Here is a 57,671-nt window from a genome sequence, read left to right as displayed (position 1 = left end):
TTATATTTAATGATAAAAAGTTTGAATTACGATAAATTATATTATATCTGAAATTATCAATTTTATTAATGAGTAATAATTTTGATTTTAATATCTGAATTTAATTTTTCATAAGAGAGTTTTTGATAAAACCTGGTAAGAATCTTTGATTATTTCCAAGAAAAAAGCTTATGAAATATATAAAATTATATAATAAAGCATAGGGAATGTTTGAATAATATTTATTCCTGATGAAATATTCTATTTGTTCTATAAAATATTTAAGTCCTCTATCCATAAAATTACCTTCACCTTCAAGCGCAATTGAAGCAAAAGCAGCTCCATCTTTAAATCTCCTTTTAAAAAGAGATTTTAGGGTATAATCATGAGAATGGTATACTGCAGCATTTGGTTCGTATAAAATAGTATATCCTTCTTTAAGAACCCTTAATGCAAAATCTTTATCTTCAGACATTGGTACATCGTCATCAAATCTTATCTTTTCCCATACATCTCTTTTTATAGCTGCACATACATCTGATGCAAAAACATTTTCCATATAAAACTTTCTGGGGTTTTCTGCATGTTTTTCATTTAAAATTTTTCTCTCTTCAGGATAAAAGTATGAATAAAAGAAAACATCCAATTTTTTAGCATCAAGGTTGGCTATTTGTCTTCCATATACCACAGAAAAATTATTATTTAATGGTTTCAATAAATTAGCTAAGAAATAATCATCTAAAGGCAATGCATCCTGAGTTAAATATACCAAAATATCCCTATTTGATTTTTGAGCCCCTAAATTCCTTGTTTTACTGTGATGAAAATCTTCAGGACTGATTTCAAATACTCTGGCATTATATTTTTTCAGTATGTTAACTGTATCATCCTTGGACCCTGAATCCACTGCTATGATTTCAATATTGCCATCATACTTTTGATCTCTTATACTCTTCATTAATTCCTCTAACCTGCTCCCTCCATCTTTGGTTAAGAGTATAATGCTTATGTCCAATTCCATTTTATTTCTTCCTGTTCATTTTAAGAAATACTATTTAAAAAATATAATCATATTTATGTAATTAACTGTAGCTTTAAAATCAGTCCCCTTTATCACCGTTACTTAGAAGCAACAAGCTTAAAAACATTCCTGAGAAAATTGTTTGAATTCCAAGGATGGATAGTATAAGGGCCACCATAGCATACTGTATCTGTGAAAGAGTTCCAAATCCTACTGCAAACCAACTGTAAAATACTTTTAATCCTACTAACACTCCAAGAGCAAGAAGTAGCAGCCCTATAAAAAGTTCTCTTCCCAGAGAGTGATAATTCATAAACTTTTTTATAGTTCCTGAACTTTTTGATACCCCATAAATTGAACCGAAAGCCCCAAAATGGATCCATGCAAGGAAAATTTGGTATCCAATTATAAGCAGCAGACTTCCAAGTATCAATGAATGCATTCCATACTGTCTTAACAATACTCCTGCAAAAAAGGCTCCCCCCATAATTAAAATTACAAAACTGGGTATTAAAAGGAAAGGTGTTGGCCTGTAGAGCATCATAAATCTTACGTGTCTCCAGCCGTCTGAAAAAGAGCTGAGCTTGGACTCACCACCCCTCGGATAGTAAGTAATAGGAATTTCAGCCATTTTAACATTTTTTCGAGCTGCTTCAATTACCATTTCGGATGCAAATTCCATTCCTGGACTTTTAAGACCTAATTTATTTATAGTATCCTTTTTTATTGCTCTCATTCCACAATGGGCATCAGATATTCCTGCTTTAAACAGGAAATTAAGCATCCATGTTAAAAATGGATTACCAATATATTTATGAAGTGCTGGCATAGCTCCCTTTTTTATATCACCTTTAAGTCTGGAACCCATTACAAAATCAGCTTCCCCTCTTAAAATAGGCTGGATAAATTCATATGTCATTTGAAATGGATATGTACCGTCAGCATCACCCATTACAATAATATCTCCTTTCGCTTCACTAAATCCCTTTAAATAAGCGTTGCCGTATCCTCTCTTTTCTCCAAATACCACCCGCGCTCCTGCATCGCGTGCTTCCTGAGCTGTATTATCAGTCGATGCATTGTCTACCACAACTATCTCAACTTCAAGTCCATTTTTCCTTAATTTTTCTACTGGAACCGATTTAACAGTTTTACCAACAATTCCTTCCTCATTTAAAGCGGGGATTACAATTGAAATCTTCATAAAAATCACGTATTTTTATTATTAATATTTTATATATTTTTAATCATGATATGCGCTGATATAACATTATATCGATAAATATTGCTTATATAATTTACTTTATCTAATAAAAAATGAGTAATTAAATTAAAAGATAAATTTAATAGTTAAAAATTTATTTAAGAATTTTTAACAGATATTCTCTTAATTCTTCCTTTACTTCATCATGTTCCAGTGCAATTTCAATGGAACTTTTAAGCCAGTCCACAGTATTTCCAATATCATACAGTTTGCCATTGAAAATACAGCCGTAACTTTCGTCAAAAAGTCTTAGAGCGTCAGTTAGCTGAATTTCTCCGCCAACTCCTGGAGGAATTTCATTGATATAATCAAATATTTCAGGGGCTAAAATATATCTCCCAATAATCCCTAAATTTGATGGTGCTTCCTCAAATTTAGGTTTTTCAACCAGATCTTCAATTTTATAAAGAGAGTCATTAATTTTATTGCCTTTAATTATTCCATATCTTTCAACCCTTTCATCAGGAACTTCCTCTATGGCAATTACGGCTGAATCGTACTTTTCATGGACGTTCATAAGCTGTTTTGTGCATGGAATTTCTGATTGGGCTATTGTATCTCCAAGCAAAACAGCAAATGGTTCGCCATCGATATGCTTTTTTGCACATAAAATAGCATCGCCCAGTCCTTTCTGTTTTTTTTGTCTAACATAATATATATCAGCCATTTCAGATATTGACTCTATTTCATTAAGATAAGTTGTTTTTCCACTGTTTTGAAGGAAATACTCTAATTCAAACGCCCTATCAAAATGATCCTCAATTGATCGCTTTCCCTTACCTGTTATAATTAAAATATCATCAATTCCTGAAGAAACTGCTTCTTCAACCACATATTGTATGGTTGGTTTATTAAAAACAGGTAGCATTTCTTTTGGTTGTGCTTTTGTGGCAGGTAAAAATCTTGTACCAAGTCCAGCAGCTGGTATCACCGCTTTCATAAATATTCACCTTTAAATTAATGTTATATGTAATTAAATTAAAATATATGTATAAAATACATTCATCTAATTCCTTATAAACTTTTCCAGTTATTTAATTATTTTTATTCAGATTTGGAGATTTAAATATTTCCAATTCTAAAATTAATATAGAATTGTGTCTATATCAGGACTTACTCTGGTTTTTAGTGCTGTCCATGACTCGATATCTGTTTTTTCTTCAATAAATTTTGTTATATCTCCTATTTCCTCGTAATTATACAAAATCAGGTCATATCTATCAAAATTAACTGTAATTTCAGCTATGCTTTTAAATTTTTTAAGCAGGAGATTTATGTTTTCTTTAACTTTATCTTGTTCATTCATGGGACAACTGTATGTTTTTGTTTCTAAATAATATTTTTTATTTGAAGCTAATTTACCCTGTAACCAAATTTATAACTTAATTCAAAATTCTTTAAAAAACGTTATTTATATCTAAAATCTTCAAAAAATCAGATTTAGACATGTTATAAACTTTTAAAGTCTTCTGCATGCTTTTTAGTCCAGATACTATTTCAACTGGATTTTCAGTTAGTTTTGAGAATTCATTGATTATTTCTTTATTAGCTTTTCCCTTAACTGGTGGCGATTTGATCCTTATTTCAATTCTTTCTCTCCACTCATTGTACCCTGCTATTTCGAACTTATTTGACTTCGTGGAGACTTCTATATCTACCAATATTCCTTCCTGAACCTCAATTACTGCTTTCATAGACAATAACCTTTAAATAACTTCATTTAGATTATAATCATTAATATAATTTATGAATTCTAACATTATAATGTAGCATATTAAACTCAAAAACATCTTGATTATTTATTTAAATTGAATTATAATATTCAGATGGTATGTTAAAGTTGGAAATTCTTACCAATCAAAACATTTAAATAGTGAAAAAGAAAAATGATGGTATGTTCTATTGTTACGTTAACTTTAGAATTAGCAGGGGTGGTCGAGCGGTCAAAGGCGCTAGGTTGAGGGCCTAGTGGGTGAGTCCCTTCGCGGGTTCGAATCCCGTCCCCTGCATCTAAACTTTTCTGAGGGAAAAGTTCTCAAACACGAAGTGTTTGGGATGCCAAATATCTCCGATATTTAAGCGTTTAATCAAAATACCCTCGCTGTAGCTCGGAAAATAATAAACTACTAATCAAACCCATTTATTTTAATATGTTCTCAGGCAGTTCCTAAAGTTCTTGTTCTAAAATTATGGTTACTTTTTTTGTTCTAGCAATAATTATCAAAAGAAATCCAACAGATTACTCTAATAATACTCCTTTTTTAAACATTTATGACATCTATAAATATACTTATGCTGAATAGCTCCATCTGAAGCCTTTTCAATCTCAGTATCTTCATGCTCCATTGGTTCAAAACAATCAGAACAAATTCTGTTATTCAAGCATCCTGTTTCAAAATAATGGTCTTCTGTTATGATATTATCATTCTTAAGTTCCCTTAATATTTCAAGGAGTGTTTCCTCATCAATATCTAAAATATCCTCTATTTCACATAAATAATAGTGATCACCATTATCTTCAATGAATGCTTTCACTTTTTCGTATGTAGAATCCAAATTATCACCTTTTAAACATTTTACTCAATTATACAGCCAGAAATGCTCCATTTATTCTTAAATTCCAGAATTACTATCCGTTAGTTAATAGTTCATTCAATAATTATTTTCACTTTTAATTCTTTTCCGTCCTTTAAATCATTGATCAGTTCTTTATTCAAATCAACTGCAGCTTTATCTGCTTTTATCATCAAAGTCCTGCTGCATTTAAACTCGCTTTTTCTGCAAACCATATCTGTGGGATGATCAAGCGTTAATTCAGGATGTCCGTATCCTTTAATTTCATCATATCCATTTTCAGTTTCAAGCTTGACTTTTATTATTGTGTTTTCATTTTTTATGGCTTCCCTGAGCTCATCAGGTAAATCTTCAAGTTTTGTTCTGGATGAAACTCCAATAATGCAATCTGCTTTTATTCCAATCTCTTTATCCATTGTTACCTCAAATGTGGATTTATGCATCGATGTAACATTAGGATGTCCTTTAGCATAGAAAACGTACTCCATTGAATTACTCCTTTAAATTAATATAAAGATTCAAGTAAATTTTTAGATGCATAGCTCCTTATTTTTATCAGAATATATAATCTATTTTACTAATTATTGTAAATAAATAATATTTTAGACAATAAACTTAAAAATCATGCCTTTTTATGGAAAAAAATGATATTTAAATCTGTAAAGTGCAGTAAGTACGGCGAAATGGCTTCAGAACATAAAAAATTTCTTCATGAAGTAGATACTTTTTTTATACCCTGTTTTAATAAAATAGAGGGTGATTAATTTATTTTCTTAAAATAGCGGAATGATTTAGTGTGCTCAATCACCTTCAACACGAGCCGGGGGCTCTTCTTCAATATCAATAGACGATACATTACCCATTTGCTTCACACGTTCACAGATAAGATTTTCAAACTCTTTAGGGCTTAATCCCAATTCTCTTGCCCGATCATGGATAGCTTTAGGTTCGTGGGCTCCATGTTTTATGAAGTTCGCTGCAAATCTGTTAAGATATATTTCCAGCTTTTCTTCATCTGATACTTCCAGTATTCCTGGTATTTCATTAGATAACTTATTTAAATCCATTAATGAAATTCTAAGGGGCATAAAATTTATTACAACATCCCCTGTAAACTTATCAAATTTTATACTCTTAATTCCAACATTTAATCCTTTTAAAGCCATGAAAATCACTCATTAATATTTTTAAATCTTATTAACATATCATGTAATATTAGTTTTTTATTTTATTTAGTATTTTTTAAATCTAAAATAATTTCAAAAAGAGATATTCTCGAAAAAAGACATGATTTATTTTTATCTTAAAATCATATATTAAATTCCATGAAGTTATCCAATTATAATTATATTTATACCAGTACTTTCAAATATTGAAACATGCAGCGAGTCAGAGAAAAAACTCTAAAGCCTAATGACTATAAAAAAATGATTCAAAAGCTTGATATAGAGAATTTTGAATTAAAAACATCATATGTTTTTGAAACCAAATCTACATTAGTTAATTTATTGAGATTAGAGGAATATTTAAATGAAATCCGGCGCTGTGTTAGTTCTGATATGAGAGAAATAAAATTAAAATATTTAAAGTCCGATTATTTGAATAAATCTTCAATTATTGATTCTTTAAGTCTCAATAAACCAAAGGTTTCAAAAAAAAGAATAGAAATGCAAAAGAAGCTTGATCGTGAATTAGGGCCATATCAAAACCTTTTAGACATAATTGATGACTATCTTCAGCAGATAGAAGAAGTGAAGGAGTATATTAATAACATAACTGAATGAATAACTATTTTATGCTCTTTTAAACCAAATAATTTTCATAATTTTTTTAATATATCATTTACATTTATGGTGAATTAAATGGCTACTTACTGTCTTATAATTAGTTTAATGCACGATTCAACAATTCAAATAGGTAAACTTGGAAATTTTGACTTTAAAAAAGGTTATTATGTATATGTAGGCTCTGCATTAAATTCTATTGAAGGTAGAATTAAAAGGCACCTAAGGGAAGAAAAAAAACTATTCTGGCATGTAGATTATCTTTTAAACTCCTCTAACTCCAAAATAGAAGAGGTACTATTTGAAAATAGCGATAAAAAGTGGGAATGTAAAATTGCAGGAGAAATTTCAGGGGAAGGAATATCCATTAATAAATTTGGATGTTCCGATTGCAAATGCAACTCCCATCTCTTCTATTTTAAAGCTATAGAAAATGCCGAAAGCGCCTGTATATATGCATTTAAAAAATTTGAATTGAATGCAGCTAAATTCAAAATTTAATTTATTAGAGACTGGAAAATGAGTTATCTGAAAGTTTAATTATATTCTTTGCAAATACAAAACCTAACACTAAGATACTTATTCCAATAAATAATTCAAACCACGGATATAATACTAATGTAGAAAAATTCATTTTTAAAAGTTCAAATATACCCATCAATGTAATTATACCGCCAAACATCCAATGTATAACAGATAATATCCATTTCTTAATCATATAAGTTAACTCCTCTTTTTCCATACGTGTAATATCAAAATGTCTTTTTTAATATCGAATATAGAAATTTAATTTGACTTAATTTGATTTTAAGCCATATAGTAATTATAAAATAAAAGATAATCTAATTATTTTTTTCACCATTTAACTTGAAACCACTATTTATACATTTTGGTTTAAAAAAAATATGTAATAGCATCATCATTATCATGACTTTATTTAAAATTAAATTATATTCCTTGTTTATCTTGAAATTCATAAAAAGAAAAAGGCTAATAAATCCGTAAATAATATATAAAAGTATTAATATATTATAATATGGTTTAGATGAAAAATATGGCCACCGTTTTTATAACTATTTTGTTAATATCTGCTATCATGGGCTGTACAAATACTAAAGAGCCTGAAAAAGATTCTTCCATATATGGAAGCACCTTTGTTAATTTTCAGATGCCAGATGGATGGGAATTACACCCAATGCCAGGAGAAGGTACTGTAATCTGGATGGGTAGAGATCCACGTATAAGAGTAATTGAATTAAAGAACAAAGAAAAGTTTAATTCGGCATATAAAAAAGCATTAAATACAGATACAAACAGCTATAATGTAATAAAAAGGAAAAAAACTATAGGTAATATAGAAGTGAACATTATAAAGACTACAAGCAATATGAATGGTGATATACAGGATGAATATTTCTTCAAAAAAAATAATAAATATTATCATCTGGTATCATGGGCATTTACAGGATGGAATGGTAATAATCAAACTTCATCAAGAAAAGAAATAGATAAAGCCACAGATACTATCATAAAAACAATAAAATAAATTAGAAGTATTCCAGATAGCTATTTTTGAAATTTTCTGAAAAACTGGTCAAATTCGTCAATATCCATTGGCTCAGGAATAACAAAATCTTCATTTGAATATATAGATTCAGCAAGGCCTCTATAAAGTATAGCCTGTTTTGATTCACTAAATTTTTCAATAACAGTTTTTGCATCGATTTCGCTCTGCTGAACCATTTCACTGCGGGGTATGACACCTATAACCTTGCTTCCAACCCTATCTGCAAAATCGGTTACTATTTCAATTTCGTTTTCAATACCTCTGCAGTTGCAGATAATACCTCCAAGATTACTTTTAAGCTTCTTTATACCTTTACATATATTATTAGCTGCATAAAGCGCCATATATTCCCCTGAGGTTACAATATATACTTCATCAGCGAAATCTTCCCTTAATGGAACTGCAAATCCTCCGCAGACAACATCACCAAGTACATCATAAATAATTATATCCACATCATCAGAAAATGCTCCGAGCTTATCAAGTAAGCCCATTGCAACAATAACGCCCCTTCCTGCGCATCCAACACCAGGTTCTGGACCTCCTGATTCCACGCACCTGACATCGTTATATCCTGAAAATACAATATCTTCAACTACTGCATCTTTTTTTTCTTTTACAATATCCAGTATTGTGGGCGTCCTTCTCCCAACAAGAGTCCGCGTAGTGTCAGCTTTTGGATCACATCCAATTACAAGCACATTATAGTCTTCAGAATATGCTGCCGCAATATTGGAGACAATTGTGGATTTCCCTATGCCTCCCTTACCGTAAATTGCAATTTTTTTGGTTTTATTCATTCTTTTTTCACCAGGGCACCTATAATATCTCCCCGTGTTATAATTCCAATTAATTTATCATTTTCATCAACCACAGGAAGTCTATTTACGTCGTGTTTATCCATGAGTTCAGCAGCATCTGAAATTGAAATATTTCTTCTGACCCTTACAACATCTTTGGTCATAATTTCCCCGATAAGAACAGAAGCAGCTTTAGCCACGCCTTCAGCTAATTCATCAAGTTCAAGGCGCATTCTTACAGGTAATTCAATTAAATCGAGCGGAGCTGGTAGAATCAGGTTAAGATTGGGAGAATGAACTTCAATTAGCCTCATTATATCCCCTTCACTAACAATACCAATAACTTTATTGTCATTATCAACTATTGGGGCTCCGCTTATCTTTTTTTCCCTTAAAATATTGGCAACATAACTTATTGTGTCTTTTTCTTTAAATTTAATAACATTTTTTTCCATAGAATCTTCTACGGTTATCATATCATCACTCCAGAATAATATTTATCTTAAACAATTTCTATTTATCATTTCATTTATTAAGCATTTTTGTAATTGTTTTATGTTTAATTTATCTATTTAACTAAATATTCTTTTTATTATCTTTTTATCCTTTTATAAACTATATCATTAGGCCTAACCTTTTCTTTAACCAATAAGCCTACATTTTGACCTTTTTTAGCCTCTTGAATATCTTTGCCATCAATTTGCATTGATTCAACCCTCTGAACAAAAGAACCGGTTTTATTTCCCTGAATTATAATTTCATCACTAATTTTAAGGTCTTCCCAGAGTCTGATTTCTGCTGCAGAGACCTTTTTATAATAATTAACCACCGAACCAATGTCTTTTTTAGTATAAATAGCTTCATTATATGAACTTGTTTTATAAGGGGTTTTAAAGTAAAATCCTGTGTTAAAACCTCTATTGAAAACTTTTTTAAGCTCGGTAATCCATTTTTCATCGAATTCCCACTTACCATTTTCATATTTGTCAATGGCTTCTCTATAAGTCTTGGTCACTGTTGCAACGTAATCAGCAGCTCTTGCCCTTCCCTCAATTTTAAATGCATCGATTCCAGCCCCAATAAGTTCTGGAACATGTTTTATCATGCAGAGGTCCTTTGGGCTTAAAATATGGCTTTCATTCTCATTTTGAATTAGTTCAAACTCATCAGAATCTTCTGAAATTAATTTCCATTTTTTTCTGCATGGCTGTAAACATTCACCGCAGTTTGCACTTTTCTCGTAAAGTGAGGAACTTAAAAAGCATCTTCCAGAAATTGCAACACACATTGCGCCATGAATAAAAGTTTCAATTTCAAGATTGGTTTTTTCCTTAATTACTTTAATTTCAGAAAGTGATAATTCTCTTGATAAAACAACACGTTTTACACCAAACTTTTCAAGCAGATTAAGAGATTCAAAATTAGAAATATTGGCCTGAATACTCATATGAACATCAATACCTTCATCTCTTGCAAGTTTAAGAGCACCAAGGTCAGAAATAATCAATGCATCCACATCATAAGAATGAATAACCGGTAAAATGTCTTTAAAATAGTCTATATCCCTATTTTTCATTATTGTATTTGTGCAGACATATATCTTTTTATCAGCATCATGACATTGTTTTACTGCATCTTTAAGGGTTTCAAAAGTGAAATTTGTGACATTTGCCCTCATGTTGCATCCTTCAATGCCAACATATACAGAATCAGCGCCATTTTTAATTGCGGCATTTAATGCAGTAAAATCTCGTGCAGGTGAAAGTAATTCAACGATTTTAATCACCGTTAATCTCTTATAAAAAGGAATGATCTAATGAATTAATTTATTGTAAATTAAGGGCATGTACAGCGTTTAGCTTCATATTCTTCAATATTTTCAGGTAATGATGTTGGATATTCTCCTGTAAGGCATCCAAGACAAAGTTCGTCTCTTTTTATGCCTATGCATTCTACAAGTGAATCGACACTCAGATATCCCAGTGAATCCACGCCTAAATATTCTCTTATCTCTTCTATTTCTTTATTTGAAGCTATAAGTTCTCTTTTTGTTGCCATTGCTATTCCATAATAACATGGCGATATAATTGGAGGGCATCCTATTCTTAAATGAATTTCTTTGGCTCCAGCATCCTTTAAAGCATTGACTGTTGATCTTGAAGTAGTCCCCCTCACTATACTGTCATCTATAAGCACTATTTTTTTACCCTCAAGTTCTGATTTGACCGGGTTCATTTTAAGCCTTACCGAGTTCTCACGCTCTTCCTGGGTTGGCATAATAAACGTTCTGCCTACATAACGGTTTTTAATAAGGCCTTCCCCGTAAGGGAGTCCTGATTCTCTCGAATAACCTATTGCGGCAGTAATTGCAGAGTCAGGTACAGGCATTACAACCTCAGCATCTGTAGAATATTCTCTAGCAAGCGCTTTTCCAATGTTTAAACGCACATCATAAACATTCCTATCATCCAGTATACTGTCTGGACGGGCGAAATAAACATATTCAAACATACAATGTGCTCTTCTTGTGGAATTAACATTTTCCATTTTAAAACTATTCATTTCATCGTTTATAACAAGTATCTCTCCAGGTTCTATAGAACGGATGTATTCACCACCAATAGCATCAAATGCAACAGTTTCAGATGCTACAATATCCATATCTCCTTTCTTACCCAGTGAAAGAGGCTTAATTCCTACCGGATCTCTAACCACAATCAGTTCATTGTTAAGTAAAATAACCAGTGAATAAGAACCTATCAGTTTTTTTGATACTTCCTGAATTGCTTTTACTATATCCTTTGTTTTAAGATAAATTTCAGTAAGTAACTGACAGATAACTTCAGAATCAGTATCTGATTTAAATTCATAACCGTGATTTTCCAGTTCCTCCCTCAATTCCATGGAGTTTATAATATCTCCATTATGAGCAACTGCAATTGTTCCAAATTCAAATTCATTAAAAAAGGGCTGTGAATTTTCTATTTTTGATTTACCTGTAGTTGAATATCTTACATGTCCAATTCCAACATGACCCTCTAGTCCTTCGATATTTCCATTGTTAAAAACATCGCAAACGAGCCCCATACCTCTATATGTACACATTTCTTCATCATTGTGTACGGAAATTCCTGCGGATTCCTGTCCCCTGTGCTGTAAAGCATAAAGCCCATAATATATGGATCTTGAAACGTTTTTAGACTTTTTGTGAGAATATGCACCTACAATACCACATTTATCCTGCAATTTCAATTCTCCTGATTTTATCTAGATTAGTTGTATTGAAAATGAAGTTACCCTTTATGGGCTTAGTATATTAAATAAGTTTAATTAAATTTTTCCTTTATTAAAATCTTCCTTTAAGTCTTCAATTTTAGAATCATAAAATATTAAGACTGTTCTGATTATTTTAAGCCAGTCAACAGCATCTTTTTTAGTTAAAGCTGCAATTCGATTTTGACCAACTACAATATTTTCTGGCTTAAATTCATTACTTATAAAATAAATTTGTTCGTAATCATCTAATTCTTCATTAAAAGATTCTTTCCATAATTCTTTTATAGAAAACACTTCAAATAAATCTTTGCTTTGAATATCCTCATATTCGCGCTTCAATGCGGTAAACTCATTCTTTAAACCATTATATTTTTTATTTAAATTATCTGTTTCCTCATTGAGTTTATCATTTGATTTAACAATTTCATCATGTTTAAAAGAAATTTCTTTATTTGCTGCCTCTAATTCTTTATTAATTTGAGATAAATTTCCGATTACTTCTTTTGATTCTTTTAATTTATCTTCAAATTCACGAAGCAGTTTAATATTGGCAATAGCAATTAGCCCTGACCTTATAATTGCATTTTTTATTTCATTCTGTATTAAAAAAGGGTCTATATATTCAACATCATGTCCAAAAGGAAGTTTCATCCGTTCAATATGTCCCACTTCATTTTTCAGGACTTTCTGGAACTTTTCTGCAAGTTCACGTCCTGGGGCATCAACATCAGTTGCAATTAAAACAATATCTGCACCCTTTACAGCTCTCTTTGCTATTTCTGGGCTTGTTGTAGGGATTATAGAGGATATGGTAATGTGGTATTCAGCCCCTAAAGCTATATTCTTCATAGCTCTAGAAATGCTTTCCACATCTGATGCACCTTCTACAATTATCCGTACATCAATAGGATTCTTTGCGTCCATCTATTTCAACCTATATCCTGTAATTTTCTTATTTTGCCAGCTGTACTTTCGTATTCTGCTGGATCTTCCAAAACCACATGCTGCGCAGTATTTTTTTCTTGCGTGGTATGAGTTTTTACCACATCTCCTACACCTAATGTGGGTTTTTTTATTACGCTTACCAAATGAGGGCGTTCCTTTCATTCATTATCCTCCTATAAATTTGAATTTACAAAATTTAGTTCATTAATTAAAACTAATCAGATTAAAAGTTTTTAATTTATTTATATTTTAAAAGTTAGCCTGGAGATATATAAACTATGTTGTCTCCTCTTATAAGTACAATTCCCAATCTTCGGGATGATTCTCCATTTTCAAGTTCTTCAGCATCATTTAATACAAGGTTCATATGCATGTCAAAACTTTTAAGAACTCCCCTAAATTCTCTTCCGCCTTTAAGCTTGATTAATACTTGGGAGTTTAAAGATTTACCTAGTGCATCAAGTGGTCTTGAAACATTCACATTTTTCTGTACACTCACATTATCACCTATCCTATAACATCATTGTTGACATGATATATATTTAAATGTATCCGTCATTAATTAGGAAATATCTTGGACTTTGAGTATAAGTCAATAATATACCATGTTACATCATATAAAGATAATCTAATATTTATTTTAATTAGAAAAACTCCACTAACTACCAATAAAATTAGTAGTAAAGAATTATATCTATTTTTATATATTTAATAGTATTTAAGTTTAAAAATGTTGTTTTGATCCATATATGGCTTAAGCATCAAAAAAGTTTGATCAAAGCACATTTCTGTATGAAATTCTATTTAAAGATTGTTGTTTGATTCTTTATCAAAGTATAAAAGATTTTAAACCCAGATTATGTGTATAGATACATATTCTGTTAATTTCCTGCAATTTTTAAAATTTTTAAATTTGTTAACAGAAATTTTTTTGATAACTTTTATCATTATTACTTTTTATATAATTTACCATACTTAGTATTTCTTAAATTAAATGATTTAACTAAAAAAAGAAAATTTTTAAATTTATTTTTAAACAAATAAATTAGAGTTACTGATATCTTAAATAAACAATTTGCTCTAATACACAATTGTAAAGACCAATTTAACCAAAAATATTTATTAAGCATCAAAAATTAAGTAAATAATATTTAGGGTGTGAGAATTGAAAATAAGAAAACGCTATTATCTTCAAAAAAAGAAATTTAAAAAAGTTAAGGAACAGCTGGGAGATTTTTCCATGTTGATCAAATCAAAAAGTAAGGTGGAAATTCTTGAAGGGGAACCATATAATATTCTATTAATAGACAGGGAACCCCTGATCATGATGATTGAGGATAAACCTGTTCCAACACTTAAAGGCGCATTGGAGCTTGAAATAATGACAAATTACGTTGTTGTAGATATGGGGGCTGTTAAGTTTGTTGCTAAAGGGGCTGATATTATGTCCCCAGGCATTACTGAAGCGGATTTAAACATAAAAAAAGGAGATTTCGTTATTATAGTTGATGAAACCCACAGAAAACCCCTTGCAGTAGGAAAAAGTCTTATTTCGGGCCCAGAAATGGTTGAAAATACTGAAGGAAAAGCCATTGAAACAATCCATTACATTGGGGATAAAATCTGGAATTTAACAGTATAGATGAAAGGTAAGATTATGGAACTTAAATTCAAAGCTGGAAATGTTATTTCCCCAAAGGTCCATGAAATAGGTGTGCTTGCAGTTGGATCTCACCTTGAAAATCATGGGGCTGCACTTCCCATTGATACTGATTCCAAAATAGCTGCCTACATTGCCCTTCAAGCAGCTTTAAGAAGCGGTGCAAAATTTATAGGGATACTGTATGCTGCTACAGAATATTCTTACATAAAACACGGTATTCATATAGATGCAGAAGAGTTAGCTTTAAAGCGCCTCCTTCCTACACTCAAAAATGCAAAGAAATGTCTTAATATCAAAAAAGTGGTTCTGGTAAATGGACACGGAGGTAATATTCCGCTTCTTGATTATCTGGATGATATAGAAAAAGAAATGGAAATTAAGATAATATTCAATAATAAAATAGTTGAAATAGAAGGCCCCCATGCAGGAACCGGTGAACTTTCAATAGGAAGTGTTTTAAATATTGTTGATGAGTCAAAGCTTGAAGAACACTGCAACTTTAAAAATCATCCAGAAGTAGGTATGGTTGGTTTCAAAGAAGCACGTAGTATTGACAAAGGAATTAATAAAGGTGCAGTATCTGTAGAAAATGAGGGTGTTTGCATAGATATTGAATTAGGCAATGAATTGCTGGAAACTGCAATTAGCGATGTAATTAAAGACATAGAAAAGTTGCTGGATTAATTAAAATAATTTTTGTATCTATTATAACTTTTAAGGTGTTCCTTTGAATTTAAATAATATTAATAACTTTAAAGTGGAAAAAAAAGACATTTTAGTATCTACAATTCTTTTTATCCTGACTTTTATCATTTATATTAAGTTCTTAGCACCTTCCATATTTGAAGGTGATCCTGCAGAGTTTTCCATAGTGTGTTATATCCTAGGGATACCGCATCCCAACGGTTACCCTATATACACATGGATCGGGCATATTTTTACCATGATTCCAGTTGGAACTGTTGCTCAAAGAGTAAATACAATGTCAGCATTTTTCGGTGCAATAACCGTATCTATAGTTTACATTATAGTGTTCAAATTAGTTATATTGAATAAAAAGTTATTTAAAGATAAAAACATGTCTGATTCACATTTAACTAAAGTAAATTCAGATTTTAATATTTATAGATTGATTGCAGTGATTGCTGCGCTTTCACTGGCATTATCCAAAACTTTCTGGTCACAGGCAGAAATAGCAGAAGTTTACACTTTAAATGCATTTTTTATAGCCTTAATGATTTTAATACTCATAAAATGGAACGAAAACAGAGATATTAAATATTTATATGTATTTTTCCTTATTTATGGGCTGAGTATCGGAGCTCATGCATCTAATCTTTTTTTTATGCCTGCTTTCTTATTATTCATCGCTTTAACTAATTATAAAATATTTTTAAACCATAAAAATTCAATTATATTTATTTCAATCTTCATGATCGGATTACTTCAATTTGTATATATCTTGATAAGAGCTTCTCAACATCCAGGATTCGGTGAAGTTCCCCAGAGCATTTATGAATGGTGGATGTTGATTACAGCCCAGAAATTTTCAAATCATTTTATAATTTCATTTCCCAAGATTCCTGAAAATATTTTAATGTATCTGGGATTTTTAAAAGCTAATTTTTCGTATATGGGTTTGGTTTTAGGGATACTGGGATTAATAGGTTTATTTAAAAATAATATTAAATATTTAATCCTTTTTAGCATGATGTTTTTTTTAAATGTTTCCTTTTACATAAATTATTATGTATTTGATTTTGAAGTGATGTTTATTCCTTCATTTCTGATATTTTCAATATTTATTGGCATTGGCATAATCACTTCATTTAACTTTGTTAAAGATGCGTTAAAAAACCATGAAATAGGTTTTAACCCTTTAAGGAATTTTTTAAAGCTATTTTTAGTTATTATACTTTTTTCATCTCTTCTGGTTCCAGTTACTTCTTACTTTACAAACCATGGTCAGATTGAAGAGATAAACAACGATAAGTTTGCTTACTTTGCTTATACTGCTTTAAAAGAAGTTCCTTCCAATTCAACCATCATTACTTACTGGAAATCCTATGCAGCATTTAAATATTTCCAGATTGTGGATAAAATTAACCCAAATGTAACTATCATCCAGGTAGAAGAAGATGATCTTTTAAATACAGCAAATCAAAAGATAAATAGTGGAAATGTGTTCGTATTCCATGAACTTGATAATTTAAGTCAAAATTATTATCTGATCCCTTTTTTAGATATTTCAGAGGTTGGAACTTTATATAAGATCGAAAAGGTTTATTAAAATCAACTTTCAATTAATCTTATAAATTTAGAACACTCTTTTGCAGTTTTATGATTATTAAAAGCTCTTGAAATCCTTCTAACTGCTTCTAAATTCCTTATTATGGAATCAAGCCATGAAAATATATCTCCAGCATAGGCATGGATCTGATAATTACGCATAAACTTTTTACTGATATCTACAGGGTCTTTTTTATTCATACGTTCTTTCAGGATTCTCCTTGAAAATTCGGTCTGGAAACATTTGCAAAAGGGTCTGTCTTTACATCTGCATGAGAAAAAGTCGATCTGCATGTTTATTAAAGGATCCCTCAGATTCGCTTCAAGCTTTGAAATCATATCAGCAGAGGATAAAATATCCAGTGTTGAATCTGCAAATAGCCTGGATGATAAATTGATTTTAAGAACTTTACTTAATCTTCTATTAACTCTATTTGACATGTATGCACTTTCGAATGGTCCAAGGGCTATTGCAATTTCAAGCGGATTTTTATTTAAGTTTTTTCTTATATATTGTGCTTCCATATGATTTAAAAATGATACTGAAACAGCTTTTCCATATCTGGTTGCTGATATAATCCCCTTTTTTTCCTCCACAAATCCAGAATCAATTAATATATTAAATGCCTCATCAAAGCTAAGAGGTAAATCCAAATCCTTATATGCTTTTTTTATGTCATCAAATCTTTTTGCACGTCTGGAAGAAATATCTGCTAAAAATTGTTCAATAACATCGTTTTCTGAATAATCAACATATATTGGGTTAACGTCGCTTTCAAGAAGACTTACAGCCATAAAATCTTCTGTTTCTTCATCAAATTTCCTTGCAACTTCTGGGATGAGATATATTTTACCAATATCATGATATGATGGCCTACCTGCCCTTCCAACCATCTGTGAAAACTCATTATTTGTCAACCATTTATTGCCCATGGTTAAAGATTCAAATATAACCTGTGATGCAGGGAAATCAACGCCCGCCGCAAGTGCAGCTGTTGTAACTACTGTAGAAATCTTTTGATTTGCAAAATCACGTTCAATCCTATTCTTTTTTGCATAGGAAAGCCCAGCATGATAAGCAGCTGCATTAATGTGCCTTTTTTCCAGATAATCTGCAATTGAATGGGTTTTTCTTCTTGAATTTGTAAAGATAATACTCTGGCCGTGAAATCCCTTTTTAGAGATGTTTTTATATTCAGCCCTGGTAATTTTTGCCATAATGTCTTCTTTTTCGTATTCAGACCTTGCAAATATTAAGTGACGTTCCAGTGGAACCGGACGTTTATCATATTCAATTAATTTCATCCCGAACTCTTTAGCAATTACATCAGGATTTTTAATAGTAGCAGAAAGCCCTAAAATTTGTATATCATTAAAAAGTGCCTTTAATCTTTGAATAAGTCCATTTAAACGAGGTCCTCGTTCTTCATCGTCGAGCATGTGTATTTCGTCAATTACAATAGTTCCAAGTTCACCAAGGTCACTGGCCTTCCCTGAGCGCAGAAGAAAATCAAGGCCCTCATATGTCCCCACAATCACATCTGCATTTTCTATATCTTCATCTGGAAGTGATAGCTCTTCTTTTGCCTTTATTCTACTCATGCCAACTCTTATAGCTATATTTAGACCTAATTTACCATATCTCTTTTTAAAATCTCTGTATTTTTGATTTGCAAGGGCTACAAGTGGGGTTAAAAACATGAACTTTTTACCTTTAAGTGCATTGGGTATCCCTGCAAGTTCCCCTATGAGTGTTTTTCCACTTGCTGTTGCAGACACTATAAGGAGATTTTCTCCTTCAAGAAGACCGTTGGAAAGGGTCAATGCCTGAACTGGCAGTAAATATCTTCCCTGATTTTTTAATATTTGTTTGAACTCGTCAGGTACATCAATTTCATTCATACTCACTTTTTTTGTATCATCTGTTTCTACTGTAGTTATTTTATCATATAATGTTAAATCAGGGTTTTTTAAAGGGTTAAAATTGGGATCAAAGATGCTTAAAACTTTATTAAGGTCTCCAGATTTATCCAGCATTTTTTTGAAATTATTAAATGCACTTAAATCAATTGATCTTGCCTTTAGTTCACGTTTAATTTCCTCTTCTGCACATTTCCGGCAAATATAATTTTTATGGAATAAATAGGCTACTTGTGGATTTATAATTGTAATATAGCCCCCCATTGTACAGTGTTTACAGATTCTGGTTCTTCTGTATTTAATATTTAGAGAATTAAGCATCTCTTCGATTTCTGCATCTTCCCCTATGATGTATACGTTTTGCTTCTTTAGAATCTTTAAAGCCTCACCTGGAGGAAAAAGAGATTCCTTATCGCCTTTTTTAACAATGAATTTATATGGTCTTATCTGATTGTTAATTCTTTTAAGCTTCAAATAACCATAAAAAATTGGTTTCCTTCTTGAATTTAATGCTCCTTTTGAGCTTCCAATTGGAAATATCTCTACAATCTTTTTGTTACGCCGTAAAATTATCATGATATCAACTGATTTCTAAAACTAGAGTATACTGTTATGAAGATATATTTTATTATTTTTATTTATAAATTAAATTTAAATTCCTGAAAATACTTGAAAATCCTGAATACATTAAAAAACAGAAATTGAAGTTCTTCAACAAAAAATTGTATATTCTGGATGTTAAAATTCATTATTATATCCAATTTAAAGTTTATTTTGATTTAATACGTATTGAGCCCTTTTTATTAATGAATTATCCTGAGTTGCTATTTTTGGTGTTGTTAGATTTATATCTCTTATTAGTTGTTGAATTTGAAGTTATATTTGTCATATTTGTGGAATTTGTGAGGTTATAAAAATGTCTTTTGACATGAACTGGTTCAAATGAGGGATCATCTATAACTGCCATCTGATTTTCATTATCAAGAGAAAAAGATGATGGTAAAATTCCATAGGTGATATCATTACCAGAATTCAGTACATTGGCACATGAACCAAATCCAAATGCTACTAACGATACCATTAAAACTGCAAATAATTTTCCTTTCTTCCCAGAATTCATTGAAAACTTCCTCTTTTACTGATACTAGAATATAGATTTATTTTGAAATTTATAACTTTCTAATAAATTTAATTTTTTAATAATTAAATTTTTTTAAATATGGCTCAGTTTGTTTAAAAATACATTTTAATGAATATGGCATTATAATAATGTTAAATTTGAATTCATATCGATTTAAAATGCATTCCTAAACTGCCAATTTTACGTATTATTAATGATAGATGAAGTTTTGTGCAAATATGCAATAAAATACTAAATATAAGTCTATGGTGCGTGAAGAAAGATTATTTCAAAATTTATGATAAGATCTATTGAAACATCTAAACATTTGGTGGAAATAATTGAAATCCTGAATTCATTTTTTGGAGTAAAAAATGCTTCTGAACCTTAATTAAGCCATTATACCCATTAAGATGGCTTTTTATTGCTTTTTAATATATTTAACTTTTAAATGGATATTTTAAATTTTGCCATTTATCATGTAAAAGTAAATTTCAATAAGAAGTAAACATAAATAAATAATAAAAAATATTAATTAGAAATTAAATTTGTTGAAAAAAATCCAAATATCTAAAATCTTATGTTAATAGGTGTTGAATCAATGAAGAACGAGTCTATTAAAGTACTGTTAATTGAAGATAATGAAGCGGATGCAAGATTTATAGGTGAAATGTTTAAAGAAATCAAGCCTAAATTTGAATTACGGCATGCTACCAAACTAAATGAAGGTCTTAATCTACTTAAATCGGGTGATTTCGACGTTTTACTGTTAGATCTTAGTTTACCAGATAGTATGGGTTTTGAAACGTTCGAAAATGCGCATGCACAGGAACCAGAATTACCAATTGTAATATTAAGTGGATTAGATGATGAAGAGCTGGCTATTAAGGCTGTTAGAATGGGTGCTCAGGATTATCTAATTAAAGGCGATGTTAATAATAGGATACTATCACGGTCCATATCATATGCAATTGAACGGAAAAATACTGAAAAAGAGTTAATAGAAAGCCGTGATGATTTGGTGGAATTAATTAAACAATATACAGAAGAACTAAAGAAAAAAGGCGTCAGGGAAATAGATGGAGTACAGAAAAAGTTAGAAGAAAAAATCCATACTTTCCATGATTTGGAAAGTTCACAGGCCACTAGAAGTGGAGAAAGTACAAGTAATATCCAGCTTTTCAATGAAAGAGTTCCTAAAAGTTTGTGGATTAAGGTAGCAAACGACTTTAAAAGGCAGGATGATAAATTATCAGTAAGTGAAAAAGATATCAAAGTATCATCAGCCCAGGCAGATGATTTGGAGGATCTGGTAGAGATTATCAAAGAATTAGGAGAAAGAGGGTATTTTGCAGAAGAACATTATGTTGTAGATTTAGAATAAAATATAAAAAAGAATTTAATATAGAGCTAAATAAATTAGCTCTATTCTACAGTCACACATTTAGCCAGATTCTTAGGCTTATCCGGGTCAATGCCCTTCATTACACTGATATAATATGACAAAAGTTGTAGGGGGATGACATAGGGTATGGATGAAAACATCTCATCAATTTCATCCTCAAATTCAATCATGTCGTGAACTTCATATTTTAAGACTTCATCTTCAGATGACCCAAGCCCAATAACATGAGCACCCCTTGCTTTAACCTCTTCAACGTTGCTTAGTGTTTTTTCATGACTTTTACCTGGAGGAGTAACCGCTACAACAGGGACACCTTCATCAATAAGAGCTAACGGGCCGTGTTTCAATTCTCCAGCAGCATAACCTTCACCATGTATATATGTTATCTCTTTCAGCTTTAATGCCCCTTCCATGGCTGTTGGATAAGAAAAGCCTCTCCCAATAAAGAAGAAATCTTTTGCATCTTTGTATTTTTGCGCTATTTCTTTAATAAAGTCTTCTTTTTCAAGAGCACTTTGCATATACCTAGGAATACTCTGTAATTTTTCCATTAACTCCTCTTTCCCACTCATATAAACTGCAAGAAGATATATACATGCTAATTGACTTACATATGTTTTAGTAGCAGCTACGCCAATTTCGGGCCCCGCTCTTGTGTATATAACATATTCAGCTTCCCTTGTAATTGTGCTTCCAAGAACATTTACTATTGCCAGAGTTTTAGATTTATGATTAACCAGCCTTAGAGCTTTGAGTGTATCTGCAGTTTCTCCAGACTGTGTTATAAGGATAACAAGAGTTTTATCGTCTAATGTATCTGCAGAGTATTCAAATTCAGATGCCAGTGTAACATCTGCTGGAATACCAACCAGTTTTTCGAATAAATATTTACCAATAAGGGATGCATGATAAGATGTTCCACAGGCCACAAAACAGATCCTGTTAATATCCGGGAATTTTTTAACAATGTTTTTGATTTCTGATGATTCAAGCAGGGTATTTTTCACTGCTTCAGGCTGTTCGTGAATCTCTTTTAGCATGAAATGATCATAACCACCTTTTTCGGCCATATCTGGAGTCCAATCAATGGTAAAAATCTCTTTTTCAATTATATTACCGTCAGCATCTTTAATTTCAATGCCATCTTCACTTAGAATCACCATTTCATGATCTTCAAGGTAAATAACTTTATTGGTATGCTGTAAAATTGCAGGAGCATCAGATGCTATGAAATACTCATTTTCTCCCTTTCCAACAATAAGCGGGCTTTCTTTTCTGGCTCCAACTACTCTATTCGGTTCATCACGGGAGATGGCTGCTATTGCATATGAACCTTTAATATCTCCAATGGCGAGCCTAGTTGAAGATTCCAGATCATTACCACTTTCCATATATTTCTCTATAAGGTGAGGAATGACTTCTGTATCTGTTTCAGATTTAAAGTGGTGTCCCTCTTTTATCAACTGATCTTTAAGTTCCTTATAATTCTCTATAATTCCATTATGAACAACAGCAATTTTATTTTTACAATCAGTATGAGGATGAGCATTTTCTTTAGTAGGGAGACCGTGTGTTGCCCACCTTACATGAGCTATACCCATATCTCCAGGTAAATCATTTAAACGTAAATTTTCATGAACATCATCAATTTTTCCACTGTCTTTTTTTATCCTTATTTCACTTGAAGAAGTAGCAATACCTACTGAATCATAACCCCTGTATTCAAGTTTTTTAACGCAATCCAGTAATACAGGAGCTGCTTTTTTATTGTCTAATATACATCCTATTATTCCACACATGTATTTCACCAAATGGTGTTTATAATCATTATTTAGTTGTTAATTCATCATTTTATATAAATTTGAAATTACAATATAGTCAATTCCATTATTCAGTATTGATAGATTTTTTTGAAAAATACCACATTAAATCTTAATTTTAGAGATATATTAAGTTTTACATTTAATATATTTGGTTACAAGTCTTAATAACTATTCTTAAATTTCCAAGTTACTTATAACTAACAAATAAGCCAGTGCCATTAAATCTATTAAAAGTGAATTCTATAACCTTTTTTTACATGAATAACATTTTCAAGTTTATAAAAACATAAATAAATGAATAAATACTACCAGATCACCCCATATGATTACACTAATTATGCGCTGAAAAATCCTTTTTCCTATCTTCATGTTCTACTGAAAAATTTTAAGAACAATTTCTTGCCTAAATATTATTATACTGAAGATCCAACATAAACACTATATTATATTATGATATATCAAAAAATGGTACCATTAAAAGTAGCATTTGTATTGATTAATTATCATACCCATATTAGAGAGTGGGAAGGCCTATATTTAAAAAAAGGTTAGGGTTTGATAGTGATTTAAAATAGAATTATAAGACAAATACTGGTAAAGATTATTATATGAATCAATCACACAGATAATACAACATTTACAAATTAAAATATTAATACAGGAATGGAGTTAACATGACCATTAAAGCTGGAAAATTAATTTATCAGGGCAAGGCGAAAGGAGTATACGAAACAGATGACCCTCAAAAAGTCATAGTGGAATTTAGAGATGACATTACGGCTGGAGATGGGGCTAAAAAGGATAGTATCAATGAAAAAGGTTTCTGGAATTCCATAATTTCTGCAAAACTATTTGAAATCATTGAAGAGGCAGGAATTAAAACCCAGTACATTGATCTCATTAAACCGGGTATGATGCTTTCATGGAAGCTTGAAATGATTCCACTTGAAGTTATCACTAGAAACATTGCTGCTGGAAGCTTACTTCGAAGATACCCATTTAAGCCAAAACAAACATTTGATCCTCCAATTATCCAGATAGACTATAAAAGCGATGAATATGGGGATCCAATGCTGAATGACGATATAGCAATTGCATTAGGTATAATAAAAAAAGAAAAACTGGAAATGATTAAAGAAATCACCTTAAAAATAAACAAAGTTTTGAAGGAATTCCTGGAATCAAAAGGTCTTTTATTCCCTGACTTTAAAATTGAATATGGATATGATTCAGATGGAAATATAGTTCTTGGTGATGAAATAAGTCCAGACACATGCAGATTCTGGGATGCTGAAACATGTGATATTCTGGATAAAGATCTCTTCAGAAAGGGTGAATCCGGAGTTATTGAAGCCTATAAAAGAGTAGCATCTATAATACTTGATGAAAAGGATAAAAATAGATGGAATATTGAGATATAAAATACTAAAAACCTCAAAAAACTTTGTTTTTTGGGTTCAGGAAAAATAGAATTTTTCCTTCAACCTGAAAAATTTATTTTTTTATATTTCATAAATAAAATTAATAAGTATAAGGAGCAATCTATGAATTGATACATCTGATCAAAATAAATCTTATTTTATGGTGATGAAATGAAATACAATGCTGAAGTGAAAATAAGCCTGAAAAAAGGCATGTTAAATCCAGAAGCTTCAACCATTCAAAGAGCCCTTGCTCTTTTAGGATACGAAGTTGAAGGGACAGATACTGTCCAAACAATCAAATTTACAATTGATGAAGAAGATGAAAAGATTGCAAGGGAAGAAGTGGACGATATGTGTCAGAGACTTCTGTGCAATCCAGTAATCCATGACTATGAAATAAAAATAACCCCCCATAATTCATAAATACACATTAATAAAGAGGAAAAATGATGAAAGTAGGTGTCATACGTTTCCCTGGTTCAAACTGTGATAGAGATGTTTACCATGCACTGGAACTTGCAGGTGGAGAACCAGATTATGTCTGGTGGAATCAGAAAGATTTATCCAACTTTGATGCCATTGTTATCCCCGGCGGATTTTCTTACGGAGATTATCTTAGAGCTGGAGCAATTGCAAGCATAACTCCAGTTATAGAAGGAATAAAGGAAGCAGTTAAAGAAGAAAAACCCGTTCTTGGAATTTGTAACGGTGCTCAGATACTTGCAGAGGTTGGTTTAGTGCCAGGAGTATTTACAAACAATGAAAACGCCAAATTTATCTGTAAAAGAGTTGAATTAAAGGTTACATCAACCAGAACTCCATTTACAAGCCTTTATAAAAAGAATGAAATAATTAAAATGCCAATAGCCCATGCAGAAGGCAGATACTATATTGAAGAAATCGAAAAACTTCATGATCAGGATCAGATCGTTCTTAAATTTGAAGGTAAGAACCCTAATGGCTCTCTTGAAGCAATAACTGGAGTTTGCGATGAATCAGGGCTTGTATGTGCTGTAATGCCACACCCTGAGAGGGCTTCGGAATCAGTTTTAGGTTCAGATGATGGTTTGAAGTTTTTTAAAGGGATTATTAACTTCAAATCCTGAAATTTTATTTAAAATATTTCAAAAATAGTTAATTAGATATTTCTATATTTTTAAGCGGTGAACACATGGTAGTATATTTAATAGGAGCAGGACCTGGCGATCCAGAACTAATCACTCTAAAAGCTGTTAATGCATTAAAAAAAGCAGATGTTGTATTATATGATAAGCTTGCAAATGATGAGATTTTAAAGTATGCAGATGGTGCAAAGCTTATTTATGTAGGTAAACAGGCAGGACATCATTATAAGAGTCAGAATGAAATTAACGAGATTCTTGTGAAAGAAGCGAAAGAAAATGACGTGGTTGTACGGCTTAAAGGAGGAGATCCCTTTGTATTTGGAAGGGGTGGTGAGGAAATGCTGGCTCTCCACGAAGAAGGGCTTTCTTTTGAATTAATTCCCGGCGTAACTTCTGCTATTGGTGTTCCCACAACCATCGGCTTACCAGTCACCCATAGAGGTGTAGCAACCTCACTTACTCTAGTAACAGGACATGAAGACCCTACAAAAAATGAAAAACAGGTTAAATGGGATTTTACAGCCGATACAATTGTAATACTTATGGGAATTGGTAATTTAGCTGAAAATACAGCAGAAATAATGAAATATAAAGATCCTGACACTCCGGTCTGTGTGATTGAAAATGGTACAATGGAAAATCAGAGGATAATCACAGGTACCCTTGAAAATATAACAGAAAAGGACATTAATCCGCCCGCTCTGGTAGTTATTGGGCATGTTGTTGATGTATTTAAGGAAATAAATGGTTGAATAAGGAGATTAAAATTATGAAGGGCTTAGAAGGTAAAAAAATTGTGATAACAAGACCTGCTGAAAGAGCTCAGGATTCTGTTGAAATGGTGAAATCCTATGGCGCAATTCCCATTGTCACTCCAACTATCGAACTCAAAGATTCCAAGCCAGAAGAAATGATCAAACTTTGCAATATGATTAATGAACTTGACTGGCTTGTATTTACTTCGCCACGGGCAATTGAGTCATTTTTTAAGTACTGCAATCTTGAAAATGCTGAAAATTTAAAAGTTGCATCCATTGGGCCTAAAACAGGTGAAGTTCTGGATAATTATGGTGTAAAAGTTGACCTTATGCCTGAAGAATACACTGCTGAAGGACTCCTTGAAGCATTCCAGAGTATTAAAGTTAAAGATAAAAAAATAGGACTTCCACGAACTATGGTGGCAAGATACACACTTCCCCATGGACTACAAAGAATGGGAGCAGAAGTGATTCTTGCAGATGCCTATAAATCAGACATGCCTGATGACAAATCAAAGATATATGAACTCATTGATGACATATTAAACAGAGAAATTGATATTATAATGTTTACAAGCCCCTTAACCGTTAAAAATCTTGTTAAAATCGCTAAAGAAAAAGGTAAAGAAAATATTCTGGATATACTGCGTAGTAAAGAAATTTTAGTTGCTGCCATCGGCCCTATAACCAGAAAAGTACTGGATGCTTATAAAATTGATCCTATTATGCCTGAGGAGTACACCTTTAAAAATATGCTTGACAAACTGGTTGAAGTGGTAAATGAACAGACTTTAAACGAGGGATGAATACATGAAAACAATTATATGGCCGGTTTACATTGATTCACAGAAAACCAAAAAAGAAGGAAGAAGAATTTCTAAAGAAGATGCAGTTCCATCTCCAAAGTTAAGGGAAATCTCCAATGCTGCAAAGAAGCTTCAACTCAACCCTGAAGTTGAAAATAATAAATCATATTCACGTTCGTGGTGGGAATCATCAGGCAGGGTTTCTGTAGATAAAAAAATGCCCAAAAGAGAAATTTTAATAAAAATAAGTAATATTATAAAAGGTATGAGGTCCTAACATGCCTTTTTTTATGAATTAGATGTTTCCATAATAATTTTGTCCCCCAATAATGAAAATAAATTTTTTTAAACATAATTTTATATAATACATATTTGATTAAATAATATTAATAATTTTTATCTGGAGATTAAATGGATACAAACAATGAAATAATGAAAAAAGCATTCCAAAAAGCTCATAGAATGGTTAAAAATGCTGAAGACATCCAGATTTACAGCCATATTGATTGTGATGGAATAACAGCAGGAGCTATTTTATCTTCCATGCTTGACAGGCTGAAAAAGGATCATGAAGTGGAATTCATAACACTTGATAAAATAGATGACCTTTCTATTGAAAGTGAACTCACAATATTTTCAGATCTTGGTTCCGGGCAGAATGTTCATAAATTAGGTAATTCATCATCTAAAATAATTATTCTGGACCATCACCCTCCACTAAGACCTATGATTTATGATAATCACGCTGCTGGAGAGTTTTTAGAAATAAATTCTCATTATTATGGTATAGACGGATCTTTTGAAGTTTCTGGCGGAGGTATGTCATATCTACTTGCACGTACTTTTGGATTCAATGATTTAAGCTGGCTTGGAATTTTAAGTGCTGTGGGAGATATGCAAAACAACATGCCCGGCAAATTAGTTGGTTTAAATAAAAGTATTCTCGCTGAAAGCGTACAGAACAATCTTGTTGATCCAGTACACGACCTCTCATTCTATGGCCGTCAAACAAGACCAGTTTATGTAGCGCTTTCATATTTCGGCGATGTTAAACTTCCAATAACAAATAACAGAAATGAAAGTATTCACATGATGAATAAGCTGGGTATTCCCACTAAAAATGGTAAAAAAGCCAGAGTTCTATCAGATTTATCTAAAGAAGAGAAAGGTTTGATATTTTCAGAACTTTTAAAGATGTTAAGTCGAGAAGTTCCCAAAAGATACATAAAATATGTTCCAAAACTTATTTCTGGAGAATCCTATGAATTTTTAGAAGAACCCAAATACACTCCACTTAGAGATGCGAGTGAATTTTCAACTGCAATAAATGCATGCAGCCGACATAAACACCCCGAAATTGCATTAAATGTTCTTAAAGGCAATAGAAATCTTGCCCTTGACGAAATGGATCATCTTGCACTTGAACACAGAAGATATCTTGCCCAGAAAATGGACTGGATAAGGGAAGAAGAGAGAATAGTTCACCTGCAGAATTTACAGTATTTTGAAGGAAGCGAGATAAAAAGTGAGCTAATAGGAACAGTAGCAGGAATGATTCTAAGTTATGGGGACTGGAGAAAACCAATAATAGGATTTACTCCTGTAAATGATGATAAAGATGGAATAAAAGTATCATTAAGATGTTCACGGCTTTTAGCTTATGATGGAATTCATTTTGGTAATATAATAAGGAAAATAGCTGAAAAATCTGGTGGTAATGGTGGTGGTCATTCAGTTGCCTGCGGTGCCTATATTCCTGACGAAAACATAAATAAATTCCTTAGATTGCTGGATGAATATCTTAAAGGTAAAATTTAGGTATTAATAGCTTTTAAAAACGAAACAGCTGATAGATTTCGTTATAACCATAAAAATATACTCATTTTATTTATTTATTTTAATTCTCTCTGCATATGTTAAAATAATTTTAATGGTTTATAATATTGTTAAAATCTGATTGAATTTTTTAATTAAACAGAAATGTTAAAATAATTTTTTTAATATAGTTATTATTATAAAAATACTTCTCTTAATATTGAAAAATTATTTTTTGAAATATATAAGGGATATGGGTGAAACTCCTGGCAGTTTTATTGGTCTTTTGAACCCTGAAACTCTGGAAGAGGGTGATCCAAAAAAGCTAGGAAGCCAGATCCAAATAGTGGCTTCTATTTTAGGAAACAGGATTGAAGATATGGATTTTGAGCCATGGGAATATGAAAAAGGAAAAACAAGATCACGATTAAAAGAATCTCTACGAGTTTATGGTGAAATGGGAAAAGAAATTAAAAATATGACGAAATATGAGCCAAAAGAATACCACTTATATATAATAGCCATTCTTATTGATATAATTTCCAGTTTATTCAACCATATAGAATCCCATGCATAAAAGAGAATATTTAGAGCGCTCTTGAATTAAAATTTATTAAAAATAGATTAAATTTGAGGTGAATTGATGTATAATAAAATATTGTAACCTACAGATGGCTCAAAACAGGCCAATAAAGCAGCCCACATGCCATATGGACTGCTGGGCAGAGTAATGCGGAATTTATAGCATTACATGTACTTGACATGTCCACATTTTACTGGTTTGTACGGATGAAACCATTAAAAGTGTTAAAGAAACGCTGATAAGAGAAGGAAAGAAAGCATTTAAAGAAATTGTTGATCTATCCATAAAATGTAAGCAAAAATATAACAAGGAGATAAAATTAACTTTTGTAACTAAAGAGGGCCATCCTGCAGATGCAATTATTAAAACTGTTGAAGAACAGGGCGCTGATCCTGTGGTAATGGGAACCTCTGGAAAACATGGACTGAACCGATTCTTGCTTGGAAGTGTGGCAGAAAATGTGGTTAGATCAGGCCCAGTCCTGTACTGACAGTACGCTAAAACTGATTACAATTAATTTAATGCCATTATTCCTACTTTTCAATTCTTTAAAATAATTCAGGTTTTCTTATATACTTTTCATTATAATTACTGGCATTTTTACGGTTGAATTGATAAATTCCTAAAAATAAAAACTACATTTTCATCAGTGAATTTACAAATTAAATATATATGATGTTAAAATATATCAAGTGACAACAGCACATTCACGAGATTAATATTTGATAACCAGATAAATTTGATTATAATCTTATATAATGCTTTTATTATAATAATATGCCGAGAGGGTAAATATATGAAGGTATTTAAAAAAAAGGGAGAGCTTACAAGATTCCAGATACTTGCCGAAATTGCAAAGCAGCAGCCACACTTAAGGCAAAAGGATATTGCTGAAAAACTTGGAATAACTGTTCAGGCAGTGTCTGAAAACATTAAAAGTTTAACTGATGAGGGATTTGTAGAAATACGTGAAGACAGTACCAGGTATCACATAACTAAAAGAGGAATTGAAAAACTTAAAAAAGAAGCTGCTGACCTTAGAAAGTATGCTGATGAAGTTTCTGAAACAATGAATACCTACAAATCCATCTGGCCTGCGATAGCCGGAGATAATCTGAAAAAAGGCCAGAATGTCTGGCTTAAAATGGAGGGCGGAATCCTTTATGCAGTCAAAGAGGAGACATCCGCTTATGCCGAAGTACTTCATGATGCTAAAAAAGGAGAAGATGTGGCTTTAATAAAATTAAATGGAATTATAGAACTTAAAACTGGTAATGTAGTTATAATAAAGCTTCCTGTTATAAATCAGGGTGGTTCAAGGGTATCTGATTTTGGGAAAATTCAAGACATATACAACAGAGGATTTGATAAAGTAGGGATTATGGGGACTGTTTCAAGGGCAGTAATAAATAAAATTGACATTTCACCTGATTTTGAATTTGCAACCCCCTATGCAACTGTTGCTGCAGCTAAAAGGGGTTTAAATGTACTTGTATTTGCAGTTGGAAATATGACTAAAAGTATAACGCAAAAATTAGATGATGAAGGGATTAATTACGTTATTGAAGATGTTTCAATGTCCTAACTACTTTCTGGTATAATATTTTCATAAAGAATTAATCTTTTAGAGATTTAGTTTAATACACCTTAAATATATAATGAAATCGTGATTTCCAACTGATTACAAAATTATTAGTAAATGTTGTATTTAATGCATTAATCAGGGCCAATTGAAATTTAAGTTTTAAAATATAATTTAAATGTAGATTTTAAATAAATCTACAGCCAGAATTGTCAATTTTAGCCACTATTACATCTTTTAAGCTCGTATTTTGATTTTTAGATAATGCAAATACTGTATTACCAAGCATGGCCATTGAAGCGCCGATTGTCTCATCTTCAAGTATATTAGCGGCCTCTTTAACTTCCTGACTCATTAGTCCAGTTTTTTCTGCAAATTTTCTTGATAATTCCATAAATTTTTCTGGTTTAGGTTCTTTTATTAGTTCTTGCAGCAAAATGTGGCCCATCTCATTGATCCTTCTTTTATAAACAGGATCTTCAATGATATCAGAAGTTTTTATTTCTCCAAAAGTTTTTGAAATAACATAAATCTCTTCATCTAATTCAATTTTCGTAGTTTTTCCAATTCCAGGAGCTCCTTCCTTAAGTCTTAGAACTATTCCTCCCGAAATTTCACCAATAACATCGCCTAATCCACTTTTCATTTCCAATTCTGCCATATGGGCAATTTGAGCTATCTTATTAAATTGAAGAGGTAGTTCAAGGATTTTTGAAATACCCATTGCAGTTCCAAGGGCAAATGCTGCCGAAGTTCCGAATCCTGCGCCAATAGGTACTTCAACGTCATGTTCAATCCTTATTTCTTTATCATTAAGATTATATTCTCTTTTAATGATTTCAATGGTTTTTTCAGTTATTGTAGCGTTTCCTGGATCATATTTACCATTAATTTTGATATTAATACTATTTCCCTCTGTAATTTTAGTTTTTGTCATAACTCCTTTATCCATAACAACACCGGCCCCGCGAGACCCTTTTTTAAGAGAATTTTCATTATCTATTATCTCAAAAAATCCAGTAATGTGTGATGGAACGAAAACAGAGCATTTCATATTATCACCGAAAATATATAAATAATCAAAAAATTATCGTAAAATTCTCAACTATCATTATATTTAATATAACTCTTATATATAAGAAAGATTAAAAATTAGATGATAAAATTAGTCGTATTTATTAAATCAGGGGGAATTTTATAAATAAAAGAATAGACCTTCACACACATAGTTTATTCAGTGATGGAGAACTTTTACCTTCAGAACTTGCCAGAAGAGCTTACGTTTTAAATCATGAAGCAATTGCAATAACTGATCACGTTGATGCATCAAATATTGACTGCGTTAAAAGAATAAGGGAAGCTATACTTGATATTAAGGATAACTGGGATATAGAAGTAATTCAAGGAGCGGAAATAACACATGCTCCAGCAGAAGTTATTGGAAAGCTTGCATCCAAGGCCAAAAAATTTGGTGCAGAGATTGTTGTTGTTCATGGAGAAACCATTGTAGAGCCTGTAATTGAAGGAACCAATTTAGCTGCTGCTAACTGCCCTGATGTGGATATTTTAGCGCATCCTGGATTAATTACCATTGAGGAAGCTGAAATTGCCAGAGATAATAACATAGCCCTTGAAATAAGCGCGCGAAAAGGTCACAGCCTCGGAAATGGGCATGTTGCTAAAGTTGCCATGGAAGTTGGTGCAGATCTTGTTGTGGATACTGACACACATGCTCCCGATGACCTTATAACTTATGAAACTGCTTATAGAATAGCTAAAGGTGCAGGATTACCTGAAAAGATTATTAATGAAGCATTGAGAGATAATCCACTTAATATTTTAAAAAATAAGGGTTTATTATGATTATTCTTTTTTATGGAATAAAAATGCTGCTTTAGCTATCTTATATGGAGATCCAAGTAAAACTACAGTATCATCTGCACTAAATACGATGTTTTTCATCAGGTTTTGGTAAAATTCCAGTTTCTCCAGAATCCTTGAAGATTACAAGAACTGTAATACCCTATTTAATATCATTTTTACTGGTTATCTTTTATTTAATATTGCAGATGAGTTATCTAACTGTTCTATCCATTAATTTATTTGTCACTATCCCATCAACATTCATTCTAACAAACTTTTCAAATATTTCAGGATCATCAATTGCCCAGGGGTAAACTGATAATCCATATCTTTTTGCATCTTTTACCAGTTCTTCATCCATATATCTGTAACTTGGAAAAATTATATTTGCATTAGCTGCTGAAGCCATCTGTCCCACATTAACCGGCTGTCCAACAAATATGATTCCTGCATTTATATCTGAATCCATTACATTTTTCACTGCCTTATGAAAAAATGATGTGATTATTGTATCTTTCAATTTATTTGCAATTATCTTTTCAACAATTTTTTCTTCAGTTCCAGGTTCTTTAATTTCAACTACCAGTTTAATTTTGTTCTTTACAGTTTCTAACACTTCATCCAATGTAGGAATTTCCTCTCCATTCCCAGCATCATATTCTTTAAGTTCCAGAAGCGTTTTGTCCTTCACAAGTCCAGTACCATTTGTTGTTCTGCTGATATCCGCATCATGCATAATAATAAGTTCTTTATCTTTACTCATGCGGACATCAACTTCAACATAATCTGCATTCATTTCAATTGCTCGTTTTATGCTCCTTAATGTGTTTTCAGGCTCGAAGTAAGAAGCTCCTCGGTGAGCTATAATCTGCATTTTAACCTCAATTCCATTTTTATTATTATTTTTTATAATTCTTCTAATTATTTTTTACTAAAATTGCCTCAAAAAATGATTGAGGGTTTTATTTCATGCTTAAAATTATAAACAACTTAAAATCTTAGATTTTTTATATTAGAAGCATTTTTAAGTTCTATAATTCCCAAAAATAGTTTTAATAGCTTGGTTCAATAATTTTCTAACCATAGCCTGATTAAACATAAAAATATAATAATAATTTTGGATATAAATAATAAAAAATAAAGGAGATGTAATTATGAATGACAAAATTGCAGGTATTGCCTACATTATAATTGCACTTTTGATAATGGTTGTTTATTTCGCTGCCAGATGGTTCTTTGTATACTTAATCTGGATAATAGTTATTGCTCTACTGGCATTAGGAATTTATCTGCTTTTATTAAAAAAATAGAACTCAACTGACCAGTAACCCATACAAATATTGCTTTAACTAACTTTATACTCTAATATCAGATCTTCACCTAGAAAATAATTTTTTTTAAGTTTTAACTTAATTGCATCGCTCATCTGGTCAATACCCTCACCATCGACAAGGGTTTTAGCATTCTTTCCACCGACAATCATTGGTGCTACACATACCCTGACTTCATCCACCAGACCATTTTCAAGCATTGAATAATTCAGCGTCGATCCTCCTTCAAGCATCAGGGTCTTTATTCCCCTATCTACAAGTTCCTTCATCAATGATTTAAGATTAACCCTGTCTTTACCGCACTTTAATACAGTTACTTTTTTTTCTAATTCTTTAATCTTTTGGGAATCCGCATTTTCTGTTACCGCAATTATTGTTGGTGCATCATCATTTAAAATACGGAAATTCAATGGAACCCTGCCCTTACTATCAACGACAATCCTGACAGGGTTATCTTTGCTTTCAGCCTCGATTTTATGCACCGTGAGACGTGGATCATCTGCAAGAACGGTATTTATTCCAACCATTATTGCATCAACTTCTTTCCGGATTTTATGTACCCTAATAAGGTCTTCTTTACCTGAAATTTCAGAGCTGCCTGTTCTTGTTGCAATTTTTCCATCTAAAGTCATTGCAGCATTTAATATGACATAAGGCTTCATTTTATCACTGGAAATGTATGATCTCTTAAAAAATAGAGGGTTACTGTCCTCCACTAAAAAAATACAATATCTGTTGGATTTCCTGTAAAACTGAATTAATGGCATTTAATATGCTTTGAATTGGATCTAAGAAACTATTTACTTCTGCAGCTGTTTCATTAGCCACCTCAGAAGCATTATTAAGTGCATCCTTTGTAGTATCAGTAATATTATCTAGCTGGTCTTGAGGGGCTGCGCTTATTGATAGAATATTGACACCAATAATTGTAATAAGCAGAGCTAATATGCAGAATTTTTCCATTTTCATTTTCTCACCATTTTCAATTAAATCAATAATCAAAATTTAAATATTATCTTATTAAATTAAATATGTTACCCTATTTAATCATAAATAACAGGAGAATAAAAATGAGTAATGAACGCTATAAAAAAGGAATTGAAATGCTTAAAATAATGAATCCTACATCTTATAAGCAATTAGCTGAGAACTTAGAGGATATTGCCCCTGATATGGCTCGTTTTGTTGCAGAATTTCCTTATGGGGATATATATACACGCCCCGGCTTAGATTTAAAAACAAGAGAACTTATAACAGTTGCAGCAATCACAGCTCTTGGTACAGCCCCTTTACAACTTAAAAGCCATATTAAAGGTGCCTTAAATGTTGGCTGCACCAGGGAAGAAATAGTTGAAGTTATGATTCAAATGGCCGTTTATGCAGGTTTTCCAGCCGGTTTAAATGGAATTTATGTTGCAAAAGAAGTATTTGAAGAGTTAGATAAATAAGCTATTTACCTTAACTTAAAAACCTTTTTAGCATTCTTTTCGGTTATTTTTTCCACATCAGCAAATGATCTAGACTTTATTTCTGCAATTTTTTTAACCGTTTCTTCTACAAATGCAGGTTCATTCTTCTGACCCTTAAATGGTGAAAGATATGGGCTGTCGGTCTCTGTAAGGATATTTTCAAGGGGAGCATATTCAACAAGTTCCTTATGATGGTCTGAATAGCAGATAATTGTTGAAAATGAAACATAATAGCTTTCATCAATTATATTATTTAATGTTTCAAGATCGCCCCCATAACAATGGAATATAACATCAACATCAGCCGAATATTTCTTAATCATCTCCAATGCCTTTAATTCAGCATCCCTTGCATGTATTACAATAGGCATTTCGTATTCATTTGAAAGATCAATAAAGGACCTGAAAACTCTTATCTGCCTATTTCTTGCCTCATTATCTTCGATATGGTGAAAATCAAGTCCTGTTTCCCCAACTGCAACAGCCTTATCGATATTTTCATTTATTTCTCTAAATGCCTGCTCAATTATATTATAATCTGCTTTTGAGGCATTTACCGGGTGAAAACCCAGAGTACCATGTAAAAATCCCTTATATTCCTCTACAAGCTTTAGTGTCCTTCGATTTCCACCCAAAGTGGCTCCTGAATTGATTATGCCATTTAATTTTTTCTTCGCTCGTTTAATAACATCTTCCCTGTTTTTGTTGTAGTCCTTAAAATCAACATGACAGTGTGTATCAATCATTAATCTCACCTTTAAAATGACTAAATTAAATGAAAAAAATAAATAGTTTAAATTCCAAAACGTCTTTCTCTTTCCTGATATGACCTTAAAGCCCTTAAAAAATCAACTTTTCTCAGTTCAGGCCAGAGACTGTCACAGAAATAAAGTTCGGAGTATGAAGATTGCCATAATAAAAACCCGCTGAGTCTTTCTTCACCGCTTGTTCTTATTATAAGATTAGGATCCTCTAAACCTGCAGTGTAAAGATTCTTATTAACCAGATCCTCATTAATATCCTGAATTCCAATTTTTCCTTCCTTAAATTCCATGGATATCTTTTTTATGGCATCTATTATTTCCATACGTCCATCGTATCCTATGGCAATATTTACAAGTCTTTTATTGTAATTTTCCGTAGATTTTTCTGCAATTCTTATGGCCTCTCTTACATTCTCTGGAAGAAGCTCTAACTGTCCCACCGCTTTCACTTTAACTTTATTTTTATGTATTTTGGGATTGTTTGCAATTCCTTCAAATTCCTTCTGGAAAAGATGCATTAATCCTTTTACTTCTTCAGGAGGCCTTTTAAAATTCTCTGTTGAGAATGCGTATGCTGTAACAATTTCTATTCCAAGTTCAATTGACCAGTCAAGTACTTTTTCAAGGGTATCCACACCCCTTTTATGTCCATCTATGGCTTCCATGTTTCCCATCAACCTGGAATAACGTCTGTTACCATCCATGATTATTGCTATGTGTTTGGGCATATTTTGAGGCTTTAGATTTCTTGATATATACCATTCATATGCTTTATAAACTGGTTTTAGTATTTGCATTTTGATTCCTGCTCTTTAATCTTGCTAGATAATTTGAAAATTCCAATGCTCTTTTATATCCTTCGATGCTCTGTGATCTTGAAGTATCAACGAATATCTCATTAATTCCAAGTGTTATGGCACCATGGCTCTTGCCAGAACCTAAAAAAACAAGAGTTCTGAATATTAAGTTTCCAGAAATTCCATCCGGTGCCAGAATGAAGTTTGCCTTATCATTTATAGCATTTTCTATTAATATAAAATAGTGTTTTACAGAATATTTATTTTTTATTATCCCTGTTATATATTCTCCTTCTTCAATTGAATCATAAATCTTTTTACTTCTATCCACATCTTCAGGCCTTCCTCCTGAAAGAACAGCTATATTGGGTTTTATGCCGAGTCTTAATAAAAATTCAGCCCCTAATTCAATTATTTTAATTTTATGCTCTTTACTATCTCCTTCATCAATTCCTACAGGGGCAAAAAGGAATTTATGGCCATTTACTTCTAAAAATGAAGCTCTAAATATATCAGTATTATATTTTTCCTTTAAAAGTGGCAGAATCCTTGAAGAACTTATGGATCCACGTACAGCAGCATCAACTTCTTTTTTAAGAAGCATTCTAATTAAATTTTCCTCTGATTCTGTTAAAATTACTTCAAAATTAACTTCTTTTGAAGCATCAACAATATTTTTATTTTCACCAATACCTGCTGCAATTTTCATAATTATCATTTATAAAATTTATCAATTTTTTTTATTCTATATTTTAAACATTTATATGATTTTTTTATCTAGTTATCATCATACTAATTTATACTTTCTTTTATAATAGAATTTAAATATTTTTGTGAAAATAGCTTATTTAATCATTAAATTTATTAAAATACCCCATAGCATCTTTTTCTAGATTTAAGAAGTTTTTAGAACCTACGCCAGATTACGATATAATTTAATTTTTTTGATAATTCATTTATTTGCCAATTTGATATTAATGAAATCTTACCTACTTAAAAATTATATAATACTTATTATGCATTTAATAATAAAAATAATATATAATAATACAATTTTGTTAATCATAAAAATAGAAAAATACTTATTTAATGATGTCTGTATATACTATCATAGAAAAATAAAAAATCACAATTATTTATAAAAAATATGAGAAAATAACGCCTGATAATTATTTTCAAAAATATTATAATTTTATAATGCTCTTAAAATGCTTAAAATATCTTAATATTAATTAAATTATCATTATCTTTAAAATAATTTATTAAATTTTAAAGGTGGGCATAATGTTACTGGATAAGGAAGTAAAAAATGTTTTAGGATCTGGACGTAACTTAACTAATTCAGGCGGATATCTGATCTGTGAGAACTGTAAGGGGTATTATAAGCTTAAAAATAACGAATCTCCTAATGACTTTTCACGATGTGATTGCGGTGGCCTACTTGAGTATCGTGAAAACATTGATAACCTATTAAAAATTCCTCAAATCCTCGATGTGTATGATGATGTCGAAATCAATGAAGATATAAATGATTTTGATGAATATGAGGAATTACAGCAAATTATTGATTTTTTAAGAGCTAAAGCTACAGAACGTAAGAAATTTCTAGAAGATCTATGCCAGCGTTTGATCAGCCAGGAAGAACTCCTGAATGAAATTAGAAATGAAAGATTTAATGAAATAAATTCAGGAAATGATTCTGTATGGGATATTTTAGAAGAAAAAAGTCTTGATAACAAGATCAATGGACAAAAAAAAGTAATTAGCAGCATTATGGAACAGGAAAACCAATTTTTATCCCATATTCAGGAAAAAAGGAGTAAAACTTTAAGTATTTCAGGAGAAGTATATCCCACTACTTTAACAAAAATAAGTATCGTAGCCCTGTTTATAATAGCCATAGGCATAATATCCATATTTATATTTAAATAAAAGTATATAATACTTTAAATAAGTTTTAAATTTAAATATTAGTCTATTTTTAAATTTAATTGCTTTAAACATGTTGATTATTTTTTTAGACTTAAAAATATTTACTTTTCCAAAATATTCTAACCCTCTTGGCTTAAAAATCAATTTCATAGAAATAAAAAAATAGCAAAAAGTACTTATTTAATAAAATTTGGATATATCAACATAATAAGGATAATATCGATATAAAATCAAAAAAGGTAGATATACACCATTTAAGCCATTTATAAGTTTATAATATGATGATCATAATATGAGTAATATATTACTCACATATTCAAATTTCCAATCCGTATAAGGAGTTTGGGGAGTGGTTGTGTTTTAATGAGTGTAAAAAATAACAAAAAAAGGAAAATCAACTCTGAAAATGCTCTTAATGGATATTTGGTATGTCATAGCTGTCATGGATACTATGAACTCAAGGATAATGAATCTCCAGATGATTTTACTGGATGTGAATGTGGAAGTCCTCTTATATACACAGAAAACATTGATAATATATTAAAATCTCCTGTTACCTTTAATAAGAATGAAGAATATGAAGAGTTAGATGATATAGTAAATTATTTAAAAACTGAGGCCCGAGAACGTAAAGAAGTTTTAAAGAGCTTATCAGAACGTATAACCATCCAGGAACAGGCACTGAATAATATTAATAAAGAAAATTTAATAGATAGTAATTCCATATGGGATTTATTAGAAGAAAAAGACATCGAAAACGAAATTAATAAGCAAAAAAAATTAATTGAAAATAGCATCAGTCAGGAAGATGCTTTTTTATCAAGGATTCAAGAAAAACGAAGTAAATCAAATTTATCATTATATACAGAAAAGATTCGTATACCCTCTATTTTAGTAATAGGTTTAATTATAATTCTATTAGTTTCTATTATAGCATTATATGCCGTATAAAATGATAAAAGTTATTAAAACTCTTTAAATCCATTATTTTAACTTCTTCATGTAGCTATCTATAATTTCAGCTGTTTTATCCAATTCTTCATTATCATGCATTAGAGAAATAAAACAGCATTCAAATTGAGACGGAGGAACAAAAATACCCTCTTTAAGAAGCTTGTGGAAATAACCAGTGAACATGTCTGTATTTGCAGTTTTAGCATCTTTATAGTCATAAACTTCATTTTCAGTAAAGTAAATCTGGAACATTGAGCTTAAACCTGCGAGTTTATAATTCAGGCCATTATCTTCAAGTATATCCCCAATTAGACCCCTCAAATAAGTACCTTTATTATCCATTTCAGTATAGAATTTTTTATCGAGTTGATTGAGCATTGAAAGTCCTGCCGTCACAGAAATCGGATTACCATTAAAAGTACCTGCCTGATAAACACTTCCAGATGGAGCTATCATCTCCATTAATTCTTTTTTACCAGCTAAAGCACCCATTGGAAATCCGCCACCAAGTATTTTTCCTAAAGTGACTAAATCGGGTGTGACATTGTAATATTCCTGCGCTCCACCTTCAGCTATCCTGAAACCAGTTATTACTTCATCAAATATAAGAATTATATTATTTTCCTCAGTAATTTTCCGTAAAAATTTTAAATATCCTTCTTTTGGAGGGATACATCCTATATTACCCATTACTGGCTCAACAATTATAGCAGCAATATCATTTTGAACTAGATCAAGAATAGCCTCTTCATCATTAAAAGGGACCAGAACTGTGTTTTTTGTGGTATCCTCAGGGACACCGGGTGAATCAGGTAATCCTGCTGCGCCAGATCCTGATTTTACAAGAACATAATCATGTGCTCCGTGATAAGAACCTTCAAATTTAATAATCTTCTTTTTACCTGTAGCTGCCCTTGCAAGTCTAATCGCACTCATAGTAGCTTCTGTACCTGAATTAACAAAACGAACCATTTCTGCACATGGTACTTTTTTAATTACCAGTTTTGCAAGATCTATTTCCTTTTGAGTGGGTACGCCGAATGCTGAACCCTGCTCTAACTGGTTCTTAACAGCATTAATAACAAGATAATTAGCATGACCCAGAACAAGTGGCCCGTATGCAAGACAATAATCAATATAAGCGTTTCCATCAACATCAAAAATTTTGGATCCTTTTCCATGTTTTGCAAAAAAAGGATATGGCTTATACGCCCTAACCGGTGAATCAACTCCCCCTGGCAGGTAGTTTTTGGCTTCTTTAAATAATTGTTCTGATTTCATTTTTTTAGCTCCTCAAATCATTTACCATTTTAAAAATTCATTAAAATTAATCTTTATTAAGCTGAATGAGTGAATTTACAACTGCAACAGCAACAGGAGTACCGCCTTTAGGTCCTTCAGTTATAATATTGGGAATTCCAGTCATTCTAAGAGCATCCTTAGATTCTGCAGCCCCAACAAATCCTACAGGGACTCCTATAATGGATCTTGCATTCATTCCCTTATTTTCAACTAAATTTATAGCTTCAAAAAGAGCTGTTGGTGCATTTCCAATTACTATAATGCCATCGAAACCCTTATTATGTGCAACCCTAATTGCTGCAGCCGCTCGAGTGATCTGTTCTTCCTTTGCGAGCTTTACGGTTTCTTCATGACTTATATAGCATTCTACTTTGCCTTCGTATTTATTTATACCTGCCCTTACCATATTGATATCTGTTAAAATGTCCTTTCCAGATTCTACTGCTTTAATGCTTTCCTGCACAAAATCAGAGGATATTCTGGTAATTTCAGCATAATCTGGGTCTGCAGTTGAATGTACAATTCGCTCAACTATTAACTGCTCATCAGATGAAAGATCCTTTATTTTATCACCTATTAAAGCCCTGACTATTTTTCTGCTTTTTGATGCTATATCATAGCCCTGTTTTGTGGATGCTCCCATTAACATAGTATCTAAAAATATTCTCCCAACTTCATTAAATAATATTAATTAAATTATACGACACTTTCTGGCTCTTTTGAGTTTTCTGCTGCCTTTTTATCTTCAACTGCTAAACTGATTACATCAGTACCTGCAATTTTATCTAAATACCTTATTTTAGAGCCCCCTGCAGCATATCCTGCAATGAGATCAATAATTAGGGGAATCCATAGTATTTTAGATAAATTTCTTATAAAAGCCTTCTGGTAGTTCAGTTTGTCTTTATCTGATACAACTCTGATTTTCATTAAAGTTTTGCCAAAAGTTGTGCTGTAATTACCCTCAAGATAAGTGAAATACCCAGTAATGATTAATACTGTCAATATGGGCCAGTAATTTAAAATTCCAAATCCTCCAACTAATCCAATTAAAGGATAAATTAAAGCACTTAAAATCCAGATGATTAATGATATAACAAAAGCGTCTATTATTAGAGCTGTAAATCTTTTTCCCCATAAATTCTGCATTTTATACTCCTCAAATTCTTTAAATTTGGGTTCGAAAAATGTTTGTATGCAAAATTCTTCGAATTTTGCTGCCATTGGACACGACAAAAATCCTTGATTTATGACAGTTTCTCATGCGCATGAAACTTTGTTTTCATATGCTGCAGTTTTCCTCAACCTCAAATTTTATTACTCTTCTTAAGTATATTAAGTTATAAAAATGTTTTCCTTTTAATAAAATAGGTTTTTACCCGTTAAAAATTATTTTTAACAAACTCTTGGAACTGGATCTGCTATTGGAGCCTCAAGAATTCTTTTTCCACCCAGTAAGGTTTCAATAATCACATGTTTATCTTCAGTTACTTCACCTATAATCTGAGCATCCTTACCATATTTGGTATTTCTTATAGCTTCAAGAATTTCATCTGCTTTTTCGGCTTCGACACCCATAACAACCTTTCCTTCATTTGCAACTTCATAAGGATCAATTCCCAGCATCTCTGAAGCTGCATGAACCTGCTCTTTAACTGGAATTTTATCTTCAAAGACAAACATTCCCACACCAGATTTTGATGCAAGCTCATTTAAAGTGTTCGCAATTCCACCTCTTGTAGGGTCTTTCATCGCTTTAACTCCACCTATTTTTAAAGCTGCTTCAGTCATTTCTGTAATTGGTGCAACATCTGATTTTAAATCTGTTTCAAATCCAAAACCTTCACGATAGGACATCAATGCAATTCCATGATCTCCAACGCTGCCTGTTAATATAATTTTATCTCCCACATCAAGAGATGAATCACTTGTTATTTTCCCCTTTTCTGCTATTCCAATACCTGTTGTGGAAATAATTATCTTATCAAGTTTGTCTTTTTCCATTACCTTTGTATCTCCAGTTACAAGGGCAACATCAGCTTCATTGCATGCTTCATCCATTGATTTTATTATTCTTTCAAAGTCTTCACTTGTAAATCCTTCACTTATTACCATCGCATTTGCAATTGCAAGTGGCTTTGCCCCCATTACTGCCACATCATTTACAGTCCCTGTAATTGATAATTTTCCTATATCTCCACCTGGGAAAAATATTGGGTCAATTGTATGGCTGTCTGTGCTTATTACAATTTCATAGTCCTCAAATGGAATTGTAGCACCATCATCCAGTTCTCCAAGCCCTATTCCACCATTAACTTTTTTATTTTTGATATTATTGAGTATAATACCTGATATTAAATTTTGCATCATTTCTCCGCCAGCGCCGTGTGCCATACCGATTTTCATAGGTTCACCTGTAGTTGTTTATACTATAAAATGCTTTCTTTAATTTAATACCTTATTAAATAATTAAAAAAGCAATTAATTTTAATAGTTTGTTTATATATTACTGAATTAGTTTAATAAAATATATCTTTTTTTATACCTTTATTAAAAAAAAGACTTTCTGCATAATATTCTATTTAAATGAAATATTTAAATATGTTTAGATAATATATCTTAATATTCTAAGTAGTTAGATTCAATATAACTTTAAAAAGTTGATCTAATTAGAGAAATAGTCAGCTATTCATAGAATAGTACTTTTTTGAGAAAATAACGTTTAAGAAATTTTTCTCTGATAATTAACTATATAAAACGTATTTAGAGGTTGAAGAAAAACTATAGCATGTAAAAATCTTTAATTTTTGCTGCATGCGAAAAATGAAATTTTTCGCGGTTACGAAGCTTTGCTTCGTAAGCATCAAAATTCATAGAATTTTGACAAGTTTTTCTGAACTATCGAAACTAAAGTTTCGATGTACCAAAATCATAGATTTTGAGTGCCACAAAAATAAAAAAAATTTTGAGGTGAAATTATGGCAATTTGGCAAGGAGAATCATTAAGAAAACCCAGTGGAGGACGAGCTAAACTAAACAAGAATAAAAGAAAATCTGAACTCGGGAAAAGCGCTGCAGAAACTAAAATCAGCGATAGAAGAGTTAAAAAAATCAGAACAAAAGGCGGGAACAAAAAGATTCGTTTAACAAACGACAATAAAATCAATGTGGTCAACCCACAAACAAAAAAAGTTGAAGTTGCAGAGATTTTAAGTGTTATTGAAAACAGCGCAAATACTCATTTTGTTCGTAGGAATATTATAACAAAAGGCGCTATAGTTGAAACCAGCGCTGGAAAAGTCAAAGTAACTTCAAGACCAGGCCAGCACGGTATGATTAACGGCGTATTAGTTGAATAAATCAATTAATACATTTTTAACTATTTTTTATATATTCAATAATGGTGTATCTGTTGAAAGAAGAAATAAAGGAACAAGCACAGAAGTTCCTTAAAGACATCAATAAAACGCTGCCTGAAGGTATGGAACTTGAATATGAAGGATTCTATCAGCGGGGTTTTTTTGTTACTAAAAAAAGATATGCTCTTATTGAAGATGATACCATTATCGTTAAAGGTTTAGAACTTGTAAGGCGAGATTGGGCACCAATTACAAAAAAAACCCAGCAAAAAGTCCTTGGTGCAATTTTAAGGGAAGCATCACCTGAGAAAGCTGCTAAAATTATTAAAGATGTGATTGATAACATTAGAAAAGGTAATGTAAAGCTAGAAGATCTGGTTATACACACACAGCTTACAAAAAACCCAAAAGAATATGCACAGATGGCTCCACACGTTTTAGCCGCGAAAAAAGCCATAGAAAAAGGCAGAAAAGTTGGAAGAGGATCAATCATAAGATATGTTATTGTTAAAGGAAGAGAACCTATAAGTAAAAGGGCTATTCCCATTGAAGATGCCGACATTTCCAACTATGATCCTAACTATTACATTGAAAATCAAGTTCTTCCAGCTGTTGGAAGAATAATAGAAGCATTGGGCTATTCAGAGCAGGAAATACTGCATAACGAAAAACAGAGCAGTCTTGATGCATTTTTTTAATTTTAAAGATAAATTAAATGCACTTTTTTTAAAATTTTATGTATATTGGATACAATTCATTCGTATTTTTCCTTAAGTTTATATCTTTTATAAATTAATGTATTATCAGTCTTCAAAATATTATAGGGGTGTAACAATGATTAAAGCGGTATTTTTTGATATTGATGATACTTTATATGATACTTCTGGTTTTGCCAAGCTTGCAAGGAAAGCTGCACTAAATGTAATGATAGATGCAGGCTTACCTCTTACAACTGACGAAGCTTACCGTCTTTTAAGAGAAATAATTGCAGAATACGGTTCTAATTATGATAAACATTTTAATGTATTAACTAAAAGAGTTTTTGGGGAAGAAAAACCTTTACTTATTGCCCTTGGCATGATTACTTATCATAATGTTAAATTTGCTCTCCTTAGACTGTTTCCACAAACAATTGAAACTCTGATCTATCTGAAAACACAGGGTTATAATTTGGGAGTTATATCTAACGGGATAACCATTAAGCAATGGGAAAAATTAATAAGACTTGATCTTCATCATTTCTTTGATCATGTGATAACTTCTGAGGAAGCGGGAGCGGAAAAACCTGATAAAAAAATATTTGAAGTTGCCCTTGAAAAAATGGGTTCTACTGCAGAAGAATCAGTAATGATCGGCAATAAGTTTGGTGAAGATATAATAGGTGCTTTAAACATTGGAATATCCGCCATACTTATAAATTCACAATTAGAAGAGCAGGATAAGGTATATCTCGAAAAAAAAGGTATAAAACTCGATGTTCTGCCCAATATCGGTGAACTTAAAAATATTCTGTAAGAATACAGAATATAGGTAAATAATCAATGAGCAAAATTTATTAAAAAGTTATTTAAAGCCCCTAAACTCTAAATGTATATTATATCTTAAATTTATAGTACTTAACTTAGTAATAATGAATATACTTAAACACTTACCTCATAATTCAGTTTTAAATATGAATAGACATGTGATAAAACGTTTATAGAGGAAAGATAAGTTAAGAGATTAAATAACTATAAATCAGGTGATCCAATGGAATACTACCACGACTCCCAAATGCAAAAAATATTTGATTATTTAAAACAGCCAAAAACTCTGGAAGGACTGAGACTTTCAGATTCATTTGTTAAGAATTTAATTTTAAAACTTATTTCCAGTTATGGAACCATTAAAACAAGCAGAATTAACGAAATCACAGGGCTACACTGGGATATTTTAGAAGAAAATATTAAAAAACTTGAAGAAGAAAGTTTCTGTGCTCCTACAAGTGGAGGTTTTCTATTTTCAAGTGTTGAATACACAGTAACAAAAAAGGGACATGAAAAAGCCAAAAGAAGCCTAGAAGAAAATCCATACATTGGTTTAGCTCCAGTTTCATATGAAGAATATTATAAAATAATGGAAATTCAGCTCAAGGGCAGATTTCCAATACATATCCCTGATGAAGTTGTAAATTTTACTTTTAATGATGTAGTGGGCGTTGAATATGCAAAAGAAGTTTTAATAGAATCATGTACTGTGGGAAGAGGTATTTTTGTTTATGGACCGCCAGGAACAGGTAAAACATTCATAGTTGGTAAAATGCCTGATCTATTACCTCCTCTTGTTATTCCAAAGTTCATTGAATTTGGAGGTGCGGTTGTCCAGCTTTATGATCCCGATTTCCATAAAAAATGTAAGGAACAGCCTGAAGATCCTCGTTGGGTTAAAATTTATGCACCATTTGTTCTTACAGGTGCCGAACTTAGTTTAAACAAACTTGAAACAAATTATAATCCCAATAAAGGAGTATATGAAACTTCCCCAATAATAAAAGCAAATGGAGGAGTTCTTTTAATAGACGATCTGGGAAGACAACGAGATGACCATGAACTCCTTCTAAACAGGCTCATCGTACCTATGGAAAACAAAAAAGATGTTATTTATGTAAGAGGAATTCCTGTAATTGTTCACAGTAATTTTATACCTGTATTTTCAACTAATTTAGACATAAGTATAATGGATGAGGCTCACCTTCGAAGGGCTCCACTGCATATTTTCCTTAAAAATCCACCTATCAGCGAACTGGTTGAGGTTTTCAAACGAAACCTGGATAATTTAGGAGAAAAATACGGAGAAGATGTTTTAGAAAGATTTATAAAGGTCTATACTCCTATTTCCGAGGGTGGAGAAGGTCTGGATCCAACATTTGCTCATGCAAGAGATCTGGCCCAGATTACTCAAGCAGTTAGGATAAATCAAGGAAAGGAAGTTATTGATTCTGAAGCTCTGGAATTAGCCCTGGGAAAACACATTTTAATTGAACTTCAACGGCTTAAAATTGATATTACGCAGGTGGCAAAGAAAGTACGTTCATACCGTATTACAACAAATGATGTCGAATCAGCGCTTAATGCTTTAAATGAATATGCCTCCTGCGGAATATCATACGAAAAAGATGCACTTATCATTGATGTTGAGGAAACAATTACTCCCGTAGATCTTGCCACATATCTGCATAAAAAGGGAATTCGTGCAGATAAAATTGACTTAATCGCAGAATCAGAAAGGGAGCTCAGAAGAACCATTCTCCATGACTGATTGTTTAGTGGAATCTTCAGCATGTTAATAGAAAATGTAGGATTGATTGCAAGTTTTTTTGCAATCTTGATGTTTGCAAGTCCTATTGCCCAAATAAGAGAAATAATAAAAGATAAAAATTCCCATAAGTATCTCCATTACTATATGGAATGATGATAATAAACTGTGTATTCTGGGTAATTTATGGGTTTGGAATAAACAACATTTATATAATTACCCCAAACTCTATTGGGGCTTTAATAGGACTTTCAACACTATTTATTATTTAAATATAGAAAACCATTGGAAACCGCTTAAAAGGAAATATTTTTCTAAAATCAATTATTCACATGTATGTCCAATTATTTAGGTCTTATTCTGATAATTTTATCGTCACCGGACTGTGGAATACCTCTTCCATCCCTATTTGAGGTGGTAATATAAAGATAACCATCATGTTCAATAACTTCTCTGATTCTCCCTAAATCTGTGAAAAGCTCTTCTTCACCAGTTATCGTATTACCATCAAATCCAAGGGTAATTTTACGTAATTGTGAACCCCTTAACCCTGCTACATACAGATTGCCGTTATAGTATGTGATTCCTGAAGGGGCAAGAGTAAAGTCCTGATAAAAGATTAATGGTTTGATATAACCTTCTGCAGATTCATTACCTTCATATATAGGCCATCCATAATTTCCACCCCTTACTATGATGTTTATTTCGTCATTTCGAGTCTGACCGTGTTCTGATGAGTACATCTGTCCTGTTACAAGGTTCCATGTTATTCCCTGAGGATTTCTATGCCCATATGAGTAAACATAATTACCAAAAGGATTATCTGAAGGAACACTGCCATCTTTATTTAATCTGAGTATCTTTCCTGCTAATGAATCAGTATCCTGCGCTAATGAACGTTCACTTGCATCTCCTGATGTTGCATAAAGTTTTCCGTCTGGGCCGAATTTTAGTCGCCCCCCATTATGATTCGGTGCACTTGGAATACCGTCCAATAGAACGGTTTCATTTTCTAATCTTTCGTTTAAAGTGAATCTTGATATTCTATTTCCATTTGGACCTGTGTAATAAAGATATACAAATTTATTTGTGTTAAATTCAGGATCAACTGCAACTCCCAACAATCCAGACTCGCTTATTTCATTGGCATTAACGTCCCCTACATTTTTAATCGTTCCATTATCAAGAATACTGATTTCTCCGCCACGTTCTGTAAATATAATTCTATTGTCGGGTAGAAAGTCTATTGCCCATGGTGTGTCTAAATTTTGGGCTAAAATTTCCATTTCAGATCCCTGCGGTTCTGGAGAATTTGTTATAGCAAAAATAAGTATTATAGCTATTAAAATTAAGGTAGCTATAATTATCAACGGTTTATTTTTCATAATAATCATCATTTCCTTAATTTTAATAATATATTTATATTTTATTTCTATTAATTTTTGTCAATAAAAAAAAAATCAAAATCATTTTATTTTAATATAACTTTTAATCTAATCATATTTTTTTCATGTTAAAACTCTAAATCATTTGAATTATTTTTATTAGTCTTAAAAATCCGTATTATCTTGTAATTAACGATTTAAGTAATTTTGAAGGAATTAAGTGCAGTTAAATACAAATGATTTAATAATAATTTATACATAATAGATATTATTTCAGTTGAAAAATCTAAAATTTTCCGAACCCTTGGAAATCTGTCAAAATTCTACGAATTTTGACGCAATGAATCGAAGATTCATATGGTTTGATTTCCAATATTTGCAAATCGGAGATTTGCAACCGGAAAAAACGAGGTCTTTTACATGCTCACAAAACTGGAAGTTTTGTGGCCGCAAAATTGAAATTTTCGAATGCCGGTGAAAACCATGTTTCCGCGGCCCCGAATGGATTGCATTCGGAGGCCCGAACACTTAGTGCTCAACGGTCCAGTTTAAAAAAATTTGAGGTGAAATATTGGATCAGTACAGGCTTTTTTTACAAAGAATAGGTTTAATAGGTGCATCAAACTTTCTGATAACTATAACGCCAATCATTTTGTTACCCATTTTAACACAGAACCTTTCTATTCCAGATTATGCAGTATGGGTCCAATTTCAAATTACCATTACACTTATTCCATCCATTGCAATACTCGGACTGCCTTATACGATGGTGAGATTCATGGCTGCATCGAGGAATAGAGAAGAAATACAGGAATCCTTTTATTCGATTCTTTTTGCCATCTTTGGTGCAAGCATACTTGTAGCCATAGTACTTTTTCTTCTTGCAAGACCTATTTCTGATGCATTGTTTGATGGAAATCTTGCGGTAGGAATAATATTACCTTTCACCGTAATTATGACTGCTTTAATGTTACTCTTCTTTGATTTCTTCAGGGCATTTAATCAAATGACAAAATATGCTATTTTAACCACAGTGCAAGCATATATGATTATTATTTTTGCTGCAATATTAGTACTGGCTGGATTTGGATTAGTTGGGGCAGTTACAGGAATTCTGATTACTCAAACATTAATTTCAGCAATAATGTTTGTAATGGTATTCAGACAAATCGGATTTAAAATACCCAGATTTAAAAATTTAAGAGAATATTTGACATTTGGAGTACCTACAATTCCAAGTAATGCTTCATTTTGGATATTAGATGCTACTGATCGTTATGTGATTGGATTAGCAATTGGTATAACTGCAGTTGGTTTTTATTCTGCAGGTTACACAATAAGCGCCTTAATGGCACTTCTCACATCGCCTCTTTATACAGTTTTACTTCCTATTCTGTCCCAATATTATGCTGAAAGAAAAATTAGACAGACCAGATTCCTGCTGAATTACTCCATTAAACTTTATTTAGTGGTAGCAGTTCCTGCAGTAATTGCTTTATCTGTTCTTTCCAAGCCTCTTCTTTATATATTATCAACACCAGAATTAGCAGATCAAGGATTTATAATCACTCCAATTCTTGCTCTTGGAGGGTTATTCCTGGGCCTTTACAGCATTGTAACACAGATACTGGTCATGGAAAGAAGAACAAAGATTACGGGTAATTTATGGATTATTTCAATAATTCTAAACGTTACATTAGATATTACATTTGGATATCTATTTGGAATAGTTGGAATAGCCGTAACAACACTGCTTATTTACTTATTCTCATTTTTAATTACAGCTTATTACTCATTCAAGTATATAAGGTGTAATTTTTATTTTGGATTTTTAGCAAAAATAATATATGCAGGAATATTTATGGCCATTATACTTGTGCTTTTAAATCCATTTGGACCCATTAACGTCATATTATCAAGTTTATTCGCATTTGTATTTTATATTTTTGTTTTATGGTTGCTTAAAGGAATTAAAACAGATGAAATCAAATTTTTCATCGATGTTATAAAAGAGATAATTATTAACAGTTATAAATCCATAAGAGGATTAACTTAATAAATCAAAAAGGTGATAAACATATGTCCATACTGAAAAGGAGTAAAGAAAAAGGATTTAAAGATATAGAGACTAAAGATGCATTCACCATACTTGAAAAAAAGAGGAATGACCCTGATTATGTAGCTCTGGATGTACGTACCCCTCAAGAATATGAGGAAGGACACATAGAAAATGCTGAATTTTTAAATGTTAAATCTAAAGATTTTGAAGATGAACTGAAAAAATTAGATAAAAACAAACATTATTTTGTGTATTGTAAAAGTGGAAGAAGGGGTAAAAAAGCAGCGGAGTTAATGAAAAAACAGGGATTTAAAAATTTATACAATATTATTGGCGGATTTGATAAATGGAAATCAAAAAGATTACCCTTTGAAAAATAAATTGTTAAATTACAGCATAAGCTGTAATTAAATTGTTCCAGTATTCAGTTGGAGAATATATGAACAGCAGCAGTTCCGCCGGTCCCACCAATATTGTGAGTCATACCTATTTGTGCGCCATCTACCTGACGCTTACCAGCTTCTCCTCTTAATTGCCATACAATTTCAGCTGCCTGAGCAATTCCTGTTGCTCCTAATGGATGACCTCTGGCTTTAAGTCCTCCAGATGGATTTACAGGTATTTCACCGCCTATTTCAGTCATACCTTCTTCAATTGCAGGTCCACCTTTTCCTTTTTCAACAAATCCAAGGTCCTCTACTGCTAATAAACCATTTATACTGAAACAATCATGAACTTCAACTGCATCAATATCTTTTGGTTCAAGTCCAGCCATTTTATATGCTTTTTTGGCAGCATGTACTGTAGCATCAATTGTGGTTAAATCTTTTCTATCGTGCAGGGCAATTGTTCCTGAAGCCTGTGTAGATGCTTTAATATATATCGGTGTATCAGTGTACTTTTTAGCTTCTTCTGCAGGGCATAAAATAGCTGCAGCAGCACCATCTGAAACTGGTGAACAATCGAGAAGTCTTAATGGATCTGCAACCATGGTGGAGTTTAATACAGAATCTACTGTAATTTCCATTGGAAATTGGGCAAGAGGATTTTTTGAAGCATTTTTGTGGTTTATTACTGAAACCATTGCAAGCTGTTCTCTTGTAGTTCCATATTCATACATATGTCTTCTGGCCATCATTGCATATAATGATGGAAAAGTAACGCCTTGCTGTGCTTCCCATTCCTGATCAGATGCAGTAGCAATAGCTGGAGTAGGATCTACAACATCAGTCATCTTTTCAACACCAGCTGAAATTACTATGTCATGATATCCTGATGCCACAGCCATTATCCCATTTCTAAGAGCTAGTCCACCAGATGCACATGCAGCTTCAACTCTCGCACAGGGTATTGGTGTTAATCCTGCATGATCAGCTATTAATGATGCGATATGTTCCTGTTGAACAAAGAGGCCTGCAGACATGTTTCCAACATACATAGCTTCTAAATCTGCTCCCTCAATATTTGCATCCTCAATAGCTCCCATTCCTGCAGTAGTAATTAAATCTCTAAATGATTCTTCCCAGAGTTCCCCAAATTTTGTTTGTGAAACTCCTATAATTGCAACGTCTCTCATAATAATCCCTCTTATGCCATCCTTAGTTTTCCTTTATATTTGGCATACATTGCGTAATCAACATAATTTTTATTTGCCACTAACTCTGTGACTTTTGGAGCAAATTCCCGTCTTTCTTCTATATTATCATTTACTTTTATGCTGAATGCATCGCTTCCAGCACCAGATCCATATGATACTGCGAGTATTCTGTCTCCAGGATTAGCAATATCAAGTATAGCGGCTAATCCAAGAGGAGTTGCTCCAGAATAGGTATTTCCAATAACTGGAGTTAAAAGGCCAGTTTTTGACTGTTCGTTGTTAAATCCAAGTTTTTTTGCTGCTTTAAGATAAAATTTACCGTTTGGCTGGTGGAAAACAGCATGGTCATAATCTGATGCTTCAGTTCCCATCTTTTCAAACATGCCTTTTGCTGCAGATAACACATGCTTAAAGTAGGCAGGTTCTCCTGTAAATCTTCCTCCATGTCTTGGATATGGCTTTCCTTCTCTTCTGTAGAAATCTGGTGTATCTGTTGTAAAACTGTAAGTTGCTTCAATGTCTGCAACTGTATTTTGATTTCCTATAATGTAAGCTGCCCCTCCTGCAGATGCTGTATATTCCAGAGCATCTCCTGGAGCTCCTTGAGCGGTATCTGCACCAACTGCCAATCCATATTCAATGATTCCGGAATCTACAAGGCCCATACATATCTGCATGCCTGCTGTACCTGCTTTACATGCAAATTCTAAATCAGCTGATGTCATGTCTGGTGATGATCCAACTGCTTCTGCAACAATGGTTGCTGTTGGTTTAACAGCGTATGGGTGTGATTCTGATCCTACATATACAGCTCCAATTTTTTGTGGATTAATATTTGCTCTTTTAAGGGCGTATCTTGCAGCTTCCACTGATATAGTGGCTGTATCTTCATCAGGAGCGGGTACAGACTTTTCCTGTACTACAAGACCTCTTGAAATAGCGTTTGGGTCATCTCCCCATACTTTAGCTATTTCTTCTACTTTAATTCTGTATGAAGGTATGTAAACTCCATATCCTACTATTCCTGCCATTTAATATCACGATCCAAATAATCGATTTTACAATCTAGTTTTATACTTTTATTCATTAATTAATGGTTGAAAATTTAAATAAAATATAATTTTTTTATAAGACAATTTAGTTATATCATATTGCTTGATACGAACTTATAAAGTTTACTATAAATAAGAGTAACAAAAGATAAGGAGAATCCTTAAATTTAAGAATAATCTCCCTAAAACAGATATTTTAATTAGAATAATTATAATAATATTTAAATTAGCTTAAAAGCTGAATATATAATAATCTAGTCCCTTTAATAAATTCTATACCCTCTGATGTCTCTACTGCTATGTTCAGGTAATTATCTATGGCTAAAATCTTACCATCCTTGGTTTCATTATTTTTTTGCATAATCTGAACATCTTTATTTTTAAATTGTTTTAGCTGCCGGTGCAGCGGATTCTCTTTTTTTTCTTCTGATTTAGATGCTATTATTTTGCCTCTCATTATATCCTCCCTCTCCATAAGCTTTGAAGTTTTATAAGCTTAATTTGTATGTTTAATTATAATTAATTTAAGTTTCCTGATTAAATAATATTATTTCTTTTAACTACTTAAATTAAAGCCCACTAATTCACAACAGATCAAAAAACATTAAGAATTGTTCTAAAAATACTGGCCCTGCCAGCTGTAACGCTCTTCTTTCCACGGATCACCATGATTATGATATCCATTAGATTCCCAAAAGCCTTTTTTATCTTCTGCCATAAATTCAACACCTGTAACCCACTTAGCACTCTTCCAGAAGTACAATTTCGGAACTATAAGCCTTAAAGGAGCACCATGTCTTGAATTAATTTGTTTCATGTTATGATGGGTCGCAAATATAACATCAGGCTCAAAAAAATCCTCAATTGATAGGTTAGTAGTAAATTTAGGTGCGGCATGTACCATAATATATTTTGCTTCAGGAAGTATATTTACCAGTTCTTTAATGGTCGAAGAACTTACCCCTTCCCAGAGATTATTCAGTTTTGACCATGATGTGACGCAGTGTACATCTGAAAAGACCTTAACCTTGGGAAGTGACATAAATTCATTATAATTCAATTCTTTTTCTTCTTCTACAAGTTCCAATACTCTGAATTTCCATCTGGATTTATCAATTCTTTGTACTGAACCGGCATGCAGAACAGGCCATTTTTTAACTTCATGTTGACCTGGAGGAATTCTATTTTTTCTTTCTGTATCTTCACTTATGATTATATTTTTATCATTTCGTATTATATTGATTTCTTCTTCATTGAAGACTTTATCTGTTTTAATTTTATTTTTTATTCCACCAAATAAATGTTTCAAATTTATCCCTCATGCATTTAACAATTTTAAAAGAGTCTTTGAATCATTTGTTGGTGCTTTACAAGTGCCTTCAGAACATATATAAGCTGTTGGTCTATTATCTTCACTTATTTTAAATTTAAGCGAGGGAATAATTTCTAAAATTTCTGATGCTTCATCATGGGGTCTTAATACAATAGTTTTATTGGGGATATAATTAGTTCTAGTCACATCTATCATTGCTCGGGTTTCATCTTCATCTGGATTTCCGGCAATCACTATTTCGTATGAAGGCCCAACTTTATAGTCAAATGCAGCTAAAAACTGAGTAAAACCCGTTGGAGATCTTAAAATTGTTTCAGAAAATGCTTTTTCTATCCCTGTAATTTTTTGTTTAAGTTCTTCATCTTCAGTTATCTGGGAAATCTTTAATAAATTGAGCATCTGTATTGAATTTCCTGAAGGAATAGCAGCATCATATATCTCCTTTCTTCTGATAAGGATTTTCTCACCGTCATCAGAGGTGAAATAGAATCCCCCGTGTTCAACATCCCAGAAATGTTTTAATAAGATTTTATTTAAGGATAAAGCTATTTTGAGATATTTTAATTCAAAGGAGGCTTCGTAAATTTCTAAAAGTCCATTTATTAGGAATGCATAATCGTCTAAATTCCCAGCTATTAAAGCTTCTCCATCCCTAAAACGGTGAAAAAGTCGATTATTTTCACACATTGTATTAATTATAAAATCTGCAGCATTTTGGGCTTCTTTTAAATATCTTTCTTCGCCAAATACTCGGGCGCCCTTTGCAAAGGCCGCGATCATCAGTCCATTCCAATCTGTTAGTATTTTATCATCTCTATGCGGTCTGATTCGCTTTTCGCGGGCATTGAATAGTTTTTCTCTAATTCTTTCAATTCTTTCAGAAACTTCTTTCCCTGAAATTTTAAATATTTCTGCTATGTCTTCAGTTGAATTTTCCATGTGGATTATATTGGCGCCGGACTTTTCTCCAGTGGCTTCTTCACTGAAATTACCTTCTTCAGTTATTCCAAATACTTTAGAAGCAAATTTAGCATCTTCAACATTTAATATATCATTTATTTCCTTTAAACTCCACACATAGAATTTTCCTTCCACACCTTCACTATCAGCATCTTCTGCTGAATAAAACGCTCCCTCAGGAGATTTCATATCCTTTAAAACGTATTCAAAGATTTCCAATGCTGTTTTTTTGTATTTATCATTTTTTGTAGCCTGATAAGCTTCAATATAGACATTTGCAATCAACGCCTGATCATATAGCATTTTTTCAAAGTGAGGGACCAGCCACTTATTGTCAACTGAATAACGGTGAAAACCAAATCCGATATGGTCATAAATTCCCCCATTTCTCATTGAATCAAGTGTATCCTCTACAATTCTTAAAGCTCTTTCATTTCCTGTACGTTTCCAGTACCTAAGCAGAAATAAAAGGTTATGAGCTGTTGGAAACTTGGGAGCACTGCCAAATCCGCCATTTACTTCGTCAAAACTCTCTGAAAGGATTTTATATGTTGTATCGAGGATATCTGGATTAATTTCTCCGGCCGATGAAGTTTCTGAAACTTTCTGTAGTGCATCAATTATCTTTTCTGCAGAATCATGGATTTCTTCTGGTTTAGAGTTCCATAGTTCCTTAACATTTAATGTTAATTCTTTAA

At 31.9% G+C, this 57,671-nt stretch carries 64 protein-coding genes and 1 tRNA gene; 29 read left to right on the top strand and 36 right to left on the bottom strand.

From position 1 onward, the window contains the following. Positions 1–100: 100 nt before the first annotated feature. From QMD61_04795 to QMD61_04775, 5 genes are all read right to left on the bottom strand, one after another. Positions 101–1,000, bottom strand: a complete 900-nt coding sequence (locus tag QMD61_04795; GenBank protein MDI6723942.1) for a glycosyltransferase — start codon at positions 998–1,000, stop codon at positions 101–103. Between the two features lie 79 nt (positions 1,001–1,079). Beyond that, the gene (locus QMD61_04790) at positions 1,080–2,204 is read right to left on the bottom strand and encodes a glycosyltransferase family 2 protein (GenBank protein ID MDI6723941.1); all 1,125 of its coding nucleotides are present in this window, start codon (positions 2,202–2,204) and stop codon (positions 1,080–1,082) included. 154 nt (positions 2,205–2,358) lie between these two features. Further along, the gene (gene galU, locus QMD61_04785; protein MDI6723940.1) at positions 2,359–3,204 is read right to left on the bottom strand and encodes a UTP--glucose-1-phosphate uridylyltransferase GalU; all 846 of its coding nucleotides are present in this window, start codon (positions 3,202–3,204) and stop codon (positions 2,359–2,361) included. 144 nt (positions 3,205–3,348) lie between these two features. After that, a complete protein-coding gene (locus QMD61_04780; protein ID MDI6723939.1) occupies positions 3,349–3,570 on the bottom strand; it encodes a hypothetical protein in 222 nt (73 codons plus the stop codon). Positions 3,571–3,661: 91 nt separating this feature from the next. Then, complete coding sequence (locus tag QMD61_04775; protein MDI6723938.1) at positions 3,662–3,958, bottom strand: DUF167 family protein; 297 nt, start codon at positions 3,956–3,958, stop codon at positions 3,662–3,664. 231 nt (positions 3,959–4,189) lie between these two features. Between QMD61_04775 and QMD61_04770 the strand changes: the two genes are divergently transcribed. Beyond that, positions 4,190–4,273 (top strand) — tRNA-Leu (locus QMD61_04770). 235 nt (positions 4,274–4,508) lie between these two features. Here QMD61_04770 and QMD61_04765 read toward each other — a convergent pair. The 3 genes from QMD61_04765 to QMD61_04755 all read right to left on the bottom strand — a co-directional run bounded on the left by QMD61_04765 (position 4,509) and on the right by QMD61_04755 (position 6,004). Then, positions 4,509–4,820, bottom strand: a complete 312-nt coding sequence (locus QMD61_04765; GenBank protein MDI6723937.1) for a hypothetical protein — start codon at positions 4,818–4,820, stop codon at positions 4,509–4,511. A 92-nt stretch (positions 4,821–4,912) separates the two neighbouring features. Beyond that, on the bottom strand, positions 4,913–5,326 hold the full coding sequence (locus QMD61_04760; protein MDI6723936.1) for a DUF371 domain-containing protein: 414 nt from the start codon (positions 5,324–5,326) through the stop codon (positions 4,913–4,915). A gap of 312 nt (positions 5,327–5,638) precedes the next feature. Next, positions 5,639–6,004, bottom strand: a complete 366-nt coding sequence (locus QMD61_04755; GenBank protein ID MDI6723935.1) for a hypothetical protein — start codon at positions 6,002–6,004, stop codon at positions 5,639–5,641. Positions 6,005–6,217: 213 nt separating this feature from the next. Here QMD61_04755 and QMD61_04750 point away from each other — a divergent pair, with 213 nt between their 5' ends. Further along, positions 6,218–6,622 carry a hypothetical protein gene (locus tag QMD61_04750; protein MDI6723934.1) on the top strand — a complete coding sequence of 135 codons (405 nt, stop codon included), beginning with the start codon at positions 6,218–6,220 and terminating at the stop codon, positions 6,620–6,622. 78 nt (positions 6,623–6,700) lie between these two features. Continuing rightward, positions 6,701–7,123, top strand: coding sequence for a GIY-YIG nuclease family protein (locus tag QMD61_04745; protein MDI6723933.1), 423 nt, complete (start codon positions 6,701–6,703; stop codon positions 7,121–7,123). Between the two features lie 4 nt (positions 7,124–7,127). Here QMD61_04745 and QMD61_04740 read toward each other — a convergent pair whose 3' ends face one another. After that, positions 7,128–7,340, bottom strand: coding sequence for a hypothetical protein (locus QMD61_04740; GenBank protein MDI6723932.1), 213 nt, complete (start codon positions 7,338–7,340; stop codon positions 7,128–7,130). A gap of 327 nt (positions 7,341–7,667) precedes the next feature. On the opposite strand from QMD61_04740, the gene QMD61_04735 reads away from it, so the two are divergent. After that, positions 7,668–8,168: a hypothetical protein gene (locus QMD61_04735; GenBank protein MDI6723931.1), complete on the top strand. Its 501-nt coding sequence runs from the start codon at positions 7,668–7,670 to the stop codon at positions 8,166–8,168. A 20-nt stretch (positions 8,169–8,188) separates the two neighbouring features. Here the strand turns inward: QMD61_04735 and cfbC are convergent, their stop codons facing one another. The 7 genes from cfbC to QMD61_04700 form a co-directional block, all read right to left on the bottom strand. After that, positions 8,189–8,989 (bottom strand): Ni-sirohydrochlorin a,c-diamide reductive cyclase ATP-dependent reductase subunit, encoded by an 801-nt coding sequence (cfbC, locus tag QMD61_04730; protein ID MDI6723930.1) that lies wholly within the window; start codon positions 8,987–8,989, stop codon positions 8,189–8,191. Beyond that, a complete protein-coding gene (locus QMD61_04725) occupies positions 8,986–9,465 on the bottom strand; it encodes a CBS domain-containing protein (protein MDI6723929.1) in 480 nt (159 codons plus the stop codon). Before QMD61_04725 ends, cfbC begins: the two co-directional genes overlap by 4 nt. Before the next feature lie 116 nt (positions 9,466–9,581). Beyond that, complete coding sequence (locus QMD61_04720; protein ID MDI6723928.1) at positions 9,582–10,766, bottom strand: U32 family peptidase; 1,185 nt, start codon at positions 10,764–10,766, stop codon at positions 9,582–9,584. Positions 10,767–10,825: 59 nt separating this feature from the next. Further along, positions 10,826–12,235, bottom strand: a complete 1,410-nt coding sequence (gene purF, locus QMD61_04715) for an amidophosphoribosyltransferase (protein MDI6723927.1) — start codon at positions 12,233–12,235, stop codon at positions 10,826–10,828. An 84-nt stretch (positions 12,236–12,319) separates the two neighbouring features. Further along, positions 12,320–13,189 carry a toprim domain-containing protein gene (locus QMD61_04710; GenBank protein MDI6723926.1) on the bottom strand — a complete coding sequence of 290 codons (870 nt, stop codon included), beginning with the start codon at positions 13,187–13,189 and terminating at the stop codon, positions 12,320–12,322. Next, positions 13,190–13,372, bottom strand: a complete 183-nt coding sequence (locus QMD61_04705; protein ID MDI6723925.1) for a 50S ribosomal protein L37e — start codon at positions 13,370–13,372, stop codon at positions 13,190–13,192. It lies immediately after the preceding gene. A 94-nt stretch (positions 13,373–13,466) separates the two neighbouring features. After that, a complete protein-coding gene (locus QMD61_04700; GenBank protein ID MDI6723924.1) occupies positions 13,467–13,709 on the bottom strand; it encodes an LSm family protein in 243 nt (80 codons plus the stop codon). Between the two features lie 666 nt (positions 13,710–14,375). Here QMD61_04700 and QMD61_04695 point away from each other — a divergent pair. The 3 genes from QMD61_04695 to QMD61_04685 are packed head-to-tail and all read left to right on the top strand — an operon-like array spanning position 14,376 to position 17,163. After that, complete coding sequence (locus QMD61_04695; protein MDI6723923.1) at positions 14,376–14,852, top strand: RNA-binding protein; 477 nt, start codon at positions 14,376–14,378, stop codon at positions 14,850–14,852. A gap of 12 nt (positions 14,853–14,864) precedes the next feature. Continuing rightward, on the top strand, positions 14,865–15,557 hold the full coding sequence (arfB, locus tag QMD61_04690; GenBank protein MDI6723922.1) for a 2-amino-5-formylamino-6-ribosylaminopyrimidin-4(3H)-one 5'-monophosphate deformylase: 693 nt from the start codon (positions 14,865–14,867) through the stop codon (positions 15,555–15,557). Positions 15,558–15,600: 43 nt separating this feature from the next. Beyond that, entirely contained in the window at positions 15,601–17,163 is a 1,563-nt protein-coding gene (locus QMD61_04685; GenBank protein MDI6723921.1) for a DUF2723 domain-containing protein, read from the top strand. A 2-nt stretch (positions 17,164–17,165) separates the two neighbouring features. On the opposite strand, the gene QMD61_04680 is transcribed toward QMD61_04685, so the two are convergent. Next, positions 17,166–19,658, bottom strand: a complete 2,493-nt coding sequence (locus QMD61_04680; GenBank protein ID MDI6723920.1) for a DEAD/DEAH box helicase — start codon at positions 19,656–19,658, stop codon at positions 17,166–17,168. Between the two features lie 235 nt (positions 19,659–19,893). Beyond that, positions 19,894–20,202, bottom strand: coding sequence for a hypothetical protein (locus QMD61_04675; protein MDI6723919.1), 309 nt, complete (start codon positions 20,200–20,202; stop codon positions 19,894–19,896). A 601-nt stretch (positions 20,203–20,803) separates the two neighbouring features. Here QMD61_04675 and QMD61_04670 point away from each other — a divergent pair. Then, entirely contained in the window at positions 20,804–21,586 is a 783-nt protein-coding gene (locus QMD61_04670) for a response regulator (protein ID MDI6723918.1), read from the top strand. A gap of 41 nt (positions 21,587–21,627) precedes the next feature. Here the strand turns inward: QMD61_04670 and glmS are convergent, their stop codons facing one another. Continuing rightward, entirely contained in the window at positions 21,628–23,406 is a 1,779-nt protein-coding gene (glmS, locus tag QMD61_04665; protein MDI6723917.1) for a glutamine--fructose-6-phosphate transaminase (isomerizing), read from the bottom strand. A gap of 698 nt (positions 23,407–24,104) precedes the next feature. On the opposite strand from glmS, the gene QMD61_04660 reads away from it, so the two are divergent. The 10 genes from QMD61_04660 (at position 24,105) to QMD61_04615 (ending at position 31,525) form a co-directional block, all read left to right on the top strand. Then, entirely contained in the window at positions 24,105–24,851 is a 747-nt protein-coding gene (locus tag QMD61_04660) for a phosphoribosylaminoimidazolesuccinocarboxamide synthase (GenBank protein MDI6723916.1), read from the top strand. A 171-nt stretch (positions 24,852–25,022) separates the two neighbouring features. Beyond that, positions 25,023–25,277, top strand: a complete 255-nt coding sequence (gene purS / locus QMD61_04655; protein MDI6723915.1) for a phosphoribosylformylglycinamidine synthase subunit PurS — start codon at positions 25,023–25,025, stop codon at positions 25,275–25,277. Positions 25,278–25,303: 26 nt separating this feature from the next. Beyond that, positions 25,304–25,960, top strand: a complete 657-nt coding sequence (gene purQ, locus QMD61_04650) for a phosphoribosylformylglycinamidine synthase subunit PurQ (GenBank protein ID MDI6723914.1) — start codon at positions 25,304–25,306, stop codon at positions 25,958–25,960. Positions 25,961–26,025: 65 nt separating this feature from the next. Further along, a complete protein-coding gene (gene cobA / locus QMD61_04645) occupies positions 26,026–26,730 on the top strand; it encodes a uroporphyrinogen-III C-methyltransferase (GenBank protein MDI6723913.1) in 705 nt (234 codons plus the stop codon). Between the two features lie 17 nt (positions 26,731–26,747). Next, positions 26,748–27,542: a uroporphyrinogen-III synthase gene (locus tag QMD61_04640; protein MDI6723912.1), complete on the top strand. Its 795-nt coding sequence runs from the start codon at positions 26,748–26,750 to the stop codon at positions 27,540–27,542. A gap of 4 nt (positions 27,543–27,546) precedes the next feature. Beyond that, a complete protein-coding gene (locus QMD61_04635; protein MDI6723911.1) occupies positions 27,547–27,819 on the top strand; it encodes a signal recognition particle protein Srp19 in 273 nt (90 codons plus the stop codon). Positions 27,820–27,953: 134 nt separating this feature from the next. After that, positions 27,954–29,360 carry a single-stranded-DNA-specific exonuclease RecJ gene (gene recJ, locus QMD61_04630; protein MDI6723910.1) on the top strand — a complete coding sequence of 469 codons (1,407 nt, stop codon included), beginning with the start codon at positions 27,954–27,956 and terminating at the stop codon, positions 29,358–29,360. 250 nt (positions 29,361–29,610) lie between these two features. After that, on the top strand, positions 29,611–29,934 hold the full coding sequence (locus QMD61_04625; protein ID MDI6723909.1) for a hypothetical protein: 324 nt from the start codon (positions 29,611–29,613) through the stop codon (positions 29,932–29,934). Between the two features lie 274 nt (positions 29,935–30,208). Continuing rightward, positions 30,209–30,430 carry a universal stress protein gene (locus tag QMD61_04620; GenBank protein MDI6723908.1) on the top strand — a complete coding sequence of 74 codons (222 nt, stop codon included), beginning with the start codon at positions 30,209–30,211 and terminating at the stop codon, positions 30,428–30,430. Positions 30,431–30,736: 306 nt separating this feature from the next. Next, a complete protein-coding gene (locus QMD61_04615; protein ID MDI6723907.1) occupies positions 30,737–31,525 on the top strand; it encodes a winged helix-turn-helix transcriptional regulator in 789 nt (262 codons plus the stop codon). Between the two features lie 184 nt (positions 31,526–31,709). Here the strand turns inward: QMD61_04615 and QMD61_04610 are convergent, their stop codons facing one another. Further along, entirely contained in the window at positions 31,710–32,576 is an 867-nt protein-coding gene (locus tag QMD61_04610) for a pantoate kinase (protein MDI6723906.1), read from the bottom strand. Positions 32,577–32,719: 143 nt separating this feature from the next. Between QMD61_04610 and QMD61_04605 the strand changes: the two genes are divergently transcribed. Next, positions 32,720–33,385, top strand: coding sequence for a histidinol phosphate phosphatase domain-containing protein (locus tag QMD61_04605; GenBank protein MDI6723905.1), 666 nt, complete (start codon positions 32,720–32,722; stop codon positions 33,383–33,385). Positions 33,386–33,596: 211 nt separating this feature from the next. Here the strand turns inward: QMD61_04605 and QMD61_04600 are convergent, their stop codons facing one another. Next, the gene (locus tag QMD61_04600; GenBank protein ID MDI6723904.1) at positions 33,597–34,259 is read right to left on the bottom strand and encodes a glycerophosphodiester phosphodiesterase family protein; all 663 of its coding nucleotides are present in this window, start codon (positions 34,257–34,259) and stop codon (positions 33,597–33,599) included. Between the two features lie 280 nt (positions 34,260–34,539). Here QMD61_04600 and QMD61_04595 point away from each other — a divergent pair, with 280 nt between their 5' ends. Continuing rightward, a complete protein-coding gene (locus QMD61_04595) occupies positions 34,540–34,695 on the top strand; it encodes a hypothetical protein (protein MDI6723903.1) in 156 nt (51 codons plus the stop codon). A 35-nt stretch (positions 34,696–34,730) separates the two neighbouring features. On the opposite strand, the gene QMD61_04590 is transcribed toward QMD61_04595, so the two are convergent. Further along, positions 34,731–35,378 carry a 2,5-diamino-6-(ribosylamino)-4(3H)-pyrimidinone 5'-phosphate reductase gene (locus QMD61_04590; GenBank protein MDI6723902.1) on the bottom strand — a complete coding sequence of 216 codons (648 nt, stop codon included), beginning with the start codon at positions 35,376–35,378 and terminating at the stop codon, positions 34,731–34,733. A gap of 40 nt (positions 35,379–35,418) precedes the next feature. Continuing rightward, positions 35,419–35,685, bottom strand: a complete 267-nt coding sequence (locus QMD61_04585) for a hypothetical protein (protein MDI6723901.1) — start codon at positions 35,683–35,685, stop codon at positions 35,419–35,421. Positions 35,686–35,786: 101 nt separating this feature from the next. Between QMD61_04585 and QMD61_04580 the strand changes: the two genes are divergently transcribed. After that, the gene (locus QMD61_04580; protein MDI6723900.1) at positions 35,787–36,164 is read left to right on the top strand and encodes a carboxymuconolactone decarboxylase family protein; all 378 of its coding nucleotides are present in this window, start codon (positions 35,787–35,789) and stop codon (positions 36,162–36,164) included. 5 nt (positions 36,165–36,169) lie between these two features. Here the strand turns inward: QMD61_04580 and QMD61_04575 are convergent, their stop codons facing one another. Genes QMD61_04575 through mtxX form a run of 3 tightly spaced genes read right to left on the bottom strand, consistent with a single transcriptional unit; the run spans position 36,170 to position 38,455 of the window. Next, positions 36,170–36,931 (bottom strand): TatD family hydrolase, encoded by a 762-nt coding sequence (locus QMD61_04575; protein ID MDI6723899.1) that lies wholly within the window; start codon positions 36,929–36,931, stop codon positions 36,170–36,172. Between the two features lie 47 nt (positions 36,932–36,978). Then, positions 36,979–37,746, bottom strand: coding sequence for a polyprenyl diphosphate synthase (uppS, locus tag QMD61_04570; protein MDI6723898.1), 768 nt, complete (start codon positions 37,744–37,746; stop codon positions 36,979–36,981). Continuing rightward, complete coding sequence (gene mtxX / locus QMD61_04565; GenBank protein MDI6723897.1) at positions 37,721–38,455, bottom strand: methanogenesis marker protein Mmp4/MtxX; 735 nt, start codon at positions 38,453–38,455, stop codon at positions 37,721–37,723. Before mtxX ends, uppS begins: the two co-directional genes overlap by 26 nt. A gap of 575 nt (positions 38,456–39,030) precedes the next feature. Here mtxX and QMD61_04560 point away from each other — a divergent pair. Continuing rightward, on the top strand, positions 39,031–39,678 hold the full coding sequence (locus tag QMD61_04560; protein MDI6723896.1) for a hypothetical protein: 648 nt from the start codon (positions 39,031–39,033) through the stop codon (positions 39,676–39,678). Positions 39,679–40,041: 363 nt separating this feature from the next. Beyond that, on the top strand, positions 40,042–40,629 hold the full coding sequence (locus QMD61_04555; GenBank protein MDI6723895.1) for a hypothetical protein: 588 nt from the start codon (positions 40,042–40,044) through the stop codon (positions 40,627–40,629). A gap of 33 nt (positions 40,630–40,662) precedes the next feature. Here QMD61_04555 and hemL read toward each other — a convergent pair whose 3' ends face one another. The 4 genes from hemL to hypE all read right to left on the bottom strand — a co-directional run bounded on the left by hemL (position 40,663) and on the right by hypE (position 44,340). Next, a complete protein-coding gene (gene hemL, locus QMD61_04550; protein MDI6723894.1) occupies positions 40,663–41,913 on the bottom strand; it encodes a glutamate-1-semialdehyde 2,1-aminomutase in 1,251 nt (416 codons plus the stop codon). A gap of 46 nt (positions 41,914–41,959) precedes the next feature. Beyond that, entirely contained in the window at positions 41,960–42,583 is a 624-nt protein-coding gene (locus tag QMD61_04545) for a cobalt-precorrin-8 methylmutase (GenBank protein ID MDI6723893.1), read from the bottom strand. 47 nt (positions 42,584–42,630) lie between these two features. Continuing rightward, a complete protein-coding gene (locus QMD61_04540) occupies positions 42,631–43,083 on the bottom strand; it encodes an RDD family protein (protein MDI6723892.1) in 453 nt (150 codons plus the stop codon). A gap of 246 nt (positions 43,084–43,329) precedes the next feature. Then, the gene (gene hypE / locus QMD61_04535) at positions 43,330–44,340 is read right to left on the bottom strand and encodes a hydrogenase expression/formation protein HypE (GenBank protein MDI6723891.1); all 1,011 of its coding nucleotides are present in this window, start codon (positions 44,338–44,340) and stop codon (positions 43,330–43,332) included. Between the two features lie 572 nt (positions 44,341–44,912). Between hypE and QMD61_04530 the strand changes: the two genes are divergently transcribed. The 4 genes from QMD61_04530 to QMD61_04515 all read left to right on the top strand — a co-directional run bounded on the left by QMD61_04530 (position 44,913) and on the right by QMD61_04515 (position 48,590). Continuing rightward, the gene (locus tag QMD61_04530) at positions 44,913–45,293 is read left to right on the top strand and encodes a 30S ribosomal protein S8e (GenBank protein ID MDI6723890.1); all 381 of its coding nucleotides are present in this window, start codon (positions 44,913–44,915) and stop codon (positions 45,291–45,293) included. 41 nt (positions 45,294–45,334) lie between these two features. Further along, positions 45,335–45,991 (top strand): DNA polymerase domain-containing protein, encoded by a 657-nt coding sequence (locus QMD61_04525; GenBank protein ID MDI6723889.1) that lies wholly within the window; start codon positions 45,335–45,337, stop codon positions 45,989–45,991. A gap of 136 nt (positions 45,992–46,127) precedes the next feature. Next, entirely contained in the window at positions 46,128–46,808 is a 681-nt protein-coding gene (locus QMD61_04520; GenBank protein MDI6723888.1) for a TIGR02253 family HAD-type hydrolase, read from the top strand. 234 nt (positions 46,809–47,042) lie between these two features. Next, a complete protein-coding gene (locus QMD61_04515) occupies positions 47,043–48,590 on the top strand; it encodes an ATP-binding protein (protein ID MDI6723887.1) in 1,548 nt (515 codons plus the stop codon). 341 nt (positions 48,591–48,931) lie between these two features. On the opposite strand, the gene QMD61_04510 is transcribed toward QMD61_04515, so the two are convergent. Further along, entirely contained in the window at positions 48,932–49,972 is a 1,041-nt protein-coding gene (locus tag QMD61_04510; protein ID MDI6723886.1) for a PQQ-dependent sugar dehydrogenase, read from the bottom strand. A 571-nt stretch (positions 49,973–50,543) separates the two neighbouring features. Between QMD61_04510 and QMD61_04505 the strand changes: the two genes are divergently transcribed. After that, complete coding sequence (locus QMD61_04505) at positions 50,544–52,028, top strand: oligosaccharide flippase family protein (protein MDI6723885.1); 1,485 nt, start codon at positions 50,544–50,546, stop codon at positions 52,026–52,028. A 23-nt stretch (positions 52,029–52,051) separates the two neighbouring features. Beyond that, positions 52,052–52,411, top strand: coding sequence for a rhodanese-like domain-containing protein (locus QMD61_04500; protein MDI6723884.1), 360 nt, complete (start codon positions 52,052–52,054; stop codon positions 52,409–52,411). 44 nt (positions 52,412–52,455) lie between these two features. Here the strand turns inward: QMD61_04500 and QMD61_04495 are convergent, their stop codons facing one another. The 5 genes from QMD61_04495 to QMD61_04475 all read right to left on the bottom strand — a co-directional run. Further along, positions 52,456–53,607: a thiolase domain-containing protein gene (locus QMD61_04495; protein ID MDI6723883.1), complete on the bottom strand. Its 1,152-nt coding sequence runs from the start codon at positions 53,605–53,607 to the stop codon at positions 52,456–52,458. An 11-nt stretch (positions 53,608–53,618) separates the two neighbouring features. Beyond that, positions 53,619–54,659 (bottom strand): hydroxymethylglutaryl-CoA synthase, encoded by a 1,041-nt coding sequence (locus QMD61_04490; GenBank protein ID MDI6723882.1) that lies wholly within the window; start codon positions 54,657–54,659, stop codon positions 53,619–53,621. A gap of 247 nt (positions 54,660–54,906) precedes the next feature. After that, positions 54,907–55,137, bottom strand: coding sequence for an LSM domain protein (locus QMD61_04485; GenBank protein ID MDI6723881.1), 231 nt, complete (start codon positions 55,135–55,137; stop codon positions 54,907–54,909). A 159-nt stretch (positions 55,138–55,296) separates the two neighbouring features. After that, positions 55,297–55,989 carry a molybdopterin-dependent oxidoreductase gene (locus QMD61_04480; GenBank protein MDI6723880.1) on the bottom strand — a complete coding sequence of 231 codons (693 nt, stop codon included), beginning with the start codon at positions 55,987–55,989 and terminating at the stop codon, positions 55,297–55,299. Positions 55,990–55,998: 9 nt separating this feature from the next. Further along, on the bottom strand, positions 55,999–57,671 hold a 1,673-nt coding region (locus tag QMD61_04475; GenBank protein MDI6723879.1), incomplete at its 5' end, for a thioredoxin domain-containing protein.

It is taken from the genome of Methanobacterium sp. (genome assembly GCA_030017655.1).
In the GTDB taxonomy this organism is placed as follows: Archaea; Methanobacteriota; Methanobacteria; order Methanobacteriales; family Methanobacteriaceae; genus Methanobacterium_D.
The sequence above is the reverse complement of the archived record's forward strand: the minus strand, read 5'-3'. Positions and strand labels throughout refer to the sequence as shown.

What these genes read in the sequence shown, in the direction of transcription:
- hypE (MDI6723891.1), bottom strand. Translation starts at nt 44,340, where the DNA reads ATGAAAATCGGTATGGCACACGGCGCTGGCGGAGAAATGATGCAAAAT.
- cfbC (MDI6723930.1), bottom strand. Translation starts at nt 8,989, where the DNA reads ATGAATAAAACCAAAAAAATTGCAATTTACGGTAAGGGAGGCATAGGG.
- QMD61_04680 (MDI6723920.1), bottom strand. Translation starts at nt 19,658, where the DNA reads ATGATAATTTTACGGCGTAACAAAAAGATTGTAGAGATATTTCCAATT.
- QMD61_04740 (MDI6723932.1), bottom strand. Translation starts at nt 7,340, where the DNA reads ATGATTAAGAAATGGATATTATCTGTTATACATTGGATGTTTGGCGGT.
- QMD61_04515 (MDI6723887.1), top strand. Translation starts at nt 47,043, where the DNA reads ATGGAATACTACCACGACTCCCAAATGCAAAAAATATTTGATTATTTA.
- QMD61_04510 (MDI6723886.1), bottom strand. Translation starts at nt 49,972, where the DNA reads ATGAAAAATAAACCGTTGATAATTATAGCTACCTTAATTTTAATAGCT.
- recJ (MDI6723910.1), top strand. Translation starts at nt 27,954, where the DNA reads ATGGATACAAACAATGAAATAATGAAAAAAGCATTCCAAAAAGCTCAT.
- QMD61_04635 (MDI6723911.1), top strand. Translation starts at nt 27,547, where the DNA reads ATGAAAACAATTATATGGCCGGTTTACATTGATTCACAGAAAACCAAA.
- QMD61_04520 (MDI6723888.1), top strand. Translation starts at nt 46,128, where the DNA reads ATGATTAAAGCGGTATTTTTTGATATTGATGATACTTTATATGATACT.
- QMD61_04600 (MDI6723904.1), bottom strand. Translation starts at nt 34,259, where the DNA reads ATGCAGATTATAGCTCACCGAGGAGCTTCTTACTTCGAGCCTGAAAAC.
- galU (MDI6723940.1), bottom strand. Translation starts at nt 3,204, where the DNA reads ATGAAAGCGGTGATACCAGCTGCTGGACTTGGTACAAGATTTTTACCT.
- QMD61_04745 (MDI6723933.1), top strand. Translation starts at nt 6,701, where the DNA reads ATGGCTACTTACTGTCTTATAATTAGTTTAATGCACGATTCAACAATT.
- QMD61_04490 (MDI6723882.1), bottom strand. Translation starts at nt 54,659, where the DNA reads ATGGCAGGAATAGTAGGATATGGAGTTTACATACCTTCATACAGAATT.
- QMD61_04775 (MDI6723938.1), bottom strand. Translation starts at nt 3,958, where the DNA reads ATGAAAGCAGTAATTGAGGTTCAGGAAGGAATATTGGTAGATATAGAA.
- QMD61_04705 (MDI6723925.1), bottom strand. Translation starts at nt 13,372, where the DNA reads ATGAAAGGAACGCCCTCATTTGGTAAGCGTAATAAAAAAACCCACATT.
- mtxX (MDI6723897.1), bottom strand. Translation starts at nt 38,455, where the DNA reads ATGAAAATTGCAGCAGGTATTGGTGAAAATAAAAATATTGTTGATGCT.
- QMD61_04790 (MDI6723941.1), bottom strand. Translation starts at nt 2,204, where the DNA reads ATGAAGATTTCAATTGTAATCCCCGCTTTAAATGAGGAAGGAATTGTT.
- QMD61_04735 (MDI6723931.1), top strand. Translation starts at nt 7,668, where the DNA reads ATGAAAAATATGGCCACCGTTTTTATAACTATTTTGTTAATATCTGCT.
- QMD61_04585 (MDI6723901.1), bottom strand. Translation starts at nt 35,685, where the DNA reads ATGAAAATGGAAAAATTCTGCATATTAGCTCTGCTTATTACAATTATT.
- QMD61_04530 (MDI6723890.1), top strand. Translation starts at nt 44,913, where the DNA reads ATGGCAATTTGGCAAGGAGAATCATTAAGAAAACCCAGTGGAGGACGA.
- QMD61_04725 (MDI6723929.1), bottom strand. Translation starts at nt 9,465, where the DNA reads ATGATAACCGTAGAAGATTCTATGGAAAAAAATGTTATTAAATTTAAA.
- QMD61_04545 (MDI6723893.1), bottom strand. Translation starts at nt 42,583, where the DNA reads ATGTTAATGGGAGCATCCACAAAACAGGGCTATGATATAGCATCAAAA.
- QMD61_04625 (MDI6723909.1), top strand. Translation starts at nt 29,611, where the DNA reads ATGGGTGAAACTCCTGGCAGTTTTATTGGTCTTTTGAACCCTGAAACT.
- QMD61_04485 (MDI6723881.1), bottom strand. Translation starts at nt 55,137, where the DNA reads ATGAGAGGCAAAATAATAGCATCTAAATCAGAAGAAAAAAAAGAGAAT.
- QMD61_04755 (MDI6723935.1), bottom strand. Translation starts at nt 6,004, where the DNA reads ATGGCTTTAAAAGGATTAAATGTTGGAATTAAGAGTATAAAATTTGAT.
- cobA (MDI6723913.1), top strand. Translation starts at nt 26,026, where the DNA reads ATGGTAGTATATTTAATAGGAGCAGGACCTGGCGATCCAGAACTAATC.
- hemL (MDI6723894.1), bottom strand. Translation starts at nt 41,913, where the DNA reads ATGAAATCAGAACAATTATTTAAAGAAGCCAAAAACTACCTGCCAGGG.
- QMD61_04760 (MDI6723936.1), bottom strand. Translation starts at nt 5,326, where the DNA reads ATGGAGTACGTTTTCTATGCTAAAGGACATCCTAATGTTACATCGATG.
- QMD61_04615 (MDI6723907.1), top strand. Translation starts at nt 30,737, where the DNA reads ATGAAGGTATTTAAAAAAAAGGGAGAGCTTACAAGATTCCAGATACTT.
- QMD61_04780 (MDI6723939.1), bottom strand. Translation starts at nt 3,570, where the DNA reads ATGAATGAACAAGATAAAGTTAAAGAAAACATAAATCTCCTGCTTAAA.
- QMD61_04750 (MDI6723934.1), top strand. Translation starts at nt 6,218, where the DNA reads ATGCAGCGAGTCAGAGAAAAAACTCTAAAGCCTAATGACTATAAAAAA.
- QMD61_04555 (MDI6723895.1), top strand. Translation starts at nt 40,042, where the DNA reads ATGAGTGTAAAAAATAACAAAAAAAGGAAAATCAACTCTGAAAATGCT.
- glmS (MDI6723917.1), bottom strand. Translation starts at nt 23,406, where the DNA reads ATGTGTGGAATAATAGGATGTATATTAGACAATAAAAAAGCAGCTCCT.
- QMD61_04560 (MDI6723896.1), top strand. Translation starts at nt 39,031, where the DNA reads ATGTTACTGGATAAGGAAGTAAAAAATGTTTTAGGATCTGGACGTAAC.
- QMD61_04640 (MDI6723912.1), top strand. Translation starts at nt 26,748, where the DNA reads ATGAAGGGCTTAGAAGGTAAAAAAATTGTGATAACAAGACCTGCTGAA.
- QMD61_04660 (MDI6723916.1), top strand. Translation starts at nt 24,105, where the DNA reads ATGACCATTAAAGCTGGAAAATTAATTTATCAGGGCAAGGCGAAAGGA.
- QMD61_04590 (MDI6723902.1), bottom strand. Translation starts at nt 35,378, where the DNA reads ATGAAGCCTTATGTCATATTAAATGCTGCAATGACTTTAGATGGAAAA.
- uppS (MDI6723898.1), bottom strand. Translation starts at nt 37,746, where the DNA reads ATGCAAATACTAAAACCAGTTTATAAAGCATATGAATGGTATATATCA.
- QMD61_04595 (MDI6723903.1), top strand. Translation starts at nt 34,540, where the DNA reads ATGAATGACAAAATTGCAGGTATTGCCTACATTATAATTGCACTTTTG.
- purS (MDI6723915.1), top strand. Translation starts at nt 25,023, where the DNA reads ATGAAATACAATGCTGAAGTGAAAATAAGCCTGAAAAAAGGCATGTTA.
- QMD61_04670 (MDI6723918.1), top strand. Translation starts at nt 20,804, where the DNA reads ATGAAGAACGAGTCTATTAAAGTACTGTTAATTGAAGATAATGAAGCG.
- QMD61_04575 (MDI6723899.1), bottom strand. Translation starts at nt 36,931, where the DNA reads ATGATTGATACACACTGTCATGTTGATTTTAAGGACTACAACAAAAAC.
- QMD61_04795 (MDI6723942.1), bottom strand. Translation starts at nt 1,000, where the DNA reads ATGGAATTGGACATAAGCATTATACTCTTAACCAAAGATGGAGGGAGC.
- QMD61_04495 (MDI6723883.1), bottom strand. Translation starts at nt 53,607, where the DNA reads ATGAGAGACGTTGCAATTATAGGAGTTTCACAAACAAAATTTGGGGAA.
- QMD61_04675 (MDI6723919.1), bottom strand. Translation starts at nt 20,202, where the DNA reads ATGAATTCTGGGAAGAAAGGAAAATTATTTGCAGTTTTAATGGTATCG.
- QMD61_04580 (MDI6723900.1), top strand. Translation starts at nt 35,787, where the DNA reads ATGAGTAATGAACGCTATAAAAAAGGAATTGAAATGCTTAAAATAATG.
- QMD61_04710 (MDI6723926.1), bottom strand. Translation starts at nt 13,189, where the DNA reads ATGGACGCAAAGAATCCTATTGATGTACGGATAATTGTAGAAGGTGCA.
- QMD61_04500 (MDI6723884.1), top strand. Translation starts at nt 52,052, where the DNA reads ATGTCCATACTGAAAAGGAGTAAAGAAAAAGGATTTAAAGATATAGAG.
- purQ (MDI6723914.1), top strand. Translation starts at nt 25,304, where the DNA reads ATGAAAGTAGGTGTCATACGTTTCCCTGGTTCAAACTGTGATAGAGAT.
- QMD61_04610 (MDI6723906.1), bottom strand. Translation starts at nt 32,576, where the DNA reads ATGAAATGCTCTGTTTTCGTTCCATCACACATTACTGGATTTTTTGAG.
- QMD61_04525 (MDI6723889.1), top strand. Translation starts at nt 45,335, where the DNA reads ATGGTGTATCTGTTGAAAGAAGAAATAAAGGAACAAGCACAGAAGTTC.
- QMD61_04540 (MDI6723892.1), bottom strand. Translation starts at nt 43,083, where the DNA reads ATGCAGAATTTATGGGGAAAAAGATTTACAGCTCTAATAATAGACGCT.